The following is a 54,971-nucleotide window of genomic DNA, read 5'->3' on the forward strand; positions in this document are numbered from 1 at the left end:
GCCGGGCCGCCGCCAGCAGCTCGGCGATCTTCGGCCCGGTCAGCGCCCCGGTGGGCCTGGCGCCGTGCAGCCTGGCCCGCCAGAGCGCCTCGTCGGCGTAGATGTTGCCGACACCGCTGATCAGGGACTGGTCCAGCAGCGCCCGCTTGACCTCGGTCTGACGGAGCCGCAGCCGCCGGGCGAACCCCACCTCGTCGAAGTGCTCCTCGAACGGGTCGGCCGCGATGTGCGCGATCGGCTCGGGCACCGCCCGGCCGCTCGCGTACGCCATCGGGGTCACCAGTACGTGGCCGAAGGTCCGCTGGTCGACGAAGCGCAGCTCGGGGCCGCCGTCGGTGAAGGACATCCGGACGCGCAGGTGCCTCTCCGGCGGCGAGCCGGGCTCCACGACCAGCAACTGGCCGCTCATCCCCAGGTGCGCCAGGACCGCGTCGGAGCCGTCCAGCGGCAGCCAGAGGTACTTGCCCCGGCGCTCGGCGACCCCGACGGTACGGCCCTTGAGGCGGGAGGAGAACTCCTCCGCGCCGGGCAGGTGCCGCCTGATCGCCCTGGGGTGGAGCACCTCGGCGTGGGCGACCACCCGTCCGGAGACCCATCGCTCCAGGCCGCGGCGGACCACCTCGACCTCGGGCAGCTCGGGCATGGCCCCTCCTCCGTGGGATCGGCGGCGTCAGTGGTGCCGGGGCGGCCGCGCCTGATCAGCTCGCGTCGCGCCGTTCGCGGTCCTGGCGGATCCGGTTCCAGGCCGCCTCGGCGGCCTGCTGCTCCGCCTCCTTCTTCGAACGCCCCGAGCCCGCGCCGTATGCCTCCCCGCCGACCCTGACGACCGCGGTGAAGGACTTGGCGTGGTCGGGCCCGCTCTCCTCGACGTGGTACTCGGGAACGCCGAGCGACTCCGAGGCGGTGAGCTCCTGCAGGGAGGTCTTCCAGTCGAGCCCGGCGCCGAGCGAGGCCGAACGGGTGATGAGCGGGTCGAAGAGCAGGTGGACGACGCGGAACGCCTCGTCCAGGCCCCTGTTCACGTAGACCGCGCCGATCAGCGCCTCAAGGGTGTCGGCGAGGATCGAGGACTTGTCGCGCCCCCCGGTGCCCTCCTCGCCCCGGCCCAGCCGCAGGAAGCGGCCCAGGCCCAGCGAGCGGGCCACGTCGGCCAGGGCGCGCATGTTGACCACCGCGGCCCTGAGCTTGGCCAGCTGGCCCTCGGGCAGGTCGGGGTGGTTGCGGTAGAGGGTGTCGGTGACGACCAGGCCCAGCACCGAGTCGCCCAGGAACTCCAGACGCTCGTTGGTGGGCAGGCCACCGTTCTCGTACGCGTAGGAGCGGTGCGTCAGCGCCCGCTCCAGGATGGCGACGTCCAGATGGACCGCCAGCAGGCGCCCCAGCTCGTCCTTGACGAACTCGACGGCGACCGGCTTGACGCTCGTGGCCATGACTTCTCCTCGCACGTTCGGTGATCGAATGCGCGATGGCGAAGATGCGGACGGAAGAGATGCCCGAAGACCCCGAAGACGTGGTGGGCGCCGGGAAAGAGGGTACGCGTTCTACCGCGAACCCCGGCGTCCACCACAGCCGCGGGCGGACCGCCATCGCAGGGGTGAGAACGGTGACGCCGGCCGGGACCACGAGGGCCCGGCCGGCGACCGTCGGTCAGCGTGCGATCAGGCGGAGGGCTCGATCACCTGACGGCGGTTGTACGTGCCGCAGGTCGGACATGCCACGTGCGGACGCTTCGGCGAGCGGCACTGGGGGCAGCTCACGAGCGAAACCGCGGCGGCCTTCCACTGCGACCTGCGGGAGCGAGTGTTGCTCCGCGACATCTTGCGCTTTGGGACAGCCACGTCAGCTCTCCTGATCGTTGTTATGTTCCGGAACCAGGCCCTGCAGCTTGGCCCAGCGGGCGTCGATGACTTCGTGGCCGTGGTCGGGCTCGGCATCCGCCAGCCTGACCCCGCACTCCACACAGAGCCCGGCGCAGTCCTCACTGCAGACCGGGCTCAGCGGAAGCGTGAGCACGACCGCGTCGCGAAACGCGGGTTCGAGGTCGAGAAGTTCACCGTAGAGAAGCGAGTCACCCTCGGCAGCATCCTCTGCCGAGTAGAAGAACAGCTCCTGGAACTCCACCTCGGTGTCCGAGGTGACGGGTTCCAGGCAGCGTGCGCACTCCCCCCGCAGCGGGGATCGCGCAGTGCCCGTGACGAGCACACCCTCCATGACCGCCTCAAGCCGGATCTCCAGCTCGACGTCGGCGTCCTTGGGGACGCCGATCATGTCGACGCCGACGTCCGCCGGTGCCGGGAGGGTGAGACTCATCCGGCGCATCGATCCCGGCCGTCGCCCCAGGTCATGGGTAGAGATCACCCATGGGGCTCGGGGGTCAAGGGTACGCTGGTTCATTTCACTCTCTTTAGGCATGGCGCATCATCGCCGTCGTGCAAGGCCGAAACAAGAGAATACCAGTGCCTAGCCCCTGAGCCGTTCGACCAGGAGTTCCTGCACGAGGTCCGGGACCAGTCCGGCCACGTTGCCGCCGTACTTGGCGATCTCCTTGATGCGGCTGGACGACAGGAAGGAGACCTCGGGGCCGGTGGCCATGAACAGGGTCTCCACCCCCGACATCCGGTAGTTGAGCTGGGCCATCTGGAGCTCGTAGTCGAAGTCGCTGACCGCGCGCAGACCCTTGACGATGGCGGGGATCTCCTGCTGTCTGCAGTAGTCGACCAGCAGACCGTGGAACTTGTCCACGCGGACGTTCCCGTACTCCTTGGTGACGGTCTGGAGCGTCTGGATGCGCTCCTCCACCGTGAAGAGGCTCTTCTTCTCGATGTTGATCAGCACCGCCACGACGACCTCGTCGTACTGCCGGGAGGCCCGGCCGATGATGTCGAGATGACCGTTCGTGACGGGATCGAACGATCCCGGACAGACGACACGACGCAAGGTGGACCCCCTGCTGCTCTAAGGATTCCCGGCGGCGCGACCGTACCAAACGGACGCTTCGCCATAACGACGGACCCTCTCCTCTTCGTACCCTTCCGGCCACAAAAGGGCTCCACCCCGGGTCTCCCGCTCCACCGCGACCAGGGCGTCCGGCGCCAGCCACCCCCGGTCGCGCAACAGCTCCAGGACCGTCCGCACCTCCTGCTCCCCCAGCGCGTACGGCGGGTCGGCGAGCACGAGGTCGTACGCGCGCACAGCGTTCCCTGCGTTCCCTGCGTTCCCTGCGTTCCCGGCGTTCCCGGCATCCCGCTCCGGCACGGGGGCCGCGGGGCCTCTGGCCAGCAGGCGTTCCACGCGGTCGGCGACGACCCGCGCCCCGGCCAGGCCCAGTGACGCGACGTTCTGCCCGATCGTCCGTACGGCGCGGGCGTCCGACTCCACGAGCACCACGTGGGCGGCTCCCCGGGAGAGCGCCTCCAGCCCGAGCGCGCCCGAGCCCGCGTACAGGTCGAGCACCGCGCAGCCCTCCAGCGGCCCGATCAGCGACCCCACCGTGGAGAAGATCCCCTCCCTGGCCCGGTCACTCGTGGGGCGGGTCCCCCGCCCCGACGGGACGGCCAGCCGCCGTCCCCCTGCGCTTCCCGCGATGACTCGGCTCACCGGGCCATCCTCTCAGCGCGCCACACCCCACACCCCGGCCGTGTCCGTGTCCGTGTCCGTGTCCGTGTCCGTGGCGCCCCCCGCCGGCCCGGCGGAGCCCGCCGCGCACGCTCCGCCGATCCGGCCTCCGTACACCGTCGATCCGGCCCGCGACCGGTGCCCGCGAGTGGCGTACGCGCAGCACGGCGTGTCGCGACGCATCACATAACCGCAGGTCAAAAGGGTCCTGGCAGGTGATCTAGGTCAAGAGTGGGCAAGGAGTGGCGACGAAAGCGCAAGGGTCGTTCCGTCCGGTGCCCGTCCCTTGCATGATGTTTCCTGCGGCCTCCAAGTGACCCAGGGGGAGGCCGACCGGCGTGATCGTGAGCCCTTCCGCACGCCGGTGCTCTCGGCACCTGACCCGGGAGTGGGCCCAGGCGGGGACGGCATTCGGGGGGAGGCCGTCCCCGCAGTTGGGCCCTTCGGCCCGAGGCGGGAGCCCCTGTGAACGCCCGGGGTCCCGGGAACGGGGGCGTCACGGACGCCCGAGGCACCGGAAAGACCCGACACCTCGCGGACGCCCGAGGCACCGAGAAGGCCCGAGGCCCCGCGAACGCCCGATACGCCCCGAACTCGTAGGAAACCCGGGACACGCGAGATGTCCCGGACGCACGGCAGGCCCAGGACACGCGGCAGGCCCAGGACACGCGGCAAGCCCAGGACACGCGGCAAGCCCAGGACGCACGACCGGGCCGGAACACGCGACAGGCCCAGGGCACGCGAGGCGCTCCGGACGGGTGTCACGCCTTCTCCAGGTACTCGGCGCGCTCGTCCGCGAGGAGCCTGTCGATCTCGGCGCGGAGCACCGGGTGGCCCGCCAGCTCAGGATCGGCCTCCAGCATGGACTCGGCGTCCAGGCGCGCGGCGTGGATGACCTCCTCGTCGCGCAGCAGCGCCAGCATCTTCAGCGACGATCTGCGCCCCGACTGCGCCACCCCGAGCACATCACCCTCCCTGCGCTGTTCCAGGTCCACACGGGACAGCTCGAAGCCGTCCAGGGTGGCCGCCACCGCGTCGAGCCGTGCCCGGGCGGGCGTGCCGCCCGGCGCGTCGGTCACCAGCAGGCACAGCCCCGGCAGCCCGCCCCGGCCGACCCGGCCGCGGAGCTGGTGGAGCTGGGAGACGCCGAACCGGTCGGCGTCCATGATGACCATGACCGAGGAGTTGGGGACGTCGACGCCGACCTCGATGACCGTGGTCGCCACCAGGACGTCGATCTCCCCCCGGGTGAAGGACCTCATCACCGCGTCCTTGTCCTCGGGCGGGAGCTTGCCGTGCAGCACCTCGACGCGCAGCCCCTCCAGCGGGCCCGCCGACAGGATCCCGGCCACCTCCAGCACCGCCAGCGGCGGCCTGCGCTCGTCGTCGGCCTTGGACAGGTCGCCCTCGTCGCCCTCCAGGTCGCCGATGCGCGGGCAGACCACGTACGCCTGGCGGCCCAGCCCGATCTCCTCGCGCAGCCGCGTCCAGGCCCGGTCGAGGAAGTGCGGCTTCTCCGCCGCGGGGACCACGTGCGTGGTGATCGGGGCGCGCCCGGAGGGGAGCTGGGAGAGCGTGGAGACGGCCAGGTCGCCGAAGACCGTCATGGCGACCGTGCGCGGGATGGGCGTGGCGGTCATGACCAGCACGTGCGGGCGGCCACCACCGGCCTTCTCCCGCAGGGCGTCGCGCTGCTCCACGCCGAACCGGTGCTGCTCGTCCACCACCACCAGGCCGAGATCGGCGAACTGCACGCGCTCCTGCAGCACGGCGTGGGTGCCGACGACGATGCCGGCCGCGCCCGAGGCGGCGTCGAGCATGGCCGAGCGGCGGGCCGCGGCGCCCAGCGAGCCGGTGAGCAGGGCGACCGCGGTGCCGCCGAACATGCCGCCGGTGGCCAGGTCCCCGAGCATGGCCGAGATCGACCGGTGGTGCTGCTGGGCGAGCACCTCGGTGGGGGCCAGCAGCACGGCCTGCCCCCCGGCGTCGACCACCTGGAGCATCGCCCGCAGCGCCACGACGGTCTTGCCCGCGCCCACCTCGCCCTGGAGCAGCCGGTGCATGGGATGGGGCAGGGACAGGCCGGCGGCGATCTCCTCGCCCACCTCGCGCTGGCCCTCGGTGAGCTCGAACGGCAGCCGCCCGTCGAAGTCGGCGAGCAGCCCGCCCTCGATCGCGGGCCGGGGCGTGGCCGGCCAGGCGGCCGCCGCCATCTTGCGCTGCAGCAGCACCGCCTGGAGCAGGAACGCCTCGTCGAACCTGAGCCGCTTGCGGGCCCTGCTCACGTCGGCGTGGTCGCGGGGGCGGTGGACGGCCAGCAGCGCGTCCGACAGGCCGGGGAGCCGGTGCCGGGCGCGCAGGGCGGCCGGGAGCGGGTCGTCCAGCTCGCCCATGGTGTCGAGGACGACGCCCAGCGCCCTGCGGATCGCCCAGGGCGTCACGTCCTTGCCCGCCGGGTAGATCGGCACGAGCGCGGCGGCGAACTCCTCGGCGCCGGTCTCGTCCTCCTCGATCATCTCGAACTCGGGGTGGGAGAGCTGCCACTTGCGCTTCTCGCCCTGGCCGAAGGCGCCGACCTTGCCGGCGAACATGCCGCGCCTGCCGGGCTTCAGCCGCGTCTCGGCGATGTGCGAGGTCTTCCCGAAGAAGGACAGGTAGATCTTGCTGCCGCGGGCGTCGGCCACCTCGACCTCCAGCCAGGTGCCGCCCTTGTTGCGCATCGGCCTGCGCATGGCCCTGGTGACCTCGCCCACCACGGTGACGTGCTCGTCGACCTGCAGGTCGACGAGGTCGGTGAGCTCGCCGCGCTCGGCGTAGCGGCGCGGGTAGTGCCGCAGCAGGTCGCCGACGGTGCGCAGGTCGAGAACGCTCTCCAGCAGCCTGGCCGTCTTGGGGTCCAGCGCCTTCGCCAGCGGCTCGTCGAAGCTCGTCACCCGAGTTTTCTACCGTGCCCGGGCGACAGAATTCACCGCGACCGGCTCACTCGACGCCGATGAGCAGCGGATAGCCCCCCTGCCCGCCCTCGTAGCGCACCACCTCGACGTCCGGCCTGGCGGTGGCCAGGTACTCCTCCACGGCGCGGGCCGGCTCCCCGCATGCCCCCGCGCCCTCCAGCAGGGTGACCAGCTCGCTGCCCGAGGACACCAGCCGACGGACCACCTCCAGGGCGGTGCCTGCCAGGTCCGCGCCGATCACCGCGGCCTCCCCGTCGACCACCCCCAGGACGTCGCCGGGGACGACCAGGCCCGCGCTGGTCATCACCTCGCGGTCGGCCTCCCAGACGTGGCCGTGGCGGGTGTGCGCGGCGGCCTCGGTCATGGCCACCACGTCGTCGTCGAACCGGCGCAGCGGATCGTGCACGGCCAGCGCCGACAGTCCCTGCACCGAGGCCCTGGTCGGGATCACGCCGACCGTCAGGCCCTCCTCGCGGGCGATCTCCGCGGCGGCCATCGCGACCTCGCGGACACCGCTGTCGTTGGGCAGGACCACGACCTGCGACCCGGCCTTCCTGATCGCGGCCAGCACCGCGGCCAGCGACGGGGTCGAACCGGGCTCGCGGCGTACGACCACGGCGCCCGCGTCCTCGAACACCGCGGCCAGTCCCGGCCCCGCGGCCACCGCGACCACGCCCCGCCCCCGGGTGGCCGGGTGGGTCCTGCCGTGCCCGGACAGGTACGTCACCATGATCCGGTGGGGCCGTCCCCGCCGCACGGCCGCCTCGATGGCGGCGCCCGCGTCGTCCACGTGGACGTGGACGTTCCACAGGCCGTCGCCGCCCACGACCACGAGCGAGTCGCCGAGCGCGTCCAGCTCCTCGCGCAGCGCCGCGACCTCGGCCTCCCCGGCGTCGAGGAGGTACATGACCTCGTAGCCGGGGACCCCGGCGCCCTCCCCGGTGTCCCCGGGGTCGTGGCGCGCGGCCTCCCCTGCGGGGCGCCGGACCGGGGCGGGGACGTCCACCCGCCCGGTGTAGGAGTCGGTGACGACGGCGGCGAGGCTCTCCAGGATGAGGGCCAGACCGGCGGCCCCGGCGTCGACCACCCCGTTGCGGGCCAGGACGTCGAGCTGGTCGGGGGTACGGCGGAGCGCGGCGCGCGCCTCCCGCGCGGCGCTCCGCGCGACCGACGCGAGATCGTTCCGCGCGGCCGGGGCCGGGCCGCTCCCCGTGTCCGGGACGGGGTCGTCCCGCCTTGCCGGGGCCGGGCCGCTCCCCGTGTCCGGAGCCGGGTCGCTCGGCGCGGCCGAGCCCCGGTCGTCCGGCGTGGCCGGGGCGGGGTCGTTCCGCGCCGTCGAGGCCGGGTCCGGGTGCCCGGTGGTGTCCTGCTCGCCGCGTACCGCCGCGGCCACGGCCGTCAGGACGCTCAGGATCGTGCCCTCGACCGGCCTGGACACGGCGGCGCGGGCCAGCTCGGCGGCCCTCACCAGTCCGCGCCCGAGGTCGGGCCCGTCCCCCCGGGCCTTCCCGAGCACCTCGGCGAGGCCGCGCAGCGCCTGGCTGACGATCACCCCGGAGTTGCCCCTGGCCCCGAGCAGCGCCCCCTGCGCGAGTGTCTGCCAGGTGCGGGCCGCGTCGGCGTCGCCGGGCAGCCCGTCGAGCGCCTCGGCCGCCGAGAGCATGGTCAGGTGCAGGTTGGTGCCGGTGTCGCCGTCGGGCACCGGGAAGACGTTGAGGGCGTCGATCTCCTCACGTCCCCTGCCCAGCGTCTCCGCGGCCAGCCGCGACCACCTGCGGACCGCGGCCGGGTCGAGAACCTGCAACATCCCTGACCTCCTGCTCGCGGCCGCGTTCGCGCCGTCGTCCACACCGTTCTCGTACGCGACCAGCCGTGGCGCGTCCCGTGATGCGCTACGGTTGCCTCCGGAGATTATCCCCGTCCGGCCGCTCATGGCGGCTCGCGTTCGCGTGCACGACCGGACATCGGATATTCTCGTATGGCCAGCCGGTCGTCCCGGCATGCCCGATGACCGCCCGGCAGTGCGGCGGATCGAGCCTCTCGACTGATCTAAGGAGCGAACCGTGGCTTCCGTTTGCGACGTTTGCGCTAAGAAGCCGACTTTCGGCAACAACGTCTCCCACTCGCACCGCCGCACCCGCCGCCGCTGGAACCCGAACATCCAGCCCGTGCGCGCAGTGGTGAACGGCACGCCGAAGCGGCTGAACGTTTGCACCTCCTGCATCAAGGCGGGCAAGGTCACCCGCTAAGTACGGCCTTCGCGAAGCCCGCCGTCCCGGCACCGGGGCGGCGGGCTTCGTCGTTCCCGGAGAGGTCAGGACGAGCGCAGCCGCCAGGCGTGGTCCACCGGGCCGATGCCCGCCCCCAGGGGGAACCCGTGCGCGATCGCGCCGGTGACGTACGCCTTGGCCCTCTCCACCGCTGAGGGCACGTCCTCGCCGAGGGCCAGGTGGGAGGCGATCGCCGACGCCAGGGTGCAGCCGGTGCCGTGGGTGTGGCGGTTGTCGTGGCGTTCGGCGGTGAAGCGGAACTCCCGGCTCCCGTCGGTCAGCAGGTCCACCGGCGCGCCCGGCAGGTGACCGCCCTTGACGAGCGCCCAGGTGGGACCGAGCTCCAGTACGGCGTCGGCGGCGCGGCGCAGGTCGGACTCGTCCTCGACCTTCACCCCGGTGAGCTGGAGGACCTCCCACAGGTTGGGGGTGACCACGGTGGCGGTGGGCAGCAGGCGCGACCGCATCGTCTCCACGGCCTCGGGGGCCAGGAGGGGGTCGCCGTGCTTGGAGACGCCGACCGGGTCGACCACCACGGGCACGTCCAGCCCCGCCAGTACCTCGGCGACCGTCTCGACCAGCACGGGTGAGGCGAGCATGCCGGTCTTGACCGCCTGGGCGCCGATGTCGCCGAGCACCGAGTCGAGCTGGGCGCGCACCGCCTCCGCGGGAAGCTCCCAGTAGCCCTGGACTCCCGTCGAGTTCTGGGCGGTGACGGCGGCGATCACGCTCATGCCGTGCACCCCCAGTGCCAGCATGGTCTTCAGGTCGGCCTGGATGCCCGCGCCGCCTCCGGAGTCGGAACCGGCGACGGTCAGGACGCGTGGGGGGGTCGAAGCGGTCATGTCCCCATCCAACCAGCCCGGACCCCGGGCCTCGGCTCGGGCGACGGCCCCGGGAGCACCGGTTCAGGCGACGGCGCACTCGCCCTGGTCGCTCCGGCAGCTTCGCGGAACGCCGGCGTCCCCGCGCGCGGTGTAGGTGACCACGAGCCGGCCACCGGCCTCCAGACCGGCCGGCGACTCGATCACCAGGTCGTCGCCGACCTGGTCCCATTCGGCGCCCTCCAGCGAGGAGACCTCGCCGCTGACCGGCACGCTGACCGTGAGGCCGTCGACGCCCTCCTCGGCGGCGAGCACGAGCCGGACGGTGTAGGTGCGGGTCCCGCGGTCCACGACCTCGGCTCCGACCGTGATCGCGGCGCCCCCGGCGAGCGGCGCCGGGCGTTCCAGGGAGCCGTCGGTGCTGGGTACGGGCTCAGGAACGGTGGGTGCGGTCGTGCTCGGGACCGGCGTGGGCACCGCGGTGGAGACCGGGCCGGGATCGTCGTTGACCAGGGGCTCGGCGGTGGTGGCCCCGGGCTCGGGCTTGCGGGTGGGTGACGGCTCGCGGGCCTCCGGCGTGTCCTCACCGCCCCTGGGGGCGCGCGTGGCCCTGCGCGTCGTCGTGGGCCGGGGCTCGGAGGTGGCCCCGTCACCCCTGCGGGTGGTGGCGGGGGCCGGGGAGGGGGTGGCCTCCCCTGTCTCGTCCCCGGCCTCCGAGGGGTCCTCGGACGGCGCGGCGTCGCCGCTACCGTCGGGGTCGGTGTCGGTGTCGCCGGGGTCGGCGGACTCGTCCGCCGGGACGGGCCGGTTCGACGCCGCCGTGGCGCAACCGGCGGGCGGGCAGTCGGCGGGCCCCTCCGAGCCGGTCAGCACGCGGACACCGGCCACGATGCCGCCGAGCAGCACGGCCACCGCGACGACGGCCAGCAGTACCGTCCTGATCCGTCCGCGGGGCTTCTCGTCGTCCTCGGGCCACGGGTCGGCCGAGCCGGACGTCTCGGACTCCGACGTCCACCCCGACCCCAGGAAACCCGTCGAGGGCTCGGTGACCACCGACTCCTCGGGACGGAGCCTGCGCCCGACCGGCTCGTTCCATCGGTCCTGCTCCGGAGCGGCTTCCGGCTCGCGTTTGCCCCGGTCCGGAGGTGTCTCTCCCCCGTCTCCAGCGTGGCGGCCCATACAGACCCTTTCTCGGAGGGAATCACGACCGCCCATCTTCATACCAGTTCGGTAAACGTTTGTCGCAATTTTCACAAATGTAACGGGGGGTGAGGAACGTCACTCCCGGAAGTGGTCCCACCCTCCGCGCTCCGGTGAGAAGCCGCTGACCTGCACTCCCGTCCCCTCGACGGCCCGGCCGACCACCGTCCATCCGTCGGGCAGGTCCGTCCCGGCGGGGAAGGTGGCGGCGAGCGCGTGGTCCTCCCCGCCGGAGAGCACCCACTCCAGCGGGTCGACGCCGATCAGCCGGGCGGCCTCGCGCATCACCGGCGGGACGGTGAAGGCCTCTGCCTCCAGCAGCAGCGCGAGCCCGGAGGCGACGGCCACGTGGCCGAGGTCCTGGAGCAGCCCGTCGCTGACGTCGAGCATGGCGGTGGCCCCCAGGGCGGCGGCCTGGGGGCCGCGCGCGTAGGGGGGAGCCGGGCGGCGGTGGGCATCGATCAACTCTGCCGGCCCGGCCGGCCCGTTCAGTCCGATCAGCCCGTTCACTCCCGCGCCGAGCAGGGCGAGCCCCGCCGCGGCGTACCCGAGGCGGCCCGCGATCGCGACCACGTCCCCGGCCCGGGCCCCCGACCGGGTGACCGGCGGCCGCCCGCCCAGGTCGCCCAGGGCCGTGACGGAGATCACCACCAGGCCGGAGCGGGTGATGTCGCCCCCGGCCACGCTCGCGCCGACCAGGTCGCACTCGTCGCGGAAGCCGTCGGTGAGGTCGTCCAGCCAGCCGGTGGCCGCGTCGGCGGGCAGCCCCAGGCCCACCACGATGGCGGTGGGGTCGGCCCCCATGGCCACCACGTCCGAGAGGTTCTGCGCCGCGGCCTTGCGGCCGATGTCGTAGCCACTGGACCAATCGCGGCGGAAGTGCCTACCCTCGAGCAACAGGTCCGTCGTGACGACGACCCGCCCGTCAGGAGCGCTCACCACCGCGGCGTCGTCCCCGGGGCCGAGAAGTACCGTCCCACCTTGGGGCAGGCGTCCGGCAATACGTGCAACAACCCCGAATTCGCCGAGATCTCCTACTGTGATGACACACCTCCCGTTCATCACAGGGTACGGTGGCCCTTCGGCACTGATCCAATCGCCCGGGAGGTCGTTATGGTGCAGGCCTACATCCTGATTCAGACCGAGGTCGGCAAGGCCGCGAGCGTGGCTCAGGAGATCTCCGGTATCTCCGGCGTCACGCAGGCCGAGGACGTCACCGGTCCGTACGACGTGATCGTGCGAGCGGAGGCGCACAACGTCGACGAGCTGGGAAAGCTCGTCGTCGCCCAGATCCAGGGCGTGGAGGGGATCACACGTACCCTCACGTGCCCCATCGTCCACATCTGACCCGTGGAACCCTGACGTGACGCTCCGGTTCGCCCGCCGGACGGCGTACGCCTGCCTCCTGCTGATCCTGGCCGGATGCGGCGGCGCCGTGCGGGTCGAGCCGCCCGTCCCCGAGGGGGCCGCCGTCGCCGGGTGCCGGTCGCTCGCCGAGCGGCTCCCGCGCGACCTCGACGGGCAGGAACGGGTCGGGTCCGACCCGGTCTCCCCGTACGTGGCGGTGTGGGGGGCGGGGCGCATCGCCCTGCGCTGCGGGGTGCCGCGCCCGGCGACGATGTCGCCCACCGACCAGGTGCCCGAGATCGACGGGGTGGCGTGGTACGCCGACCCGGCCAGGCCGGCTCTCTTCACGGCGATCGGCCGGCAAGCCTACGTCGAGGTGACGATCGCGCGGGAGCACGTCCCGCAGAACGTGCTGATCGATCTGGCGGTGCCGATCAAGGCGGCCCTGCCGGAACCTGCCCTGCGATGAGCGGCCCCTGACCGGCCACGACCGCTAGCGCAGGCCGGCCGGGCGGGCCAGTGCGAGCCGGATCAGCCGGTCGACCAGCTCGCCGTAGGGCACCCCGGTGGCGGCCCAGAGCTGCGGCGCGACCGACATCGCGGTGAAGCCCGGCATGGTGTTGATCTCGTTGACGATCAGCCGTCCGTCGGGGGTGTGGAAGAAGTCGACCCGTGACAGGCCCTCGCAGCCCAGCGCCTCGAAGGCGCGCACGGCCATCGCGCGCAGCTCCTCGGCGGTCTCCTCGGGGATGTCCGCGGGCACCGAGAGCGACATGTCGCTGCCGATGTACTTGGCCTCGAAGTCGAAGAACTCGTGCTCGCCGTGGACCAGCACCTCACCGGGCAGGCTGGCCCGGGGCGCCTCGTCGCCGGGCGACTCCAGCACCGCGCACTCGATCTCCCGGCCGACGACGGCCGCCTCGACCAGCACCTTGGGGTCGTGCTCGCGAGCGAACTCGATGGCCCGCTCCAGCTCCTCCAGGTCGGACGCCTTGGAGATGCCCTGGCTGGACCCGGCGCGGGCGGGCTTGACGAAGACCGGCCAGCCGAGCTCCTGGACCTCCTTGAGGACCCGTTCGCGCTCGGTCCGCCAGTCGCGGTCGCGGATCGCCACGTACGGGCCGACGGGCAGCCCGGCGGCGGCGAGGATCGTCTTCATGTACGCCTTGTCCATGCCGACCGAGCTGGCCAGCACCCCGGAGCCGACGTAGCGGACCCCGGCCATCTCCAGCAGTCCCTGGATCGTGCCGTCCTCGGCGAAGGGCCCGTGCATCACGGGGAAGACGACGTCGACCTGGCCGAGCTCCACCGGGATGCTGCCGGGGTCGTACGCCACCAGCGAGCCGCCGCCCGAGGTTCCCGAGGTCAGGGCCAGCGTCGCGCTCTCCGCGTCCACCACGGGCAGCTCGCCGCCCTCGATCGCGTAGCGCTGCTCCCCCGAGGCGAGCACCCACCGGCCGTCCCGGGCGATCCCGATGGGGATGACCTCGTACCTGGAGCGGTCGATGGCCTCCAGCACGCTCCCCGCTCCCATGATGGAGACGGCGTGCTCGGAGTTGCGACCGCCGAAGAGGACGGCGACCCTCGGAAGGGGTTCGTGCTGCTGGCTCATGATGACCGAATCTACCCCCTGTTAGAGGGCAATCCGGCTGTTGGGCGTGCCTATCTACTCGATGCGGGTAGGGGGCCCGGCCTCTTGGTCATGTCCACGCCGCGCTCCTCTGCGGCCTTGGACCGGGAGGGGAAGCGAGCCGCCCGGCGCGGGCCCGGCGTGCCGCTCAGACGCCGTACCGCTCCGGCTTGGGCGTGCGGGACATCAGGAGCACCGCGGCCTCGCTCGGGGGCATGGCGTCGTGGACGACGGCCACCACCACCTCGGTGATCGGCATCTCCACGTCGTGCTTCCTGGCCAGCTCCAGCACGGACTCGCAGGACTTGACCCCCTCGGCGGTCTGCCTGGTCGCGGCGACGACCTCGGTCAGGGTCATGCCCCGCCCGAGGTTCTCGCCGAAGGTGCGGTTGCGCGACAGCGGGGACGTGCAGGTGGCCACCAGGTCGCCCATGCCCGCCAGGCCCGCGAACGTGTGCGGGTCGGCGCCGAGCGCCGCGCCCAGCCGGGAGATCTCGGCCAGCCCGCGGGTCATCAGCATCGCCCCGACGTTGTCGCCGAGCCCCATCCCCGCCGAGACACCGACCGCCAGGGCGATCACGTTCTTCACGGCGCCGCCGAGCTCGACCCCCACGACGTCAGGATTGGTGTAGGGGCGGAACCAGGGCGGCAGGTGGCACGCCTCCTGGAGCCGTTCCATGGCCCGCTCGTCGGTGCAGGCGACCACGGTCGCGGCGGGCTGGCCCCGGATGATCTCCCCGGCCAGGTTCGGCCCGGAGACCACCGCGACCCGTTCCCGCGGCACCTCGGCGACCTCGCAGATCACCTCGCTCATCCGCTTGGTGGTGCCCAGCTCGATGCCCTTCATCAGGCTGACCAGGACCGCCTCCGGCGGCAGGTGCGGCTTCCAGGCGAGCAGGTTCTGCCGCAGCGTCTGGGAGGGCACCGCGAGCACCACGAAGTCGGCGCCGTCGAGGGCCTCGGCGGGGTCGGTGGTGGCCCGCAGCGTCTCGGGCAGCACGGCGCCGGGCAGGTAGTCGGGGTTCTCGTGGCGCAGGTCGATCGCCTCGACGACCTCCGCCCTGCGGCCCCAGATCGTCGTCCGGGTGCCCGCGCCCGCGAGGATCATGCTGAACGTGGTTCCCCACGAGCCCGTGCCGAATACAGCCGCCTTGGTCATTTCATCACCGTACGCCGAAGTCAGTCGCGGGACGGACGCGCCGTCGGGGCGGGAGGGGGCTTCTCCCCGCGGAGTTCGGCCAGCTGGGCGGTGACGGCCTCCATGATGTCGGCGGTCGCCGCGCGCAGCACGTCCGCGTCGAGCGGCTCCCCCGCGTACCTCGACAGGTCCACCGGAGGTCCCGGCTGCACGCTGAAGGTCCTGCGGGGCAGCAGCCTGGGCCTTCTCGCGCCGTACGGCAGGATCTCCTGGACGCCCCAGTGGGCGACCGGGATCACCGTCGCCCCGGTGGCCAGCGCCAGCCGGGCGGCGCCGGTCTTGCCCTCCATGGGCCAGAAGTCCGGGTCGCGGGTGCAGGTGCCCTCCGGGTAGAACATCACGCACGCCCCGGCGGCGAGCCTCCGCCGGGACTCCTCCAGCGAGCGGGCGGCGTCCACGCTGCCCCGGTGGACGGGGATGGCCTGCATCGCCCGCACCAGGGGGCCGATCAGCGGCACCGAGAAGAGCCCCGACTTGGCGAGGATCACCGGCCAGCGGCCGTTGTTGTAGAGGAAGTGCGCGATCAGGATGGGGTCCAGCCACGACAGGTGGTTGGTGACCATGATGATGCCGCCCTCCCGGGGCAGCCGGTCGACGCGGCGCCAGTCCTTCCTGACCAGCAGCCACGAGATCGGCTTGACGATCACCACGGCGAAGGCGACCCAGAAGCGCGAGGGCCATCCCGGACGTCTCATCGGCTCCTCCACGGCGACGGGGCGGGGGCTTTCCGGTCGCACGGCCAGTCTCCCGGTTCACCACCGGTGGTGTCGAGGCGGGATGCTTGGTGTCATGTCCGCCCCGGAGAACCCCGCCTGGACGCTCGTCGTCCCGGTCAAGACGCTGATCGCCGCCAAGACCCGCCTGGCGGCCGCGGCGGGCCCGCACCGAACCGCGCTGGCGGTGGCGATCGCCTGCGACACCGTCGAGGCCGCGCTGCGCTGCGCGCTCGTCGCGCGGGTGGTCGTGGTGACGGGCGACCCGGTGGCGGCCGAGGCGCTCTCCCAGGTCGGCGCCCACGTGGTCGGCGACCCCGGGGCGGGCCTGAACGCCGCGCTGCGGCACGGTGCCGCCGAGGCGGCACGGCTGGCGCCCGGCGGGGCCGTGGGCGCCCTCCAGGCCGACCTGCCCGCCCTGCGCCCGGCCGAGCTGGCCCGCGTGCTGGCCGCCGCGTCCGGGTTCGACCAGGCGTTCCTGCCCGACGGCGCCGAGATCGGCACGACCTTCTACGGCGCGGCCCCCGGCGTGGCCTTCACACCCGGGTTCGGCGGCGCGTCGCGCGAGCGGCACCTGGGGCGCGGCGCCGTCGAGCTCACGGTGCGGGAGGTGGAGTCGGTCCGCACCGACGTGGACACCCCCGGCGATCTGCGCCGGGCGCTGGCCCTGGGCGTCGGCCCCCGCACGCTGGCCGTGGCGGGGAGGATCTCGGCCGGGGAGGGGACGGCGGGTTAGGCTGGGCGGGTGCAGGCGACGGTGCGGACCTTCGATCCGGCGACCCGGTCGGGGTCGGTCTTCCTCGACGACGGGACCGAGATCCCGTTCGGGACGGCGGCGTTCGACGCCGGGCCGCTGCGGCTGCTCAGGTCCGGCCAGCGGGTGAACATCGTCATGGACGGCGAGGACGTCTCCTACGTCACCCTGTCGACCTTCCCGGTGCCCGGGTAGCCGCCTTTCCCCGCTCCCGCGTCGCGTTCCCACGTTCCCGCTTCTCGTGTTCCCACGTTCCCGCTTCTCGCGTCGCCGCGTTCCCGGTTTCCCGGCTTGCCGGTTCTCGCGTTCCGGCCTCCGGTTCACGGGACGTCCCGCCCTTTTTCCGTACGGTCGCGGAAAAGCCGGACGCCCGGCCCTCACCGGGGCCGGGCGTCCGTGCCGGGGTCTACCTCTTCTTCGAGGCCTTCTTTCCGCCGCTGTTGACGAGCTCCTTGAAGTCCGAGCCCGGCCGGAATTTGGGCCCCCAGCTCTCGGCGACCCTGATCTCGGCACCCGTCGAGGGGTTGCGGGCGGTACGGGCCGGCTTGTGCACCATCTCGAAAGCGCCGAATCCCGTGATCGATACCTTGTCGCCACTCGCGACGGCGGTCTGGATGGCGTCGAGCACCGCGTTCACGGCCTCGGTGGCCGTTCTCTTGTCGCCCACCCGATCCGCTATGGCGTCGACGAGTTCCTTCTTGTTCATAAGGTTGCTCCCCCTGCTTACCGATGTCCGGGAGTGGGTCACGAGGCAGAAAACCCGTCTCACCCGATTTGTCGCGGCGAGGGGTCCCGTCACGGATCTCTCATGGACGATCACGGTGAGAAACCCCCTGCCCGCTTGAAATTAGGGGACGGAGCCGTATGACTCAATCACCTTCCGCAATGTTTCCAGTGCTTGGCGTATCTGAAACCAGGACATCAATACTGAGAAGGAACAAATCAAGACGCGCTGCGGCGTGTTCGACGTCCCTCTTGGACAGGTCGCAGATGCTCAGCAGGCGCCGGGTGAGGCGCTTTCGCTCCTCGGCGGGGACGGGCAGGGACCTGACGCGGCGGTGCGCCTCGCGCAACCGCCACGCCAGCTCGTGTTCTGAACCCGTCAGACGGTCGTCGGCAGCCATGGCTGCCGACCATTCTCGTATGTGCCTATGGCGTCGGCGTTGCGCAGGGTCAGCCCGATGTCGTCCAGGCCCTCCGTGAGCCGCCAGCGCGTGTAGTCGTCGATCTCGAACGCGACCGTCTCGGCGCCCCACCTGACCTGGCGTCCGTCCAGGTCGACGGTGATCTCCAGGGTGGGGTCGGCCTCCACCGCGGACTGCAGGTCCTCCACGACCGTCCCCGGCAGGACGACCGGGAGCAGGCCCATCTTGGTGGAGTTATTACGGAAGATGTCCCCGAACCTGGCCGCGATCACGACGCGGAAGCCGTACTGCTGCAGGGCCCAGACCGCGTGCTCGCGGGAGGAGCCGGTGCCGAAGTCGGGTCCGGCGACCAGGATCGTGGCGCCCTGGTGGGCGGGGTCGTTCAGGACGAAGCCGGGGTCCTCGCGCCAGGCGGAGAACAGGCCCTTCTCGAACCCGGTCCTGCTGACCTGCTTGAGCCAGACGGCGGGGATGATCTGGTCGGTGTCCACGTTGCTGCGGCGCAGCGGCACGGCCCGGCCGGTGTGGGTGACGAACGTTTCCATCGCGGGGACTCCTTACAGGTCGGCGGGGGCGGTGAGCCGGCCGGTGACGGCGGTCGCGGCGGCGACCTGCGGGGACACGAGGTGGGTACGGCCGCCCTTGCCCTGGCGCCCCTCGAAGTTGCGGTTGGAGGTCGAGGCGCTGCGCTCGCCGGGGGCGAGGGTGTCGGGGTTCATGCCCAGGCACATGGAGCAGCCCGCCTCGCGCCACTCGGCGCCGGCGGCCCTGAAGACCTCGTGCAGCCCCTCCTGCTCGGCCTGGAGCTTGACCAGCATCGAGCCGGGCACGATCAGCGTGCGGGTGACGACCTGCCGTCCGCGCAGCACGTCGGCCACGGCCCGCAGGTCCTCCAGACGGCCGTTGGTGCACGAGCCCACGAAGACCGTGTCCACGGCGACGTCGCGGAGCGGGGTGCCCGCGGTCAGGCCCATGTACTCCAGGGCCCGCGCGGCCGCGGCGGGGTCGTCGGTGTCCTCGGGGCGCGGCACGGCCGTCCCCAGGGGCGCCCCCTGGCCCGGGTTGGTGCCCCAGGTGACGAACGGGGTCAGCGTGGTGGCGTCGATCTCCACCACGGTGTCGAAGACGGCGTCCTCGTCGGTGACCAGCGACCGCCAGTACTCCACCGCGGCGTCCCAGTCGGCGCCGGACGGCGCGTGCGGGCGGCCCTCGAGGTAGGCGAAGGTGGTCTCGTCCGGGGCGATCAGGCCGGCGCGGGCCCCGGCCTCGATGGACATGTTGCAGACGGTCATGCGGCCCTCCATGGAGAGCCCGCGGATCGCCTCGCCGCGGTACTCCACGATGTAGCCCTGGCCGCCGCCGGTGCCGATCCTGGCGATGATCGCCAGGATGAGGTCCTTGGCGCTGACGCCCGGGGGCAGCTCGCCGGAGACCTCGATGGCCATCGTCTTCGGCCGGTAGGACGGCAGCGTCTGGGTGGCCAGCACGTGCTCCACCTCGGAGGTGCCGATGCCGAACGCGATGCCGCCGAAGGCGCCGTGGGTGGAGGTGTGAGAATCGCCACACACGATCGTCATGCCGGGCTGGGTCAGGCCGAACTGCGGGCCGATGATGTGCACCACGCCCTGACCGGCGTCGCCCATGGGGTGCAGCCGGACGCCGAACTCGGCGCAGTTCTTGCGCAACGTCTCCACCTGCACCCGGGAGACCGGGTCCTCGATGGGACCGCGTACGGTCGGGACGTTGTGATCCTCGGTGGCGATCGTGAGGTCGGGCCGCCTGACCGGACGGCCCGCCATCCGCAGGCCGTCGAACGCCTGCGGGCTGGTCACCTCGTGAACGAGGTGCAGGTCGATGTAGAGAAGGTCGGGTTCTCCCTCCGCACGTCGCACGACGTGCTGCTCCCAGACCTTCTCCGCGAGCGTGCGGCCCATGTCGCCTCCTTGCGATCGGCTGTCCCACACCTACTTGCCTTCTCATATGTCGAGACGTCAGTATCGGTGTATGGACAACTCTAGCGGAGTCGGCGTACTCGACAAGGCCGTCCTCGTGCTCAACGCCCTCGAAGCGGGCCCCGCCTCCCTCGCACAGCTCGTCCAGGCCACCGGCCTGGCCCGGCCCACCGCCCACCGGCTGGCCGTGGCGCTGGAACACCACCGCATCGTCTCCCGCGACACCCAGGGCCGGTTCGTGCTGGGACCTCGCCTGTCGGAGCTGTCCACCGCGGCCGGTGAGGACCGGCTGCTGGCCGTCGCCTCGCCCGTCCTGACCCAGTTGCGGGACCTGACCGGGGAGAGCGCCCAGCTGTACCGGCGCCAGGGGGACGAACGGGTCTGCGTGGCCGCCGCCGAGCGCGCCAGCGGGCTGCGCGACACCGTCCCGGTCGGCTCGGCCCTGCCGATGCTCGCCGGGTCCGCGGCCCAGATCCTGCTCGCCTGGGAGGAGCCCGACCGCCTGCACCGCGGCCTGCGCGGGGCCAAGTTCACCGCCGCCACCCTGGCGAGCGTGCGGCGCAGGGGCTGGGCGCACAGCGTCGGCGAACGCGAGCAGGGGGTGGCCAGCGTCTCGGCCCCGATCAGGGGGGCGGGGGGCAAGGTCGTGGCCGCGGTCTCGGTCTCCGGTCCGATCGAGCGCCTGACCCGCACTCCCGGCCGCCTGCACGCCGCCCCGGTGGTCAGCGCCGCAGAAAGGATCACCGAGTCGATGCGCAGGGCCAACTGAGTCCGAACCGACGCCGACGGGGGCCCCTCGGGGGGCGATATGAGGAGGCGAGCACCCCTGCCGCCCCCTAGGCTGGGGAGGTGACAGATCGCATCGAGGCAGCCGCGGCTGAACTGCGTCCCCTGCTCCAGAACTTCATCCTCTGGGCGCGTGAGAACGCGCCCGGCAGCGACTCCGGCCTGGTCGGCCCTGTCGCGCTGTGGCACCGGCTGATCGCCTCCGACGACGTGGGCCGGTGGAAGCGGTCCGATCTGCGCACGGTCCTCCTCGAACGGATGCCCCAGGTCGTCGAGGACCCGGACGCCGCCGCCGACGGCATGGTGCCGTCGGTCCGCGCCTACCTGACCTTCCTGTCCGACTCCGGACGCCTGTCCAAGGGCTCGGCCTCGCTGGAGGACCTGCTGGCCGAGCTCGACGGGCTGGAGGACGACTTCGTCGACGCCATGGAGGACCTCGTCGTCGCCGACGACGAGGAGGAAGAGGAGGAGTTCGACGAGGAGGACGAGGGGCTCGGCGACTTCGAGCCGTTCGCCGACGAGCTCTCCGAGCTGCCGACGATCAGGCTGCGACCGGACTCCGAGCTGGCCGCGGCCACCCGCACGACGGTCCTGATCGGCAAGGCCCGCGACCTCGCGGTCTGGGTCGGGACCGAGCGCCGGGTCGGCGAGACGAGCCTGCTGGACGACGCCGAGATCACCGAGGCCCTGGGGGTGCTGGGCTTCCCGGTCCCGGAGAAGGGCGGCGCGTCGCTGGCCGACTCCGTCCCGGCCCTGTGGAACGTCTGGAACCTCGCGATCGACCTGGACTTCCTCCAGCCCGAGGGGGAGGACACCGTCAGCGTCGACCCCGACACCGCCGAGTGGCCCTTCGAGGAGGACGACGACGCCCTCGACGCGTGGATGGCGGGCCTGCACTCCATCGACTACGGCGACCCCGAGCTGGACGACGAGGAGGCCACGATCGCCCTGTCGGGGCTGACGCGGGCCCTGCTCGTCCGGGTGCTGCTGGCGACCGGCTCCAAGCCGCTGGCCGAGCTCCGCGCCGAGCTGGCCGAGGCCGCCGCCGAGTACGACGACCTGGGCGCCGAGGCCTGGGCCGCCGCCGTCGAGCGCTACGGCGACCCGCTCAACCCGGTGCTCGACTGGCTGACCGGCTACGGCATGGTCGAGGTCGAGCACGACCAGGTCCGGCTGACGCCGCTCGGCATGGAGGGCGTGGTCCACCTGGCCGACGAGGCCGACATCGAGCTGGACGCCCGGCCCGCCATCGACGCGATGACCGCCCTGGACCTGCTCTCCTTCGGCGCCGAGCTGCCCGAGGAGGAGGCCGACGCCGAGTTCGCCGCCTGGATGGAGCTGCGCGCCCCCGAACAGGCCGCCAGGGATCTGCTGGAGGCCGCGGCCGAGGACGACGCGGACGCGCTGATCCGGGTGCAGGCGGCCAGCATGGTCGGCTCGCTCGGCGAGGTGGCCGCCCCCGCGTGGCGGGAGGCCCTGGACGAGCCCTCCCTGCGCCCGTACGCCGCCACCCACCTGGCCCAGCTCGGCGTCGAGGACGCTCCCCCGCCCACCCAGGCCGACACCCACTGGCTGATCCTCGACATGCTGACCATCTCCGCCGGCCTGGGCCGCCCGGAGTTCGTCAGCAGCCTGGACGACATCGGCAACGTGCCGAACCTGGTGAACCTGCTGGACGTGATCTGGAAGGTGCCGCACCCGCACCTGGAGGAGCTCCTGGAGGCCATCGGCAAGGCCCACCCCGACAAGCAGGTCGGCAAGGCCGCCAAGCGGGCCCTGTTCAAGGCCCGCTCCGGCCAGAACTAGCGCCGGACAGGGGAGGCCTTCCCAGGGAGGGCCTCCCCGCCGCGCCCTCGCCCGTACGGCCTTACGCTCGCCGGTACGGCCTCACGCTCGCCGGTACGGCCTCACGCTCGCCCGTACGGCCTCACGCTCGCCCGTACGGTGTCACGCTCGCCCGTGCGGCCTCAACGGAGCTCGACGGCCTCACGGAGCCCGGCGGCCGGAAAGGGTCGCGGGGGCCGGAGAAACGAAAAACCCCCGGAAGCCGTTGCTTCCGGGGGTTCGCGATGTAGCCCCGACCGGATTCGAACCGGCGCTACCGCCTTGAGAGGGCGGCGTCCTAGGCCACTAGACGACGGAGCCTTGCGAGAGACAGTGGTAGTCCCGACCGGATTCGAACCGGCGCTACCGCCTTGAGAGGGCGGCGTCCTGGGCCACTAGACGACGGGACCCTACACACTGTCATCAGATTCGGAGGGGACCGAATCTGCGGCATCTTCAAAAAGAAGAAGATGCAGCTGGGGTACCAGGACTCGAACCTAGAACAACTGAACCAGAATCAGCCGTGTTGCCAATTACACCATACCCCACCGCACCGGGCCCCTTGCGGGACTCCCTGGCGACTCCGAAAGAATAGCCCAGGTTGGGGGTCAAGACCAAAACGATTACCCGCGGCCGGATCGCGGCATCACCGGGCTGCCGCCGCGAGGGCCGCTGTGCGACGCTGCTGGAGAGATCCGCCCACCCGTGAGGAGTTTCCGCCTTGGTCGAGAACCCGTTCTTCGCTCCCAGCGAGCTGCCGTACAGGCTCCCGCCGTTCGCCCAGGTCAGGGAGGAGCACTACCTTCCGGCCTTCGAGCGCGGCATGGCCGAGCAGCTGCGCGAGGTGCGTGAGATCACGGACGACCCCGAGCCGCCGACGTTCGCCAACACGATCGAGGCGCTGGAGAGTTCCGGCCAGGTCCTGCGGCGCGTCTCGACCGTCTTCCTGACGATCGCCTCCTCCGACGCCACCGACGAGATCCGGCGGATCGAGACCGAGATCCTGCCCAGGCTGACCAAGCACGGCGACGCCATCCGGCTGGACCGCGACCTGTACGCCCGGATCAGGCGGGTCGTCACCGACGTCCCCGAGGAGGCGTGGCTGCTGGAGAAGTACCGCGTCGACTTCGTCAGGGCCGGAGCGGACCTGTCCGAGCCCGAGCAGGACCGCCTGCGGGAGCTGAACGAGGAGCTGACCAGGCTCTCCACCTCCTTCACCCAGAACCTGCTGGCCTCCTCCACAGACTCCGCGCTGGTCGTCGAAGACCCCGCGTCGCTGGACGGGCTCCCGGAGAGCACGATCAAGGCCCTGGAGAAGGACGGCCGCTACGTGCTGCCGCTGTTCAACCACACCAACCAGCCCGCGCTGGCCGAGCTGACCGACCGGGAGACCCGCAGAAGGCTGTACGAGCTGTCGGTCGGCCGGGCGCCGGAGAACCTGCCGCTGGCCGCCAGGATGGCGGAGCTGCGCGCCGAGCGGGCCGCCCTGCTGGGCTACCCCAGCCACGCCGCCTACACGGTCGCCGACCAGACGGCCAAGACCGTCGACGCCGTGGAGGAGATGCTCGGCAGGCTGGTGGGCCCGGCGGTGGCCAACGCCCGCCGGGAGGCCGAGGCGCTGGGCCGCGAGGCCGGCTTCCCGCTGGAGCCGTGGGACTGGTCCTTCTACGCCGAGCGGGTGCGCAAGACCGACTACGACTTCGACGGCGGCGACCTGCGTCCCTACTTCGAGCTCGACCGGGTGCTGCACGACGGGATCTTCCACGCGGCCGGGGAGCTGTACGGGATCACCTTCACCGTCCGCGAGGACCTCGTCGGCTACCACCCCGACGTGCGCGTCCACGAGGTGTTCGACGCCGACGGCTCGCCGATGGGCCTGTTCCTGTTCGACCCGTACGCCCGCCCCTCCAAGCGCGGCGGCGCCTGGATGAACAGCCTGGTGAGGCAGTCGCACCTGCTGGACGAGCGGCCCGTGGTGATCAACAACCTCAACATCACCAAACCGGCCGAGGGCCCCACCCTGCTGACCTTCGACGAGGTCAACACCGCCTTCCACGAGTTCGGCCACGCCCTGCACGGCCTGTTCTCGGACGTGCGCTTCCCCCTGGTCTCGGGCACCGGGGTGCCGCGCGACTTCGTGGAGTACCCCTCGCAGGTCAACGAGATGTGGGCCACCTGGCCGTCGATCCTGGCCAACTTCGCCCGGCACCACGAGACCGGCGAGCCGGTGCCCGCGGAGCTGCTGGAGAGGATGCGGGCGGCGGAGAGGTTCAACCAGGGCTTCGCCACGGTCGAGTACCTCGCGGCGACGCTGCTCGACTGGGCCTGGCACAAGCTGCCCGCGGGCGAGACCGTCGAGGACGCCGAGGCGTTCGAGGCAGCGGCCCTGGAGCGCGCCGGGATCGCCTACGACCTGGTCCGCACCCGCTACCGGACCTCCTACTTCGCGCACATCTTCACCGCCGGGGTGGGCGGCTACAGCGCCGGCTACTACTCCTACATCTGGAGCGAGGTGCTCGACGCCGAGAGCGTCGGCTGGTTCGAGGAGAACGGCGGCCTCAGGCGCGAGAACGGCGACCACTTCCGCTCCACGCTGCTGTCGGTGGGGGGCTCGCGGGACGTGATGGGCGCCTTCCGCGCCTTCCGGGGACACGACCCGCGCATCGAGCCGCTGCTGGAGCGCCGCGGCCTGCAGGCGTAGCCGTCGCCGCCCACGGGCGCCGCGGGTTCCTCGGGCACGACGGGTTCTCCGGGCACCGCGGGGGTGGGGGAAACTCCACCCCCGCCGGGCAAGCACACCTCCCGCGCTCCCGCGCGGAAGGAAGAACACTGGAGGTATGACACAAGGACGGAAGAGGACGGGCGCCGCACTCGTCGCGCTCCTGGCCGGTGCCCTGCTCGGCGCCGCGAGCCCGGCGACGGCGCGGGCGGAGGCGACCGCGGGACCGGTCGTGGCGGCCGGGACGACCATCGCGACGGGCGCGACCCCGGGGACAGACCAGGCCGAGGGGACCGGGGCGACCGGCACGGCCGGAGCGGGCGGCGGGAAGGCGACCGTGCGTACCGACGCCGGCCTGGTGCGGGGAACGGTGGCCGCCGGCCACCGGCTCTTCCAGGGCATCCCGTACGCCGCGCCGCCGGTCGGGGACCTGCGCTGGCGCTCCCCCCGGCCGGTCACCCCGTGGCGCGGGGTGCGCGACGCCACCGCCCCGGGCGGACGGTGCGCCCAGGTCGCCGACGTCTGGGGGCTGCCGGCGAGCGACACCGAGGACTGCCTCTACCTCAACGTGACCACCCCCGCGCGCGAGCACGGGAAGCGGCCCCGGCCGGTGATGGTGTGGCTGCACGGCGGGGGCATGACCAGGGGCGCGGGCAGCGAGTACGACGCCCGCAGGCTGGCCGTGCGGGGCGACGTCGTGGTGGTGACGGTCAACTACCGGCTCGGGATCTTCGGGTTCTTCGGCCATCCCGGCCTGGAGGACTCCGGGGCGTTCGGCATCGAGGACCAGCAGGCGGCGCTGCGGTGGGTGCGGCGCAACGTCTCGGCGTTCGGCGGCGACCCGGGCAACGTCACGCTGTTCGGGGAGTCCGCCGGCTCGCACTCGGTGTGCGCGCAGCTCGCCTCCCCCTCGGCTGCGGGGCTGTTCCACCGGGCGATCGGCCAGAGCAGCCCGTGCCGGACGGGCGAGCCCGCGGAGGGCAGGCCGCGGCCGATCCTGGACGTGCCGCTCTGGGTGCCCCGGGCCGCGCACGAGGGGTACGGGCAGAGCCTGGCCGCCACGGCGGGCTGCACCGACCCGGCCACGGCGCTCGCCTGCCTGCGCGGCAGGTCCGTGGCCGACCTGCTCGCCCTGCAGCCCCTCCCGCTGCCGGGCTACGGCAACGCGGTGCTGCCCGAGGATCCCGCGAAGGTCCTCGGTGAGGGCCGCTTCAACCGGGTGCCGATCCTGACGGGCGTCACCCGCGACGAGGGCACGCTGTTCGCCGCGCTGATGTTCCAGCCGATGACGGCCGAGCGGTACGAGGCGACCCTCACCGAGAGGTTCGGCGCGGACGGGCCCGCGGTGCTGGCCCGCTACCCGCTGGGCGAGCACGGCGGCTCACCCCTGCAGGCGCTGGGGGCCGTGATGAGCGACCTGGACTGGGCCTGGCCGGCGCGCGACACCGACCTGATGTTCGCCCGGTACGTGCCGACCTACTCCTACGAGTTCGCCGACCGCGCCGCGCCCGTGCTCTTCCCGCTGCCGAACGGCGTCGCGCCGCTCGCCTCGCACGGCTCGGAGCTGTCGTACCTGTTCGGGGTCGGCTGGGAGTCCGCCCCGCTCACCGGCGAGCAGCGACGGCTCGGCGACGTGATGATCGACTACTGGTCCCGGTTCGCCGCCACCGGCGACCCGAACCGGCCCGGCCTGCCCACCTGGCGGCGCGTGCGCCCCTCGGACGGCACGCCGTACACGCAGGGGCTGGCCCCCGGCCGGGGCGGTGTCGGGCCGTTCGACCGGAGCGGCGCGCACCGGCTCTCCTTCTGGGACGACCTGGCCGCATCGGGAACGCCCTCCGCGGGGCGTACCGGCTCCCCGTCCTGACCGACGGGGAACCGGTCGGGCCCCTCGGGCCCCTCGGGCCCCTCAGGCCCCGAGTCTTGCGAGGGCGGCGCGAAGGCGCTCGGCGGTGCGCTCGCGGCCGAGGGCCTCGATCGACTCGAACAGGGGCAGGCCCACGGTCCGGCCGGTGACGGCCACCCGGACCGGAGCCTGCGCCTTGCCGAGCTTGAGCCCGTGCTCGGCGCCGACCTCCTCCAGGGCGACCTTGAGCGAGTCGGGGTCCATCGCGACCGTCTCCAGCCGGGCCAGGTAGCCGGTGAGGATCTCCACCGCGGAGTTCTTCATGGCCTTGTCCCAGGACGCCTGGTCCAGGACGGGCTCGTCCAGGAAGAGGAAGTCGACGTTCGCCGTGATCTCGGACAGGACCGCGATGCGGGTCTGGGCGAGCTCGGCGACCTTCGCGAACACCTCACGGTCCCAATCGGGCTCCAGCCAGGGGTCGCAGCGGGAGACGAACTCCGCCAGGGGCAGCGCCCGGATGTACTCGCCGTTGAACGCGCGGAGCTTCTTCTCGTCGAAGAACGCCGAGGAGGGGTTGACGTCCTCCAGCGTGAACAGCGGCACCATCTCCGACCAGGGCATGATCTCCCGGTCGTCCCCGGGGCCCCAGCCGAGCAGCATCAGGTAGTTGACCATCGCCTCGGCCAGGTAGCCCTCGTCGCGGTAGGACTCCAGGGCGACCTTGTCGCGGCGCTTGGACAGCTTCTGGCGCTTCTCGTTGACGATGACCGGCACGTGCGCCCAGACCGGCGGGGCGACGCCGAGCGCGTCCCAGAGCAGCTGCTGCTTGGGCGTGTTGGACAGGTGCTCCTCGGCGCGGACCACGTGGCTGATCCGCATCTCCACGTCGTCGACGACGTTGGCCAGGACGAACAGCGGCGATCCGTCGCCGCGCGCGACGACGAAGTCCTCCATCGCGGCGTTGGGGAACTCCACCGTGCCCCGGACCAGGTCCTCGACCACGGTGACGCCCTCGTCGGGGGTGCGGAAGCGGACCGCGCCCTCGGTCAGGCCGCGGTCGCGGCAGAAGCCGTCGTAGCCCTGGTGCTGGGAGCCGGTGCGGGCCTTGACCTCGTCGCGGGTGCAGACGCAGTGGTAGGCGCGGCCGTCGACCAGCAGCTTGGCCACGGCCTCGCGGTGCTGCTCCTCGTAGGAGGACTGGAAGTAGGGGCCCTCGAAGGCCGGATGGGTGTCGTTGACACCGATCCAGGCGAGCGCCGAGATGATGCCCTCGGTCCACTCGGGCCGGTTGCGCGCGGCGTCGGTGTCCTCGATGCGCAGGACGAACCGTCCGCCGGACTGCTCGGCCAGCGCCCAGTTGAACAGCGCGGAGCGGGCGCCGCCGACGTGGAACATGCCGGTCGGCGAGGGGGCGAAACGAACCCTAATCACGGGGGACCACCCGGTTGCTGAGAGTGCCGATTCCTTCGACGAAGACGCTGACCTCGTCGCCGACGCTGAGCGGGCCGACCCCCTCGGGGGTGCCGGTCAGGATGACGTCGCCGGGGATCAGCGTCATGACCGCGCTCACGTGGGCGATCAGCGCGGGGATGTCGTACATGAGCTTGGAGGTGCGCGAGCTCTGGCGGACCTCGCCGTTCACCGAGGTGACGATGGCGACGTCGGAGGGGTCGAGCTCGGTCTGGATCCACGGGCCGAGCGGGCAGAACGTGTCGAAGCCCTTGGCCCGGGTGAACTGGACGTCCTTCTTCTGCAGGTCCCGCGCGGTGACGTCGTTGGCGCAGGTGTAGCCGAAGACGACCTCGTGGGCCCGCTCGCGGGGGACCTCCCGGCAGAGCCTGCCGATCACCACGGCCAGCTCCCCCTCGTAGTCGACCCGCTGGGAGAGCGACGTCGGGTAGGCGATGGCCTCACCCGTGCCGATCACCGAGGTGGACGGCTTGAGGAAGACCAGCGGCTCGTCGGGGACCTCCCCGCCCATCTCCTTCGCGTGGTCGGCGTAGTTCCTGCCGATCGCCACGACCTTGCTGGGCAGCATGGGGGCGATCAGCTTGACCTGGGAGAGCGAGAACCGCTCCCCGGTGAACTGGATCGGCCCGAAGGGATGACCGGAGATCCCGGCGACGAACTCCTCCCCGGGGCCGCCCTCGACCACCCCGAACCCGACACCGTCTCCTGTGGAGAACCTCGCTATACGCACACCGACAAGGCTAGTCGCGCTCCGGGTCCCGCCGGACCGCGACCGTACCCGGAGACGGTCCCGCCGGACGGGGGGCGTGGCCGGTTGCGGCCCTCGCCGGGCGGCGGGCGTGGCCTTGCCCGGAGACGCACGGCCATCACCGTGATGACCTATATATAACTAAAACTGAGTATAAATCCTATTTTCCAGATACGACCAGGATTGACCTAAGAAAAGGTATGTCCTGGTTGCGTGGCATATGGGGGGTATTACCGGCTGTAGCACCATCAAAGGACCGGAGAGACCCTCCCTCGGCGGAAGGAACGGACGTGACTGAAGCCAGCACGGTGAACAGGCCCCAGGGCGGCGAGACCACGGTGCCCCGGGCCCGTACCGACAGTTCGACGACGCAGGGTGGGCTGGTCACCTCCAAGGGGACCACCACCATCGAGAGCGGCGTGGTCGCGAAGATCGCGGGCCTGGCGGCCCGGGAGATCCAGGGCGTGCACAACATGGGCGCGGGCACGGCGCGCGCCTTCGGCGCGATGCGCGGCATGGTCGGCGCCGAGAAGAGCGTCACGCAGGGGGTCTCGGTCGAGGTGGGCGAGCGGCAGGCCGCCGCCGACCTGGAACTCGTCGTCGAGTACGGCATGTCCATCCCCGACCTGGCCGGCGCGGTGCGCCGCAACGTGATCACGGCGGTCGAGCGGATGTGCGGCCTGGAGGTCACCGAGGTCAACATCAAGGTCTCCGACGTCCACATGCCCGGCCAGGGGGACGGGGCGGAGGAGTCGTCGTCCGAGCCGGAGCCGCGCGTCCAGTGAGCGCCCCCGCCCCGGCGACGCCGGGCCCCGCACGCGACCCGCGGGAAGCGGGCCGCCGCACGACCGAGCCCGCACCCTCGGCCCGCCGTACGGCCGAGCCCGCACCCTCGGCCCGCCGTACGGCCGAGCCCGCACCCTCGGCCCGCCGTACGGCCGTGCCCGCACCCGATCCCGAGCCCTCGGCCCGCCGTACGGCGGTTCCCGATCCGGGGCTCCCGGCCCGCGAGCCGGACGTGAACGCGCACGGATCCACCGGATCCACGCCGGCGGCCGGCCCGGGGACGTCCGCGGGCCCGCGGGGAGCAGCGGCCGGACCGGAGGCGGGCGGGTTCGAGACGACCGGGCCTGGGACGAGCGGGTCCGAGACGGGCGGCGAGGGGCCGGATCCGGTCCACCGCGCGGCGGTCCTCGCCCGCGGGATGGCCGACGCGGTACGGCGCTGTCCCGACGTCGTCGATCTGTCGGGCGGTCCCTTCGGGACGGTGGCGACCTACCTGCCCGGCGAGCTGATGCCCGGTGTCGCGCTGCGCGAGGACCAGGTGGAGGTCTCCGTCGTCGTCAGGCTGGGACGCCCGCTGCCGGAGATCGCCGAAGAGATCCGCGCGGCGGTCGCCCCGATGGCGGGCGACCGGCCGGTGAACGTCCATATCGGAGGTTTGACGTGAACGGCTTCCCTGTCTGGTCCGTGCTCGGCACGGTCGTCGGTGTCCTGCTGGGTTTCGCCGGGGCCTTCGGCGGCCTGTCGGCGTTCCTGCTGGTGCTGGTGCTGGGCGCCATCGGGTTCATGGCCGGCCGCCTGGCGGAGAGCGGGCAGATCGACCTGTCCCGCCTGGCGTCGAGGCGGCGATGAGCGCCCCGGTCGAACACCGCCCCGTGCCCGGCCGGGCGGACCCGGGTTCCGCGGGCCCCACGGGTTCCGCGGGCTCCGGCGCCCCGCCGGGCGGTGTCCCCGAGCAGATGGGCCGGTCCACCCCGTCCACCGTGTCCGGCCGCCCGGCCGTACCGGCGGAACGGCGCGGCAGGACCGATATATCCGATCGGGTGGTGTCGCGCATCGCGACCCGCGCGGCCGGAGAGGTGGCACGGGTACGGAAGGTCGGCGAGCGGGGGCCGCTGTCCTTCCGGGGCGGTACCCGCGCCACCGTGGACGGCGAGCTCACCACGCTCCGCCTGGACGTGACGGTGGACTACCCGGCTCCGCTGCGCGAGGTGGCCCAGCAGGTCAGAAGCCACGTGGCGGAGCGGATCATGGCCCTGACCGGCCTGTACGTCGGCCACATCGACATCGACGTCGTCAACGTGACCCTGACCAGGACCGCGACCGCAAGGACCGCAGGCGCCACCGGAACCACAGGGACCACCAGGACCTCCGATGTCACCGGCGGCGCCGGGACCCCGGGGACCGCCCCTGTCCGGGAGGAGCGCGGATGACCACCCGGACCTCCGGCGAGGCCGGACCGCCTCCCGAGGCGACGGCCCCGGGGACGACGACCGCACCCGGCGCGGGAATCGCGGAACCGCCCGCGTCGTGGGCGTCCGGCGCGGTGCCGAGAAACGCCTCGGCGGACCGCGCGGCGATCAGGGCGTTCCGCCCGCGCCGGGTGATCCCCTCCGTGATCACCGCCACCGCGATGACGGCGCTCGGCCTCCTCGTGGCCCTGGAGGTCGTCTCCGCGCTGCTGCGCCGCCCGCTGCGGCTGGTGCCCTACGACCGGATCCTTCCCTGGGCCTCGTCCACGCCGTGGAGCGACCAGCGGGTGATGGCGGGCGCGGGCCTGATCGGCCTGCTGGGCCTGCTGCTGGTGCTGCTCGCGATCGTGCCGGGACGGCCCACGCTCGTCCCGGTCAGGACCGGGACCAGGAAGCTGCTGGTCGGCGTGCACCGCCGGGGGTTCGCCAGGTCACTGGCCCGCGCCGCCGAGGCGGTGCCGGGCATCGACCGCGCCAGGGTGAGGCTGGTGGGCAGGACCGTGCGGGTGAGGGCCGACGCCGGCACGCGGGACGTCGCCGGGCTGGCCGACGTCGTACGGGAGGCGGTGAACGCGCGGATCGACGCGTTCTCCCCCGTCCGCGGGCACTCCGTCCGCGTGCGGCTGCGGGGCGGGGCAGCGCCGTGAACGACACGACCGCCCGGGGCAACCGGCTGGGACTGCTCCTCGTGGGGCTGGCGCTGCTCGCGCTGGCGGCGCTGACGATCACGCGCGGGGCCGGGGTGTTCCCGCAGGACGCCGCGCCCGCCCGGGCACCGCTCGTCGACGCGCCGATGCGCTCGGCGTTCGCCCGCTACGACCCGTCGCTCCGCTGGGTGATCGCGGCCGGCGGGATCGTGCTCGCCCTGTTCGGCCTGCGCTGGCTGCTGGTCCAGGGACGCCGCCGCAGCCTGGACACCATGCGGCTGGAGGGCGGCCCGGCCGGGGTGACCGAGGTCGACACCGGCGGCGTGACCGACGCGGCGTCCGCGGAGGCGGGCGTCCACCCCGCGATCCTCGGCGCCACCGCCACGATGATCGGCACGGAACGCGATCCCTGCGTACGGATGCGGGTGAACCTCGCCGGGAACGCCCCGATGAGCGCGGTCCGCGAGCAACTGGGCGAGGTGGTGCTGCCGCACATGCGCCAGGCCCTGGAGAGCCCGGACATGCCCGCCGTCGCCCGGGTGAACGTGGAGGACGCGCCACGTCCCCGGCGGACCCTCGCCTGACGGGGCGCCGCTCGTAGAGTGGTCGGAGGAACCACCACCTCGAGGAGACGATGTGCCGGTCGTGAAGATCAACGCCCTGACGGTGTCCGCGGAGATGCGCGAGGAGCTGGAGCGCCGCTTCTCCGGACGGGCAGGGGTCGTCGAGTCCGCCGACGGATTCGAGTGGTTCGAGCTGCTCCGCCCGGTGGAGGGCACCGACCGCTACCTGGTCTACACCCGCTGGCGTTCGGAGGAGGACTTCAAGCGCTGGACCGAGAGCCAGGCCTTCCAGCGGGGTCATGCCCAGGCCGCGGCCGACGCGGGCCAGGGGAACGACCAGGGGCAGGGCCATGGGCATGACCAGGGCCAGGGACACGGGCAGGGACACGGGCAGGGCCCGGCCCAGGGCCACGGGCACGGGCAGGGTCCCGCCGCCACCGGAGCCGAGCTGTGGTCCTTCGAGGTGGTGCAGAGCACCGGCCCGGCGCCGGGAGCCTGACCATCGCCCGAAGGGCTCGAACACTTCGAACGACCAGGACGGCCCGAACGGGCCTGACGAATCAGACGGCCCGGACGCACCGGACGGCCCGGATCGGCCCGCGCCCCACGGCGGGATCACGCCGCACGCCCCCTGCCCCCCTGCCGCCCGGGCCCCCGCGAGGGCTCACCCCTCCAGGGGATTGTTCGCCATGAGTTCGGCGATCCCGGAGCGGGCCAGTCTCCCGGCCTGGCTGTCCGGCTTGCGGGCCCCCTGCTCCAGGATGCACATGGTGAAGTACGGGCCGAGCCCCAGCCGGGGGTAGCGCTCCAGCACCTCGGCGCGGAGCTCCGCCGGGAAGTCCTCGGGCCTGCGGCCGGAGATGTCGAGCGCGGTGGACAGCTCCAGCAGGTGCCCCTCCGGGTCCTGCTCGGGGTCCACCTTGTCCCACATGTGACGTACGACGATCTCCGAGGCGCGCACCCGGCGCTCGACCGGCCAGCCCGCGCCGGCGGCGAAGACCCACGCGACGTGGCCCCCCGCCTCCTCGAACGGCACGGTGTGGCTGTCGAACTCCGCGACCAGCCCGATGTCGTGCATCATCGACGCCACGTACAGCAGCTCGGCGTCGAAGGCGATGTCGTTCATGGCGCCGTAGGCCGCCGCCCACAGGTAGGCGCGGACGGAGTGGTTGAGCAGGGCGGGCGGGCAGTAGGCGGTCGCCACCTCCAGGGCGCCGCGGGCGGCCGGGGAGTCGGGGACGACGATGTCGGCGAGTCTCATGCGGCCCAGCCTGCCGAAGCGGGCGCGCGTGCGCGAGTGGCTCAAAGGACATCGGCCGATAGGATCGCGCCATGACCTTCCGGACGGTCGCGGTGATGCTGTTCGACGGCATCCCGCTGTTCGAGGCCTCGGTGCCGATCGCGGTCTTCGGGGAGAGGCGACCGGGGCTGCCGGAGTTCGACACCCGGGCCGTCTCGGCCGAGGGCGGCCCGGTCCGCACCGACATCGGGATCACCCTCGACGCCCCGTACGACCTCGGCGCCGTGGAGGACGCCGACCTGGTCGTCGTGCCCACCTGGCGGAACCCGTCGGGCCCGCCGCCCGCGGGGGAGGCGCTGGAGGCGCTGCGCCGCGCCCACCGGCGCGGGGCGACCGTGGTCGGGCTCTGCCTGGGCACGTTCGTGCTGGCCGCCGCGGGCCTGCTGGACGGGCGCCGGGCCACCACGCACTGGCGCTACGCCGGGCTGCTCGCCTCGGCCCATCCCCTCGTCGACGTCAGGCCCGACGTCCTGTACGTCGACGAGGGCGACGTCCTCACCTCCGCGGGCAGCGCGGCCGGCATCGACCTGTGCCTCCACCTCGTCCGCCGGACGTACGGCCCCGAGGAGGCCAACCACATCGCCAGGAGCCTGGTGGTCCCGCCGCACCGGGCGGGCGGCCAGGCGCAGTACATCGACCACCCCGTGCCGCCGCCCTCGACCGGCGACCCCATCGGCGAGACCCTCGAATGGGCCCTGCGGCACCTGGACCGCGAGCTCACCGTGGACGCCCTGTCCGCCCGCGCCACGATGAGCCGCCGGACCTTCGACCGGCGTTTCCGCCGGGTCACCGGCACCACCCCGGCGCAGTGGCTGCTCCACCAGCGCGTCCTGCAGGCCCAGCGGCTGCTGGAGACCACCCGCGAGCCGGTGGAGCGGGTGGCCCGCAGCGTGGGGTTCGCCTCGGCGGTGGCACTGCGCCCGCACTTCCGCCGCAGGGTCGGCGTCTCCCCCGCCGCCTACCGCGAGGCCTTCGGCACCGCCTCCGGGACGGAGAGGGCCACCCGCCCGGCCCCGTGACCGGCCTCCGGCGGCCCCTGACCGCACGGGCCGCACGGGCCCGCACGGACCCACGGACCGCGCGGACCGCACGAGTCCCAGCAACCTCACAGGCCCCGCGGGCCCTGTGCGGCCCTTGAGGCGAATAAGGTTCACACGCCCCACAATGTTCGTGGGACCCGCGAATCCCACCGGTGGGGACCCGCATCCAATTGCTAACGATGTCCCGGAAGCCCCCCTGCCACCTTGACCGGTTTGATGGGATTCGGACAGCATGATCCACTCCCTCGCCCCGTCCCGGAAGGAACTGGCGTGCGCCGCCGCACACAAGCACTCGCCCTTGCCCTGGTCTCGCTGCTGACCTGTCTCGTCCCGGCCGGGACCGCGGAGGCGGGCGCCGCGGAACGCACCACGGAGTGCCAGGGCGACTGGCTGCCCGCCACGCCCACCGGGGCGGACGTGATGAACGGCCGGCTCGGCTTCCTGGACTTGGCCCCGGTGAAGGTCGGCAGGAACGTCGACTGGCGCACCGACCCCTACCGCAACCGCTCGTGGAGCATGGTGTTCCACTCGCTGCGCTGGATGGGCCGCCTCGTCGCCGACTACGAGACCAACAACGACAAGGCCTACCTGGAACGGGCCGTCGAGATCGCCAGGGACTGGGTCGCCGACAACCCGCGCGGCGGCGCGAGGAGCAGCCCGTACGCCTGGCAGGAGCACCCGATCGCGCTGCGCGCGCCCGCGCTGGTCTGCCTGAGCAAGCACGTCGACGCCGCCTGGCTCACCCGCAGCCTGGCCGACCACGCCGCGATGCTGTCGAACCCGAAGCTGTACGAGAAGGGCCACAACCACGGCATCGACCAGGACATCGCGCTGCTGGGCATCGGCTGCCGCTACGGCCGCACGGCCTGGTCCGGCCTGGCGATCAGGCGGCTCACCGAGACCGTGAAGCTCGACGTGGACTCCCAGGGCGCGCTGCGCGAGCAGGCCCCGCGTTACGCGATCTACGTGTACGAGCGCCTCAAGGTGGCCATGGACAACATCCGGGCGTGCGGGCTCAAGGTGCCCGGGGACATCTCCTTGCGCTGGGAGTCGCTGGAGGACTTCATCGCCCACTCGACCCAGCCGAACGGGTACATGGTCCCGATCGGTGACGGCGGGGCGGACGTGCGGCCGGTCGGCTACGGCGCCCCGAAGAAGACCGTGCGGGTGTTCGGCAACGGCTACGTCTACGGGCGCACCGCCTGGAACGACCCCGGCTCGGCGTTCTACTCCATCCGCTTCGGGCCCGGGACGAAGTACCACGGCCACGAGGACCACCTGGGCGTGACCTACTACGCCCAGGGCCGTGACGTCCTGGTCGACGCGGGCTTCGACTCGTACGAGAACAGCGGCTACCGGCGCTGGACGATGTCGCCGCAGGCGCACAACACCTCGACGGTGGCCGGGGCCCGCTTCCGCGGTGCCACCGCCACCGCCCTGAGCGGGTCCTCGATCGGGCGGGATCGGCAGAGCTACCGGCTGACCGACAGGGCCTACGGCGTGCCCAGGACCCGTTCGGTGCTCGTCGGCCACGGCCAGGACGTGATGGCCGTGCTGGACACGGTCCCCAAGGGCTCGCGGGTCGCCAGCCTGTGGCACTTCTCCCGTGACCTGTCCGTCGTCTCGAACGGCGGCGGCCGGGTGGTGCTGAAGGACGAGAAGGGCTGGAAGGCGACGCTCGCGCAGGTGTCGATGCCGTCGTGCGAGCCGGTCGGCGGGCTGAAGGTCGTCCGCGGCAGGAAGAACCCGTACCAGGGCTGGGTGTCGTCGGCCTACCTGCAGCGACACCCCGCCCCCGCGGTCGTGGCCCCCGCCGCCGGCGCCTCCGTGCTGACGGTGGTCGTGCCCGGCACCGACGATCCGTCGCTGTCCTGCTCCGGCGGCACGGTCGTCGTGAAGACCTCCGAGGGCACGGTGAACCTCCGCGTCCGCGGCGCCGACCTGTCCTGACGCCCGGCCGGGGTCCCAGCCCTGGCCCAGGACGGTTCCCCGTCCCGGGTGGTGCCTCGTCCCCGGCTCTCCGGCCGGGGACCGGCGCGTCCTCAGGCGGTGTGGCCCGCCCGCAGCAGGCCGTAGGTGACGGCCTGCTCCAGCGCCTGCCAGGACGCCTCGATGATGTTCTCGTCGACGCCGACCGTGGACCACTCCCCGGCCGCGTCGCTTGAGGTGATCAGCACGCGGGTGACCGCGTCGGTGCCGTGCGTCCCCTCCAGGATGCGCACCTTGTAGTCGATCAGCTCGACCACGGCCAGCTCGGGGTAGAGCCGCTCAAGACCCAGCCGTACGGCCCGGTCGAGGGCGTTGACGGGGCCGTTGCCCTCGCCGGTGGCGACGATCCGCTCGCCCTTGGCGTGCAGCTTCACGGTGGCCTCGCTGACGACCTCTCCGCTCCGGGACCGTTCGACGATCACCCTCCAGGACTCGACCTGGAAGTGGCGCCTGCGCTCGCCCGCGACGGTGTCGCGGAGCAGCAGTTCGAAGGAGGCGTCGGCGGCCTCGAAGGTGTAGCCCTTGGACTCCATCTCCTTGACCCGGTTGACCAGCTCCCGCGAGGTGTCCGGGCCCAGCTCGTAGCCCAGCTCGCGGCCCTTGAGCTCGACCGAGGCGCGCCCGGCCATGTCCGAGACGAGCATGCGCATGTCGTTGCCGACCTCGGCGGGGTCGATGTGCTGGTAGAGGTTGGGGTCGACCTTGATCGCGCTGGCGTGCAGCCCGGCCTTGTGCGCGAAGGCGGAGACGCCCACGTAGGGGGCGTGCGAGTTGGGGGTGACGTTGGTGACCTCGGTGATCGCGTGGGCGATCCTGGTCATGTCCGCCAGCGCCTCCCGGGGCACCAGGTCGAACCCCCGCTTGAGCTGGAGGTTGGCCACGACGGTGAACAGGTTGGCGTTGCCCGAGCGTTCGCCGTAGCCGTTGGCGCAGCCCTGCACGTGGGTGGCGCCCGCCTTCACCGCGGCCAGCGAGTTGGCGACCGCGCAGCCGGTGTCGTCGTGGCAGTGGATGCCGATCCTCGCGGACGTCGCGGCGGCGGCGTGCACCACGTCGGCCAGCTCGTCGGGGAGCATGCCGCCGTTGGTGTCGCAGAGCGCGATCACCGAGGCCCCCGCCTCGGCCGCGACGCGCAGGACCTCCAGCGCGTACGCCGGGTTGGAGGCGTAGCCGTCGAAGAAGTGCTCGGCGTCGAGGAAGACTCTCTGGCCCTCCGCGCGAAGATGGGAGACCGTGTCGCGGATCATCGCGAGGTTCTCCTCCAGGGTCGTGCGGAGGGCCAGCTCCACGTGCCGGTCGTGACTCTTGGCGACAAGGGTCACGACCGGCGCGCCGGATTCGCGCAGCGCGGCGACCAACGGGTCGTCGGCGGCCTTCACACCTGCCCGGCGGGTCGCGCCGAACGCGGCGAGCTGCGCGTGCTTCAGGTCCAGCTCTGTTCGAGCCCGCCTGAAGAACTCGGTGTCCTTGGGGTTGGCGCCCGGCCAGCCGCCCTCGATGAAGCCGACGCCGAGGCCGTCCAGGTGACGCGCGACGACCAGTTTGTCGGCCACCGTGAGATTGAGCCCCTCCTGCTGGGCTCCGTCACGGAGAGTCGTGTCGTACACGTGGAAGCGATCGTCGGCCATGTCGTTCTCCTTCGCGGGTTCGATGATCCGCCGCGCGCAGTCCGGCTCCGGAAACAAAAATGACCCCTCACGGACGTGAGAGGTCTGCGCGCCGGCGGTGTCCCTTTTCAGCCGGCGCGCCTGCCGATAATGAGCAGACCGTAGAACATGATGCCTCGGAGTCTGCCACACGCCGACACCATCTGACACATCGATCTCACCATCCGAGATCGTCGGCGCGTCGGCGCGCTGCTCGTCACAATGCCAAACGGTTCGCCACGACCGGCCCGCACGGGCCAGAATGGCCGCCATGAAAGCCACCTACCTCGACCCCGCCGTGGGACAGTACCTGCTCGCCCACACCACCCTGCCCGACGACGTCCTCGACGCCCTCGCGGTCGAGACCCGCGAGCTGACCGGTGACCGCGCGGGGATGCAGATCTCCCCCGACCAGGGGAGCCTCCTCACGATGATCGCCCAGCTCTGCGGAGCGAGGAACGCGGTGGAGGTGGGCACCTTCACCGGCTACTCCTCCATCTGCCTGGCCCGCGGGCTCGCCCCCGGCGGCGGGCTCACCTGCTTCGACGTGAGCGAGGAATGGACCGCGATCGCCCGCAGGTACTGGGAGAAGGCGCAGGTGGCCGAGCTCATCGACCTGCGGATCGGCCCCGCGGCCGAGCGGCTGCGCGAGCTTCCCGAGCACCCCGCCGTGGACCTGGCGTTCATCGACGCCGACAAGGTCAACTACCCGGTCTACTACGAGCTCCTGATGGAGCGGCTGGCCCCGGGCGGGCTGATCCTGGTCGACAACACACTGCAGAGGGGCCAGGTCGCCGATCCCGCCAGCGACGACGAGACGGTCCGGCACGTCCGCGCGTTCAACGACCTGGTCAGCGCCGACGAGCGGGTCACCTCGGTCATGCTCCCCATCTCCGACGGCCTCACCATGATTCGAAAGCACTGACGAGAACTTTCCCGATCCTCGCGTGAGCTTTGCGTTTTTCGATTACTTTACGTCACATGAAGAGCACGTGGCGCTCACCGTCGCGGAGGGAAGGATGAGACCATGGGAATGCTCATGGAGAGATCGGCCGCGTACCAGCTCACGGAACGCAAGCATGTCGAGCGGCTCTACCTGGAGCTCGTCGAGCGGTTCGAGAATCACCGGATCGAGCTCGTCAACGGCCGGATCGTGGTGAGGGAGATGCCCACGATCGCCCACGCGAAGGTCGTCTGCCAGCTGATGGCACAGCTCATGCCGCTCTCGACAGAGAAGGGATGGTGGCTCTATCCGCAGGTCAAGCTCCTCCTGCACGTGCAAGGGGATCGCTTCGAGCCTGATCTGGTGGTCGTTCCCCCCGATGCCCCGCTCTGGGATCCCAGCCACATCTACGCGAACGCCACGTTGCTGGTCGTCGAGGTCGTCTCTCCGAGCAGCGTTCACGACGACCATGTGGTCAAGCCTCGTGCCTACGCGCTCGCGGGAGTGCCGCTCTACCTCGTGGTCGACACGTTCGCGAACCGGTTCAGGCTGCTCAGCCGGCCGGGACCGGAGGGGTACGCCGACGAGGTCACCGAATCGCTCGGCAAGCCACTCGAGCTTCCCGCGCCGTGGGACGTCACGATCGACACCGGCAGGCTGATCGAGGACTGAATCTGCCGCGCGTGACCGGGTCCGGCCCGGGAAGGCCGGGCCCTTTCACGCGCGGGTGGCGGCCACCCGCCCCGGCGGACCCGGGCCTTCCCGTGGCGACTAGCATATCTTGTGGACCCAGGCGTGCGGGTCGGGGCGGGAGCCGTACTGGATGCCCACGAGCTCCTCACGGATCTTCGCGGTGACCGGGCCCTGGGTGCCGTCGCCGATCGTCCACGCGCGGTCGGCGCCCTTGACCGTGCCGACGGAGGTGACGACCGCGGCGGTGCCGCAGGCGAAGACCTCGGTGAGCTCGCCCGACTCGCAGCCGCTCTGCCACTCCTCGATCGACAGGCGCCCCTCCTCGGCCCGCAGGCCCAGGTCTCCGGCGAGGGTGAGGATGGAGTCGCGGGTGATGCCGGGCAGGAGCGTGCCGGTCAGCGCCGGGGTGAGCAGCCGGTCGCCGTAGACGAAGAACAGGTTCATCCCGCCCATCTCCTCGACGTAGCGGTGCTCGCTCGCGTCCAGCCAGACCACCTGGTCACAGCCCTGCTCGACGGCCTGGCGCTGGGCCACGAACGCCGCGGCGTAGTTGCCGCCGCACTTGGCGAACCCGGTGCCACCGGGGGCGGCGCGGGTGTACTCGGTGGAGAGCCACACCGAGACGGCCTTGCCGCCGCCGAAGTAGGCCGCCGCCGGGCCGGCGATCACCATGTACCGGTAGGTCCTGGAGGGGTAGTTGACGCCGAGCGCGGGCTGCGTCGCGATCATGAAGGGGCGCAGGTAGAGGCTGTGCCCGGGCGTGGTGGGGACCCAGTCGCGGTCGGCCTGGACGAGCAGCTCCAGCGACTCGACGAACGTCTCCTCCGGCAGCTCGGGCATGGCCATCCGCAGCGCCGAGGCGTTGAACCGGGCGGCGTTGGCCTCCGGGCGGAAGGTCACGATCGCGCCGTTCTCCTGGCGGTAGGCCTTGAGCCCCTCGAAGAGCTCCTGCGCGTAGTGGAAGACCGAGGTCGCCGGATCGAGGACGAGCGGCCCGTACGGGGTGAGCCGGGCGTCGTGCCAGCCCTCGCCCTCGGTGTAGTCGATGGAGATCATGTGGTCGCTGAAGACCTGGCCGAACCCCGGGCTCGTCATTACCCGCTCACGCTCGGCCGTGGTGCGAGCGTGGTCGGAGAGCTGCACGTCGAAGCTGAGCTTCTGAGCGGTGGTCATGACACGGATCCTTCTCTTGGTGTCTGGCTTACCCTTGCGTCCATTCTGCGTTGGACCGGGTAACGGGAAACTACTGCATCGCCGACGAAATCCGTCAGCGGGGCGGAAAAACGAAAACGCGCCCGGCGGCTCGGGTGAGCCGCCAGGCGCGTCTGGGTCGAGGTGGGCGGCTTCCTCAGCCGGCTACTCGGGCGGTGATGTCGTCGCCGATCTCGCGGGTGGTCCGTCCGGCCCCGCCGGCGGCCCGCTCGGCCAGGTCGTCGGCCACGGCCCGCTCGACCCGGGCGGCCTCGGAGGCCAGGCCCAGGTGGTCCAGGAGCATGGCGACCGACAGGATCGTGGCGGTCGGGTCGGCCTTGCCCTGGCCCGCGATGTCGGGGGCGCTGCCGTGGACCGGCTCGAACATGCTCGGCGCGGTGCGGTCGGGGTTGACGTTGCCGCTGGCCGCCAGGCCGATGCCGCCGGCGATCGCCGCGCCGATGTCGGTGAGGATGTCCCCGAAGAGGTTGTCGGTGACGATCACGTCGAAGCGCTCGGGCTGGCCGACGAAGAACATCGAGGCCGCGTCGACGTGGCAGTAGTCGGTCCGGACGTCGGGATACTCCTGGCCGACCCTCGCGAAGGTGCGGGCCCACAGGTCGCCGGCGTAGGTGAGCACGTTGGTCTTGTGGACCAGCGTCAGCTTCCTGCGGGGGCGCGACAGGGCCTTGTCGAAGGCGTAGCGCACCACGCGCTCGACGCCGTACGCGGTGTTGAGCGACTCCTGGGTGGCGATCTCGTGCGGGGTGCCGTGGCGCATCACGCCACCGGCGCCGGCGTAGGGCCCCTCGGTCCCCTCGCGGACGACGACCATGTCGATGTCCTCCGGCCGGGCCCTGCCCAGGGGGGTCTCCACGCCGGGGAAGAGCTTGACCGGCCGCAGGTTCACGTAGTGGTCGAGCCGGAAGCGGAGCTTGAGCAGCAGGTCGCGCTCCAGCACGCCCGGGGGCACGCTGGGGTCGCCGACCGCGCCGAGCAGGATCGCGTCGTACCCGCGCAGCTCCTCCAGGACGCCGGCGGGCAGCGTCTCGCCGGTCTCGTGGTAGCGCTTGGCGCCGAGATCGTAGGTGGTGGTCTCCACCTTCGTGCCGACGGCTTCGAGGACCTTCAGCCCTTCGGTGACGACCTCGACCCCGATCCCGTCCCCGGGGATGACCGCCAGGCGGATGTTACGCGAATCCATGCCGTCACCCTACCGGGCCGTCTCGATGCTTGAACACCGGTCTCATTCCTCGGACAGATTTTCCATCCGAGCGACTTTTGATCGTTTTGCCCATTTTTAGTCTATATTGACCGTTTCATGGTGTTTGGTTATGGTCCTCATCGTTCAGATTCATGCCTAATTCGTCCGGATCATCCTTATCGATGCGGACGAAGCCGGGGAACCACTCTTGCCGGGATCCGTCCGGGCCCGGGAATCCCGCTCCTGACCGGAGCGCGTTCCCGTACGCCCGGCAGGTCCCTCGGGGCGAGTCGGCGCGCTCCCGCGCCGTAGGGCGGCCTCCACGCCCGAGCCCGACAGCTCACCCGGCCGGCCCCATGGAAGGAACGAACGATTCTGTACGGCACAGTCTGCTCTCGCGTCGCGTCCGTGCTCGTCGCCGGGACCGCGGTGCTCGCGACCCCGGCCGCGGCCCACGCCGTGACACCGGCCGCCTCGCCCCTGCCCGCCCCCGGGCCCGCCGCGCTCGGCATGCCCGCCCTGAGGGGAGCGCTGAGGGCCGCGTCCCTGCGTCCCGCCTGGCAGAAGGCCCTGAGCTGGGCGATGTCCAAGCGCGGCACGCCCTACTCCTGGGGCGGCACCGGCCGCGGCGGCTTCGACTGCTCGGGGCTGATGCTCCGCGCCTACGAGGCGGCCGGCATCACGCTGCCCCGCGTGTCCTCCGACCAGTACGAGGCGTTCTCCGCGAAGATCGCCTGGAAGGATCTGAGACCGGGGGACCTGGTCTTCTTCAGCGGCCTCGGGCACGTCGGAATGATCACGAAGCCCGGGTACATGGTGCACGCCCCGCGCAGCGGGGACGTGGTCAAGGAGGAGCGGCTGAGCTCCTGGCGGCGCGCCGCCTTCGCCGGCGGGGTGCGCCCCGACCCCGAGGGGGTCGAACTGGCCGAGCGCATCGAGCGCGCGGCCGGACCCCTCGCCGGCGGATGACCCCCGGCCCGTCACGGGACCCGGTGGCGGACGACCCGCCGTCCGTCATCGGCGGACGACGCCGTCTCCCACCTCGTGCGGCGCCGTTCGCCGCCGGCGGGTGACCCCGCCCGTCCGCCCGTCAGCCGCGGGTGGGCGAGCCGCCGTTGTCGCGGCGGTCCAGAGCGGTCTGGAGGGCGTCGACCGCCTCGTTCTCGTTCTCGTCCGGGCGGTTCCAGGCATACATCTCGTACATGGCGGATCTCGTCTCGGTCGCGTGTGAGCGGTGAAGGTGGCCGAGACTCCGGTCAGGACTCGGACCGGGCCCGATGCCGCGGTCCGGGTCACGGACCGGCGGACGGAGGGTTCACAACCGGCGAGGGCCACGGACACCGTGGCGGGCCGCCGGCCTGCCCCTGTCAGGCCCCGCCGCGGCGGGTGAACGGTACGAACACCCGTCGCATCTCCGTTCAGGGTACCCGGCACCGCGGGGAGCGTCTCGCCCCGCGTACACACTTCTCACATGCCGAGACGGCGGACGGGTGCCCGCCGGGCCCGGTCCCAGTGGGGCGGGCGTCGGCCGAACCCCGGCCCGGCCGGGTGTGGCGGGCACCGCTGCGGCCCCGTCCCACGTGGGTCGGGGCCGCAGCGCGACTCGTCCGTCAGTCGGTCAGGTCGACCGAGCGGCCGCTGTCGGCGCCGATCTCCGCGCCGATCTGGTCGATCACGTCGGCCGGGATGGCGGTGTCGACGGTGAGCGCGATCAGGGCCTTGCCGCCCTTGGCGTCCCGGGCCACCTGCATCGAGGCGATGTTGATCGAGTGGTCGCCGAGGATGCGGCCGACCACGCCGACGATGCCGGGACGGTCGGTGTAGGTGAAGAACGACAGGTGGTCGGTCGGCTCGATCTCCATCTGGTAGCCGTTGACCTCGACGATCTTCGTGATCTGCCTCGGCCCGGCCAGGGTGCCCGAGACCGAGACGGCGCGGCCGTCGGCGAGCACGCCGCGGACCGTCACCACGTTGCGCCAGTCGGGGCTGTCGGAACTGGTGATCAGCTCGACCGTGACACCGCGGTCCTTGGCCAGCAGCGGGGCGTTGACGTAGGTGACCGAGTCCTCGACCACGTCGGTGAAGACGCCCTTGAGGGCGGCCAGCTCCAGCACCCGGACGTCGTGGGAGGCGATCTCTCCGCGCACCTCGACGTCGAGCTTGGTGGCGACCTCGCCCGCGAGCGCGGTGAACACCCGGCCGAGCTTCTCGGCCAGCGGCAGGCCCGGCTTGACGTCCTCGGCGACGGCGCCGCCCTGGACGTTGACCGCGTCCGGCACGAACTCCCCGGCCAGGGCGAGCTTCACGCTCCGCGCGACCTGGGTGCCGGCCTTCTCCTGGGCCTCGTGGGTCGAGGCGCCCAGGTGCGGGGTGACCACGACCTGGTCCAGCTCGAACAGCGGGCTGTCGGTGACCGGCTCCTTGGGGAACACGTCGATGCCGGCGCCGGCGACGCGGCCCTCCTTGATCGCGGAGTAGAGGGCGTTCTCGTCGATGATGCCGCCGCGGGCGACGTTGATCAGGCGCACGTTCGGCTTGACCTGGTGCAGCTCCCTGTCGCCGATGAGACCGATGGTCTCCTTGGACTTGGGCAGGTGCACGGTGATGAAGTCGGCCTCGCGCAGCGCCTCCTCCAGCGTGACCAGGCGGACGCCCATCTGCGCGGCGCGGGCCGGCTGCAGGTAGGGGTCGTAGGCGATCAGCTCGACACCGAACGGCTGGAGGCGCTGGGCCACCAGCTGGCCGATCTTGCCGAGGCCGAGGATCGCGACGACCTTCTCGTCCAGCTCCACGCCGGTGTACTTCGAGCGCTTCCACTCGCCGGCCTTGAGCGCGGAGTGCGCCTGGGCGACGTTGCGGGCGGAGGCGAGGATCAGGGCCACGGTGTGCTCGGCGGCGCTGGTGATGTTGGAGGTGGGCGCGTTGACGACCATGACGCCGGCCTTGGTGGCCGACTCCACGTCGACGTTGTCCAGGCCGACGCCGGCGCGGGCGACCACGCGGAGCCGGGGGGCGGCGGCGATCGCCTCGGCGTCCACCTGGGTGGCGCTGCGCACGATCAGGGCGTCCACGCCCGCGAGGGCGGGCAGGAACTGGGCGCGGTCGGCGCCGTCGGTGTGGCGGACTTCGAAGTCCGCGCCCAGAACCGCGAGACCGGCCTCGGAGAGTTCCTCGGCGACCAGTACGACGGGCTTGTTCACAGGCAGATCCTTACTAGGCGGTGAGGTGCACGGACCTCACGTAGTCTATCGGCGCTTGTGAACGCGTTCACGAGTGTCCCGCGATCCGAGACGGGGTAGGGCCTGACCCGGGATGGCGCAGGACGCGTTACCCGCCGTCACGACATCCCATGCTTCGGACGTCAAGTTGGTATTGATCCAAAGAAAACTTCGCGATTACCCTGATAAGCCGTGGTCCACTACCTATCGTTCCTCATATGAGCATCGGGAACCCCGCTCTCGGCACCGTGCTCGCGCAGCACGGCGAGCCGCACCGGCTGCTTGCGGCACTCGCGGAATGGGGACTCCTGGTCGCCGTGCGACCCGACCGGTCGGTCGTGCTCGGCACGACCCAGGCCGGTGAACGTGTCCTGCTCGGATACACCTCCGCGGACACCTACGCGCGGCACCGCGGCAGCCACTCGCTCTCCGCGTGCGACGCCGACACCGTCCTCGACATCCAGCGCGTCACCGGGGTGCGGGAGATCGTGATCGACGCGGCGGGCCCGGCGGCCGCGGCCGTGCCGATCGAGGATCTCCAGCGCTACCTGCTCTCGACGCGCACCGGGCCCACCCCGGTGCTGTCGAGCGTGACGCCCACCGCGTACGCGACCGGGGCGATGGCCACGGTCTCGCGTCCCGCGCCGGCACACCCGCAGGCCGCGCCGCCGAGAAGCGCGCACCCCCAGGCCCCGTCCCCGCAGAGGCCCGCACCGAGGCCCTCGCAGGGCTCGTACCCGCAGGGCCCGGCTCAGCAGCCTCCTTCTCACCCGCAGCCTCCCCACCCGCAGACCTCCTACCCGCAGCCTCCCGCGCCGCAGGCCCCCTCCCCGCAGAGCCGGCCGCGGACCCCGGTGCCCGCCGCGCCCGCCTCGTCGTGGATCCCGGCCCCCCGGCCGCACCTGTCGGGCCCGATGCAGATGGTCGACCCGGGCTACCGCCGGTGCGACCACCCGATTCTGCCCGCGCTGCGCGCCGCGATCTCGCACCTGCTCGTCGACTACCCGCTCGTCCACCACGTGTGGATCTCCGAGGCCGGCACCTCCTCGGGCGCCCCCGGGATCATGCTGCACGTCAAGGTGCACATGTCCGCGGCAGAGGACGTGGTCAGGGACATCCACCGGGGGGTACGGGCCCGGCTGCCGCAGCTCGCCGCCAGCGAGGCGCCGATCCTGATGGCCCGGGTCGCCGACGCGCGCAGCGAGCAGCGGATGATCGAGCTGGGCGCCCACGTGGTCTGCGCCGACGTCACCGACTGACGGTTCCGGCCCGCCCGGCGACGCCGGGCGGGCCGGACGTTCGGATCGGCGGGCGGAACCGGTCGGATCGGGCGGAAGCGCCTTCCGGCTCGGGCCCGGTCGGGCGGCGGGGCCGTCCGGGCCGGGCTCCGGGGCCGGTCAGGCCAGGCGGCGGGCGAACACCACACCCGTCCGGGCGTACGCCCCCGCCACCAGCGCAGCCAGCAGCGGCAGGCCGACCAGCACTCCCCCCAGCACGAGCCAGGGCACGTCGAGCAGGTACATGACGATGGACTGCCCCTCCAGCGTCACGCCGGACATCGCGCTCAGCTCGGCCTGATCGCGTGCGTTCATGCCGAGGACGGCCATCACGCCCGCGGCCAGCCCGGCCGGTATCCCCGTCGCGACGCCCAGACCGGCGATGAACCCGGCCTGCCCGGCGACGAGAAGGCGCTGGGTGCGGGCCGGTGCCCCTACGGCGGCCAGTGTGGCCCGGTCGGGGCGGCTCTCGGCCGCGGCCAGCCCGGTCGCGGCGAACGTGGCCCCGAGGATCAGGATCGCGGCGCCGAGGGCGGCGATGGCGAGCGCCTTCCTGGCGTCGTCGTCCCGGAAGCCCCGCTCGACCGTGGCGAAGGCCGACGGGGTGACGACCCGCACCGCCTCGTGCAGCCGCCGCTCCTGCTCGGTGGTGGTATGCAGCACGGCCGGATCGACCAGGAGGGTGTCGTACGCCACGACGAGGCCGAGCCTGGACGCCTCGGAGGAGGGGAGCAGCGCCGACACCACCGGTCCGCCTGGAGGGCGCCGGAACACGGCGGGCACCGAATGCTCGACGCCCGTGCTCCGCCCGACGACGGTGAGGGTCAGCGTTCCGTCGCGCAGCGCCCGCGGGTCGAAGACCACCGCCTTGCCCGCGGCGAGGGTGGCCTCCGCGGCGGGGTCGGGACCGCGTAGCAGGTAACGGAGCAGATCGGCTCCCCCGACGAGGACCCTGGCCCTTCGGCGAAGGTCGCGTGGCGAACATTCCTCCTCGCAGAGGGACCCCACCACCGCATCGACCGGCCGGGAGGCGGAGTCGGCGAGCCCTCCCATCTCGATCACCGGCACTCCCGGCAGGAGGGAGGTGACGGTCCGTCTGAGTTCGGACCGGACCGTCTGCCGAGATCCGGGCCGGGGGTCGGACCAGGAATAGCCGGCCGACACCACCGTGGTCCCCGTCACGTAGGCGGGGGTGTAGGTCTCCCGTGCCCTGGCACTCTGGCTGGAGACCATCACCGCCGTGGCGGCGAAGATGGTGGTCGCCACCAGCACCGCGGTCACGGCCGGAGCCGTGCGGCCCCGGTTGCGCGCCGCGTCCCTGGCGGCCATCCGGAACGGCAGCGGCAGCCGTCCGGCCGTTCGCGCCACCACGCCGACCAGCCACGGCGTCAGCAGCACCATCCCGAGCTGGCCGAGGAGCACGCTCACCAGCAGGTCGACCGTGGACAGCTGGTCGTCCGGGATCGGCCACAGCGCCCACTCGCGAAGGACGCCACCGGTGACGATGACCGCCGCCGCGCCGACCAGCAGCACCAGGCCCAGCACGGGCATCCCCCGGCGGTCCCTGACCCGGCTCCGGCGGCCGGCCAGCGCCTCCGCCGGCTCGGCCCTCGACGCCTGGACCGCTGGGACGAGGGCCGCGAGCAGCGCGCTCGCCACCCCGAGGAGCACGACGAGCGCGATCGGGCCGGCGGGCACCTCGAAGGGGCCGTGACGGAAGAACGGCGTGAGAGCCGCGGCCAGCCCGATCCCGCCCGCGGCACCGAGCACGCAGGCCGCGAGGCCGAGGGTGAGGCCGTCGGCGAGGACGACGCCGCGCAGGTGGCGGGGGGAACCGCCCTGGGAGGCGATCAGCGCGAGCTCGCGCCGGCGGCGGCGGATGCCGACGGCGAACGCCGGCCCGGTCAGGAAGACGACCTGCAGCACGACGATCGTCGCGGCGAGGGCGATCACGACGAGGTCGACGTCTCCCCCTCGCGGCGGCGGGAGGGGATCGGCGGGGCCTTTCCCCGGCGGCGGAGGATCCTCGATCACCGCCCGTGAGACGACCGCGACACCGTGCCGGTTGATCTCGGCGACCCGCTTCCAGGTGACCGGAGAGGGCGTGTCGACGAGCCAGGCCGTCGGGGCGGCGCCCAAGGCCGCTCCACGGACGGTCCCGGGCAGGACGACGATCCCCGGTGTTTCGGCGCTCCGGCGTTCGACGACGCCGGCCACGGTGACGGCGCCCGCGCCGTCCAGCGTGATGCCGGTCCCCGGTACCAGTCCGAGTTCCGGGCTCACCGCCACCTCCCGGGGCGTTCTCGGCAGGCGCCCGGCCGACAGCTCGTACATGCCCGTGGTGATCGGATCACGCAGGTCGAGCTCCCGCAGGTCGACCTGCCGATAGGCGCCGGTCGCCCGATAGCCGGTCCAGGACTGGCGCCAGGGCAGCGCGCGGCTGCCCGTCCCGAAGAGGGAGAGGACCTCACGTTCGGTCAGCGCCCTGTCCGGCGTCATGCCGGCGTACGTCTGTTCGTGGGCACGCCCGCCGTCGGCGCTCTGCCGGACCGGCGCGCCGATCGCCCTTCCCTCCACCTGGGCGTCGGCCGTGCCGAGGGTTCGGCTCAACCCCTCCCTGGCGTTCACGTCCACGGTGGCCTGCCAGGTCAGGCCCGCGGTTAGCAGCATGACCGGGAGGCCGATCATGAACATGATCAGCGCGCTCCGTGCCCTGGCGCGTCCGATCCCGCGGCGGGAGAGGCGCAGCGCGGCGAGCAGGGCGCTCATCGGGCGCTCTCCAGCGGGGCGGCGGTGGAGTCGGCGATCTCGCCGTCGCGCAGGAAGACCACGCGGTCGGCCCAGGCGGCGTAGCGGGGCTCGTGGGTGACGAGGAGCACGGCGGCCCCGGCGTCGCAGCGGACGCGCAGGAGCTGGAGGATCTCGTCGCCGGTGGGGGTGTCGAGCGCTCCGGTGGGCTCGTCGGCCAGGATCAGCCGCCGCTCCCCCACCAGCGCGCGGGCGATGGCGACCCGCTGGCGCTGGCCTCCGGAGATCTCGTCGGGGAATCGGTCGGCGATCGCGCGGAGCCCGACCTCGGCGAGCACCCGCATCGCCTCGCCGCGCGCGGTCCTGAGGGCGACCCCGTCCAGCTCGCGGGGGAGCGTGACGTTCTCCAGCGCCGTCAGCGAGGGGATCAGGTTGAGATCCTGGAAGACGTAGCCCACGCGCCTGCGCCGCAGACCGGCCCGTTCGGCGGTCGTCAGGCTCGACAGCGGCGTGTCCTCCACGGTCACGGAGCCCGAGGTGGGCGTGTCGAGGCCGCCGGCCAGGTTGAGCAGGGTCGACTTGCCGGACCCCGAGGGCCCCATGACCGCGACCAGTTCCCCGGAGCCGACGTCGAGGCTGACCTCGCGCAGCGCCGTCACGGCCTGCGGCCCCTCACCGTGCGTGCGGGTCACCCGGTCGAGGCGTACGACCTGGTCGGCGGTCATCGGGGGCCTCCCTGCGTGCGGATCCGTGTCGGTGACGGTGGCGGTGGTTGCGGTGGGAATGTCAACTGTCCTTCTCCTGCGTGCGGGGGGAGGCCGTGAGCACGGCCTCGCAGTGGTCGAGCCAGCGCTGCTCGGCCTCGGCCTGGAAGATCATCGATTCGAGCACCAGCCGTTGCGCGGGGCTCTCGGCGCTCGCGTGCCTGGCGCGGACGAACTCCTGCAGCGTGCGCATGGTCGCGGTGCGCTGGCCCTGGATGATCGGCCGCACGTCCGCGCCCGCGGCGACCGCCATCGCGAGCTTGATGACCAGTTCGTCCCGGGGCCGGTCCGACTGGGCGACGGGGGTGCCGAACCATCGCTCCATCTCGGCCAGACCGGCCCCGGTGATCGAGTAGACGACCCGGCCCTGCGCGTCCTGCTCGCCGGGACTCACCACGCCGTCGCGTTCCATGCGGGAGAGCGTCGTGTAGACCTGGCCGATGTTGAGCGGCCAGGTCGCCCCCGTCGACGTCTCGAACTCGGCGCGCAACTGGTAGCCGTAGCGAGGTCCCCTGCTCAGCAGGGCGAGGAGCCCCTGTCGGATCGCCATGAATACTGAGTATGCATACGGAGTATGCCTACCGCAAGAGATCCGCGTATTCTGGACAGGTTCCGCCCCCGGGGCCGATACTCGGAGGATGAGCTCGCCGCATCCCCCGTCCCGCGCCTCCGACGGGGATCGCGATCGTGCGATCAGCGAGCTCCGTGACCGCGCCGTCGAGGGCCGCCTCTCGCACGACACGTTCCTCGGCCGGGTCGACATGGCCCTGCGCGCGCGCAACCAGGGCGAGCTCGACCACCTGGTCGCCGACCTGCCGCAGCGCGGCCGGCTGCGCCGCATCGTCACCGAGGCCGTCTCCTCGGCCTCCGACTTCACCAAGCGGGTGGAGTCGGCCTGGCGCAGGCCCAGGATGCCCCGGCTGGCACTGCCCGGCGACGGCAGGACCCGCTACGTGGTCGGCCGCGGCTCCTCCTGCGACCTGATCCTCGCCGACCTGACCGTCTCACGGGTGCACGCCGAGCTCCGCCGCGACGAGGACGGCTGGATCCTGGTCGACCTGGGCTCGCTCAACGGCACCCGGCTGAACGACTGGCGCCTGGTCGGCCCGGCGAAGGTCCGGCCCGGCGACGTCGTCTCCTTCGGCGACTGCGGCTTCATGATGGTCACGCCACAGCCCCTCTGACGTCGAGAGGCACCCGGCCCCGGCGGACGTACCGCCCTGTGGCCGGAGAAGTGCCCGGCGCCGGGTCGCCCCGGCCGCTCGGGCCTCGGTGGTTCCTTCAGATGTCTCGGAGTCCGGTCGCCCGGGGTCCGGTCGCCTGGGCTTCGGCGATCTTCTCGGCGGTCAGGGTGTAGCGGGAGACCAGCAGGATGCTGACCCCCATCAGGAACGCCGGCAGCAGCGTCGTGCCGTACAGCACCGCGGTGGTCGCCGCCTCGGGCTGCGTCACCGGCGTGGAGGGGTCGGACTCGATGAACCCGGTGGCCCCGAGCAGCCAGCCGAGCACCAGCGCGCCGGACGCGAAGACCACGGTCTCGGCGGCCGTCCACAGGCCGGTGAACACCCCCGCCCGGCGCTTCCCCGTGACCAGGGCGTCGTGGACGATCACGTCGGAGAGCATCGAGAACTGCAGCAGCTGGAATCCGGCGTAGCCGATGCCGACCACGAGCACGCACGCGTGCGCGTACAGCGAGCCGAGGGAGTCGGAGAGGACCATCGCGACGGTGCCCGTCAGGAACAGCGCCGAGGCCAGGAGCATCGCGCCGCGCTTGTCGTAGCGCTTGGACAGCCGGACCCAGAGCGGCATGGTGATCAGCAGCGGGCCGACGAGACAGACGAAGAGCGTGGTGGTCCCCGCGGGATTCCCCAGCGTGTAGGTGGCGAAGTACGGCGCCCCGGCCAGCATGATGCCGGCCGCGAACATCTGGGAGCAGCTGAAGCCGAGCAGCACCATGAACGTCCGGTTGGAGCGGGCCGCGGCGAACTGGGCGACGATCGAGGACTCGGCCTCGGCGCGGCCGACCACCGGGGCACGGGCGGTGCCGAGGAACGAGCCGAGCATGGCCAGCAGCAGCACCCCGCCGATGACCAGGCCCATGGTCCGGTAGCCGGCGGCGTCGTCGCCGGCGATCGCCGGGGCGCCGGCCCCCGCCAGCAGGATGCCCAGGCCGATGAAGACCATCCTCCACTGCAGCAGGGAGGACCGCTCGTGGTAGTCGTCGGTCATCTCCGCGGCCATCGCCTTGTAGGGCACCTCGTAGAAGGCGTAGGCCGTCGCGGTGAGGAAGTAGCAGACCCCGACGTACAGCGCCGCCGTCATGCCGGTGAGCGGCGGGCCCGCGAAGGTGAGGGCGAACGCGGGCGGGAGGGTGGCCGCGCCCAGGAGCATCCACGGGCGCCGGGCCCCGAACCGGGAGACCGTGCGGTCGGAGCGCTGGCCCACCCACGGGTTGATGACGACGTCCCAGAGCTTGGGGAGGAAGGCCACGGCGCCGGCGATCCAGGCGGGCACCGCCAGCACGTTCGTCATGTAGAACAGCAGCAGCAGCCCGGGGACCGTGGAGAACGTCGCGGTGCAGATCGAGCCGATGCCGTAACCGACGCGCACTCCGCGCGGCACGGTGACGGCGGGGGGTGTCGCCGGGGAGACCATGCCACATTCAATCGCAGCGCGTGGGCACTGGGTAGGTCCCGGCCGGACGAATGTCCGGAATCATCCCTCGTCGCCGCCGGATGGCGATCATCGCGGACTGGTGCGGGGCCCGGCGTGAGGTCATGATTTCTCCGGCACGGGTCCATGATTTTTTTCGCGGTGCCGGGCCGTCGGACCCGCGAGATCCCGGGGCGGCGGCGGCGATCGGCCGGAACGGTGGATGTCCAGCTCAGCCAGGTCACGAAACGGGTGTTCAGGCCGTAACGAACGTCCGGACGGGCCCGCGGAACGGCCGCCCCTGACGCCTCTGGGATCACTCTGGTTTACCTGTACCTCAGATGAATGTCCGGAATTTGCTGACAAGGGTGTTCCGTCACCGACAGAATGCGGATCCGTCCAGCGTCTACCAACTGGAGGAACACGACATGCGCAGACCGCTAGGGCTACTTCTCTGCCTCGGGAGCCTGGCGGCCCTCAGCACGCCGATCGCCACGGCTCACGCCGCGGCCTCTCCCCCGGCCGAGTGTCGCGTGTACGCCGCCAAACCCCGTGTCACCCCCGCGGGACGGATCCAGGCCTCCGCCGCGCGCCTGGGCTGTGACGACACCGCCCTGGTCCGCATCCGCATCAAGCGGGCCGTGCCGGGTGCCGACCCCGTCGTCAAGAGCACGTCCCAGCGCGGGACCAACGGCCGGGTGACGGTGCGCCTGCGGTGCGCCCCCGGCGTCTACTACACCGTCGTCACCGACTACCGGGGCAACGTCGGCCGCTCCAGGCCGGTCAGGATCGGCTGCTCCCCCAGCACCTCCCCGACCCCCACCCCCACGACCAGCCCCACCACCCGTCCCACGGCGACCCCGACGGCCAAGCCGACGACCAGCCCGACGGCCAAGCCGACGACCAGCCCGACGGCCAAGCCGACCACCAGCCCCACCACCAGGCCGACGAGCACCCCCAAGCCGACCACCACCGCGACCTCCCCCGGCAACCAGCCGGGCTCCTCCCTCTCCGAGGAGGTGGTGCGCCTGACCAACGCCGAGCGGCAGAAGGGCGGGTGCGCCCCCCTGGTCTCCGACCCGCAGCTGCGCTCGGCCGCCCAGGGCCACTCCGACGACATGGCCGCCAAGAACTACTTCAGCCACACCTCCCAGGACGGCCGGGACATGACCGACCGCATCAACGCCAGCGGGTTCAGCCCGAAGCGCGCCTGGGCGGAGAACATCGCGATGGGACAGCGGACCCCCGCCGATGTCGTCACCGCCTGGATGAACAGCTCCGGCCACCGCGCCAACATCATGAACTGCGGCTACACCCACCTCGGGGTGGGCGTGGCCAACAGCCCCCGGGGCATCTACTGGACCCAGAACTTCGCCAAGCACTGAGTCACCCGGGCACCGGGCCCTGAGCCCGGTGCCCTCCAAGCCCACCGGGCCCTCCAAGCCCACCGGGCCCTCCAAGCCCACCGGGCACTCCAGGCACTCCGGCACGAAGGCCCGCGCCCCCGCGACGTGAACGCGTCGCGGGGGCGCGGGCCTTCGCCGATCAGGCCGAAACCTGTCAGGTCGAAACCGTGCGGGCCGACACTCGCCGACACGCATCGGCTCACACGGGCTCGCTCACACGGGCTCGCTCACATGGGCGAACCGGCACGAGCCGGCGCGGGACGGGACGGGACGGGACGGGACGGGACGGGACGTCCTACTTGAGCCAGCTCATCATCGGGCGGAGCTTGGCGCCGGTCTTCTCGATCGGGTGCTCGGCCAGCTCGTCGCGGTAGGCGGTGAACTTCTTCTGGCCGCCGTCGAACTCCTCGACCAGTTCCTTGGCGAACTCGCCGGACTGG

General features: G+C 72.3%; 54 protein-coding genes, 3 tRNA genes and 1 riboswitch (2 of these 58 cut by a window edge). Of the genes, 24 read left to right on the forward strand and 33 right to left on the reverse strand.

The genetic code is table 11. The annotated features are described in order from the left end of the window. From mutM to ACLQ2R_RS09355, 8 genes are all read right to left on the reverse strand, one after another. Positions 1-643: the 5' portion of a bifunctional DNA-formamidopyrimidine glycosylase/DNA-(apurinic or apyrimidinic site) lyase gene (gene mutM, locus ACLQ2R_RS09320; RefSeq protein WP_425958959.1), read on the reverse strand. 224 nt of this gene lie to the left of the window's left edge; only the first 643 of its 867 coding nucleotides appear in the window; the start codon lies at positions 641-643; its stop codon lies off the left edge, out of view. 55 nt (positions 644-698) lie between these two features. Further along, positions 699-1,430 (reverse strand): ribonuclease III, encoded by a 732-nt coding sequence (gene rnc, locus ACLQ2R_RS09325; RefSeq protein WP_425958960.1) that lies wholly within the window; start codon positions 1,428-1,430, stop codon positions 699-701. A 228-nt stretch (positions 1,431-1,658) separates the two neighbouring features. Next, positions 1,659-1,838, reverse strand: coding sequence for a 50S ribosomal protein L32 (rpmF, locus tag ACLQ2R_RS09330; protein ID WP_012894381.1), 180 nt, complete (start codon positions 1,836-1,838; stop codon positions 1,659-1,661). A gap of 1 nt (position 1,839) precedes the next feature. After that, positions 1,840-2,394 (reverse strand): YceD family protein, encoded by a 555-nt coding sequence (locus tag ACLQ2R_RS09335; RefSeq protein ID WP_425958961.1) that lies wholly within the window; start codon positions 2,392-2,394, stop codon positions 1,840-1,842. Positions 2,395-2,460: 66 nt separating this feature from the next. After that, positions 2,461-2,937 (reverse strand): pantetheine-phosphate adenylyltransferase, encoded by a 477-nt coding sequence (gene coaD, locus ACLQ2R_RS09340; protein WP_386242504.1) that lies wholly within the window; start codon positions 2,935-2,937, stop codon positions 2,461-2,463. 18 nt (positions 2,938-2,955) lie between these two features. Then, complete coding sequence (locus tag ACLQ2R_RS09345; protein WP_425958962.1) at positions 2,956-3,597, reverse strand: RsmD family RNA methyltransferase; 642 nt, start codon at positions 3,595-3,597, stop codon at positions 2,956-2,958. A 779-nt stretch (positions 3,598-4,376) separates the two neighbouring features. After that, entirely contained in the window at positions 4,377-6,548 is a 2,172-nt protein-coding gene (gene recG, locus ACLQ2R_RS09350) for an ATP-dependent DNA helicase RecG (RefSeq protein WP_425958964.1), read from the reverse strand. Positions 6,549-6,594: 46 nt separating this feature from the next. Then, the gene (locus ACLQ2R_RS09355) at positions 6,595-8,376 is read right to left on the reverse strand and encodes a DAK2 domain-containing protein (RefSeq protein ID WP_425958965.1); all 1,782 of its coding nucleotides are present in this window, start codon (positions 8,374-8,376) and stop codon (positions 6,595-6,597) included. Positions 8,377-8,632: 256 nt separating this feature from the next. Between ACLQ2R_RS09355 and rpmB the strand changes: the two genes are divergently transcribed. Continuing rightward, positions 8,633-8,818 (forward strand): 50S ribosomal protein L28, encoded by a 186-nt coding sequence (rpmB, locus tag ACLQ2R_RS09360; RefSeq protein ID WP_012894387.1) that lies wholly within the window; start codon positions 8,633-8,635, stop codon positions 8,816-8,818. A 65-nt stretch (positions 8,819-8,883) separates the two neighbouring features. Here the strand turns inward: rpmB and thiD are convergent, their stop codons facing one another. The 3 genes from thiD to ACLQ2R_RS09375 form a co-directional block, all read right to left on the reverse strand. Next, on the reverse strand, positions 8,884-9,684 hold the full coding sequence (gene thiD / locus ACLQ2R_RS09365) for a bifunctional hydroxymethylpyrimidine kinase/phosphomethylpyrimidine kinase (RefSeq protein ID WP_425958966.1): 801 nt from the start codon (positions 9,682-9,684) through the stop codon (positions 8,884-8,886). Positions 9,685-9,747: 63 nt separating this feature from the next. Next, on the reverse strand, positions 9,748-10,716 hold the full coding sequence (locus ACLQ2R_RS09370) for a hypothetical protein (RefSeq protein ID WP_425958967.1): 969 nt from the start codon (positions 10,714-10,716) through the stop codon (positions 9,748-9,750). Between the two features lie 225 nt (positions 10,717-10,941). Continuing rightward, positions 10,942-11,925, reverse strand: coding sequence for a thiamine-phosphate kinase (locus tag ACLQ2R_RS09375; RefSeq protein WP_425958968.1), 984 nt, complete (start codon positions 11,923-11,925; stop codon positions 10,942-10,944). Positions 11,926-11,976: 51 nt separating this feature from the next. On the opposite strand from ACLQ2R_RS09375, the gene ACLQ2R_RS09380 reads away from it, so the two are divergent. Together ACLQ2R_RS09380 and ACLQ2R_RS09385 are read left to right on the forward strand one after the other, a co-directional pair. Continuing rightward, entirely contained in the window at positions 11,977-12,210 is a 234-nt protein-coding gene (locus ACLQ2R_RS09380) for an Lrp/AsnC family transcriptional regulator (protein ID WP_386242522.1), read from the forward strand. A 16-nt stretch (positions 12,211-12,226) separates the two neighbouring features. Next, on the forward strand, positions 12,227-12,679 hold the full coding sequence (locus ACLQ2R_RS09385) for a DUF3515 family protein (protein WP_425958969.1): 453 nt from the start codon (positions 12,227-12,229) through the stop codon (positions 12,677-12,679). Positions 12,680-12,703: 24 nt separating this feature from the next. On the opposite strand, the gene ACLQ2R_RS09390 is transcribed toward ACLQ2R_RS09385, so the two are convergent. The 3 genes from ACLQ2R_RS09390 to ACLQ2R_RS09400 all read right to left on the reverse strand — a co-directional run bounded on the left by ACLQ2R_RS09390 (position 12,704) and on the right by ACLQ2R_RS09400 (position 15,733). Beyond that, positions 12,704-13,822: a D-alanine--D-alanine ligase family protein gene (locus tag ACLQ2R_RS09390; RefSeq protein WP_425958970.1), complete on the reverse strand. Its 1,119-nt coding sequence runs from the start codon at positions 13,820-13,822 to the stop codon at positions 12,704-12,706. A gap of 166 nt (positions 13,823-13,988) precedes the next feature. Beyond that, positions 13,989-14,999 carry an NAD(P)H-dependent glycerol-3-phosphate dehydrogenase gene (locus ACLQ2R_RS09395; RefSeq protein ID WP_425958971.1) on the reverse strand — a complete coding sequence of 337 codons (1,011 nt, stop codon included), beginning with the start codon at positions 14,997-14,999 and terminating at the stop codon, positions 13,989-13,991. Positions 15,000-15,019: 20 nt separating this feature from the next. Then, complete coding sequence (locus tag ACLQ2R_RS09400; protein WP_425958972.1) at positions 15,020-15,733, reverse strand: lysophospholipid acyltransferase family protein; 714 nt, start codon at positions 15,731-15,733, stop codon at positions 15,020-15,022. 94 nt (positions 15,734-15,827) lie between these two features. On the opposite strand from ACLQ2R_RS09400, the gene cofC reads away from it, so the two are divergent. Then, the gene (gene cofC / locus ACLQ2R_RS09405; RefSeq protein ID WP_425958973.1) at positions 15,828-16,487 is read left to right on the forward strand and encodes a 2-phospho-L-lactate guanylyltransferase; all 660 of its coding nucleotides are present in this window, start codon (positions 15,828-15,830) and stop codon (positions 16,485-16,487) included. 9 nt (positions 16,488-16,496) lie between these two features. Next, a complete protein-coding gene (locus tag ACLQ2R_RS09410) occupies positions 16,497-16,700 on the forward strand; it encodes a hypothetical protein (protein ID WP_386242536.1) in 204 nt (67 codons plus the stop codon). A gap of 211 nt (positions 16,701-16,911) precedes the next feature. On the opposite strand, the gene ACLQ2R_RS09415 is transcribed toward ACLQ2R_RS09410, so the two are convergent. The 4 genes from ACLQ2R_RS09415 to leuC all read right to left on the reverse strand — a co-directional run bounded on the left by ACLQ2R_RS09415 (position 16,912) and on the right by leuC (position 19,584). Further along, entirely contained in the window at positions 16,912-17,211 is a 300-nt protein-coding gene (locus ACLQ2R_RS09415; protein ID WP_362800210.1) for an HU family DNA-binding protein, read from the reverse strand. Between the two features lie 163 nt (positions 17,212-17,374). Continuing rightward, positions 17,375-17,629, reverse strand: a complete 255-nt coding sequence (locus ACLQ2R_RS09420) for a hypothetical protein (RefSeq protein WP_425958974.1) — start codon at positions 17,627-17,629, stop codon at positions 17,375-17,377. Beyond that, a complete protein-coding gene (gene leuD, locus ACLQ2R_RS09425) occupies positions 17,608-18,195 on the reverse strand; it encodes a 3-isopropylmalate dehydratase small subunit (RefSeq protein ID WP_425958975.1) in 588 nt (195 codons plus the stop codon). Before leuD ends, ACLQ2R_RS09420 begins: the two co-directional genes overlap by 22 nt. Positions 18,196-18,207: 12 nt before the next feature. Then, on the reverse strand, positions 18,208-19,584 hold the full coding sequence (gene leuC, locus ACLQ2R_RS09430; protein ID WP_425958976.1) for a 3-isopropylmalate dehydratase large subunit: 1,377 nt from the start codon (positions 19,582-19,584) through the stop codon (positions 18,208-18,210). Positions 19,585-19,654: 70 nt separating this feature from the next. Here leuC and ACLQ2R_RS09435 point away from each other — a divergent pair, with 70 nt between their 5' ends. Beyond that, on the forward strand, positions 19,655-20,371 hold the full coding sequence (locus ACLQ2R_RS09435; RefSeq protein WP_362800003.1) for an IclR family transcriptional regulator: 717 nt from the start codon (positions 19,655-19,657) through the stop codon (positions 20,369-20,371). An 80-nt stretch (positions 20,372-20,451) separates the two neighbouring features. After that, positions 20,452-22,194 (forward strand): hypothetical protein, encoded by a 1,743-nt coding sequence (locus tag ACLQ2R_RS09440; RefSeq protein WP_425958977.1) that lies wholly within the window; start codon positions 20,452-20,454, stop codon positions 22,192-22,194. Positions 22,195-22,460: 266 nt separating this feature from the next. Here ACLQ2R_RS09440 and ACLQ2R_RS09445 read toward each other — a convergent pair. The 3 genes from ACLQ2R_RS09445 to ACLQ2R_RS09455 all read right to left on the reverse strand — a co-directional run bounded on the left by ACLQ2R_RS09445 (position 22,461) and on the right by ACLQ2R_RS09455 (position 22,760). Then, positions 22,461-22,533, reverse strand: a tRNA-Glu gene (locus ACLQ2R_RS09445). 13 nt (positions 22,534-22,546) lie between these two features. After that, positions 22,547-22,622: transfer RNA gene (locus ACLQ2R_RS09450), tRNA-Glu, on the reverse strand. Between the two features lie 66 nt (positions 22,623-22,688). Further along, positions 22,689-22,760: transfer RNA gene (locus ACLQ2R_RS09455), tRNA-Gln, on the reverse strand. 173 nt (positions 22,761-22,933) lie between these two features. Between ACLQ2R_RS09455 and ACLQ2R_RS09460 the strand changes: the two genes are divergently transcribed. Both ACLQ2R_RS09460 and ACLQ2R_RS09465 read left to right on the forward strand, forming a co-directional pair. Further along, positions 22,934-24,913, forward strand: a complete 1,980-nt coding sequence (locus ACLQ2R_RS09460) for a M3 family metallopeptidase (RefSeq protein ID WP_425958978.1) — start codon at positions 22,934-22,936, stop codon at positions 24,911-24,913. Positions 24,914-25,049: 136 nt separating this feature from the next. Further along, positions 25,050-26,798 (forward strand): carboxylesterase/lipase family protein, encoded by a 1,749-nt coding sequence (locus tag ACLQ2R_RS09465; RefSeq protein ID WP_425958979.1) that lies wholly within the window; start codon positions 25,050-25,052, stop codon positions 26,796-26,798. Positions 26,799-26,840: 42 nt separating this feature from the next. On the opposite strand, the gene gltX is transcribed toward ACLQ2R_RS09465, so the two are convergent. Both gltX and ACLQ2R_RS09475 read right to left on the reverse strand, forming a co-directional pair. Further along, positions 26,841-28,172, reverse strand: a complete 1,332-nt coding sequence (gene gltX, locus ACLQ2R_RS09470) for a glutamate--tRNA ligase (RefSeq protein WP_425959174.1) — start codon at positions 28,170-28,172, stop codon at positions 26,841-26,843. A gap of 28 nt (positions 28,173-28,200) precedes the next feature. After that, positions 28,201-28,977, reverse strand: a complete 777-nt coding sequence (locus tag ACLQ2R_RS09475) for a fumarylacetoacetate hydrolase family protein (RefSeq protein ID WP_425958980.1) — start codon at positions 28,975-28,977, stop codon at positions 28,201-28,203. A gap of 308 nt (positions 28,978-29,285) precedes the next feature. Between ACLQ2R_RS09475 and ACLQ2R_RS09480 the strand changes: the two genes are divergently transcribed. From ACLQ2R_RS09480 to ACLQ2R_RS09510, 7 genes are read left to right on the forward strand one after another with little or no spacing between them, the layout of a single operon-like run. Continuing rightward, entirely contained in the window at positions 29,286-29,780 is a 495-nt protein-coding gene (locus ACLQ2R_RS09480; RefSeq protein WP_425958981.1) for an Asp23/Gls24 family envelope stress response protein, read from the forward strand. After that, on the forward strand, positions 29,777-30,445 hold the full coding sequence (locus ACLQ2R_RS09485) for a hypothetical protein (protein ID WP_425958982.1): 669 nt from the start codon (positions 29,777-29,779) through the stop codon (positions 30,443-30,445). Before ACLQ2R_RS09480 ends, ACLQ2R_RS09485 begins: the two co-directional genes overlap by 4 nt. Next, a complete protein-coding gene (locus ACLQ2R_RS09490) occupies positions 30,442-30,630 on the forward strand; it encodes a hypothetical protein (protein WP_425958983.1) in 189 nt (62 codons plus the stop codon). The genes ACLQ2R_RS09485 and ACLQ2R_RS09490 overlap by 4 nt, the downstream gene beginning before the upstream one ends. Next, entirely contained in the window at positions 30,627-31,211 is a 585-nt protein-coding gene (locus tag ACLQ2R_RS09495) for an Asp23/Gls24 family envelope stress response protein (protein WP_425958984.1), read from the forward strand. The genes ACLQ2R_RS09490 and ACLQ2R_RS09495 overlap by 4 nt, the downstream gene beginning before the upstream one ends. Beyond that, entirely contained in the window at positions 31,208-31,897 is a 690-nt protein-coding gene (locus tag ACLQ2R_RS09500; RefSeq protein ID WP_425958985.1) for a DUF6286 domain-containing protein, read from the forward strand. Before ACLQ2R_RS09495 ends, ACLQ2R_RS09500 begins: the two co-directional genes overlap by 4 nt. Then, on the forward strand, positions 31,894-32,481 hold the full coding sequence (locus tag ACLQ2R_RS09505; RefSeq protein ID WP_425958986.1) for a hypothetical protein: 588 nt from the start codon (positions 31,894-31,896) through the stop codon (positions 32,479-32,481). The genes ACLQ2R_RS09500 and ACLQ2R_RS09505 overlap by 4 nt, the downstream gene beginning before the upstream one ends. A 52-nt stretch (positions 32,482-32,533) precedes the next feature. Next, positions 32,534-32,959: an antibiotic biosynthesis monooxygenase family protein gene (locus ACLQ2R_RS09510; RefSeq protein ID WP_425958987.1), complete on the forward strand. Its 426-nt coding sequence runs from the start codon at positions 32,534-32,536 to the stop codon at positions 32,957-32,959. 165 nt (positions 32,960-33,124) lie between these two features. On the opposite strand, the gene ACLQ2R_RS09515 is transcribed toward ACLQ2R_RS09510, so the two are convergent. Further along, positions 33,125-33,721 (reverse strand): HD domain-containing protein, encoded by a 597-nt coding sequence (locus tag ACLQ2R_RS09515; RefSeq protein ID WP_425958988.1) that lies wholly within the window; start codon positions 33,719-33,721, stop codon positions 33,125-33,127. 71 nt (positions 33,722-33,792) lie between these two features. Between ACLQ2R_RS09515 and ACLQ2R_RS09520 the strand changes: the two genes are divergently transcribed. Beyond that, a complete protein-coding gene (locus ACLQ2R_RS09520; protein WP_425958989.1) occupies positions 33,793-34,779 on the forward strand; it encodes a helix-turn-helix domain-containing protein in 987 nt (328 codons plus the stop codon). A 291-nt stretch (positions 34,780-35,070) separates the two neighbouring features. Next, the gene (locus tag ACLQ2R_RS09525) at positions 35,071-36,750 is read left to right on the forward strand and encodes a heparinase II/III domain-containing protein (RefSeq protein WP_425958990.1); all 1,680 of its coding nucleotides are present in this window, start codon (positions 35,071-35,073) and stop codon (positions 36,748-36,750) included. Between the two features lie 92 nt (positions 36,751-36,842). Here ACLQ2R_RS09525 and cimA read toward each other — a convergent pair whose 3' ends face one another. Next, on the reverse strand, positions 36,843-38,417 hold the full coding sequence (cimA, locus tag ACLQ2R_RS09530) for a citramalate synthase (RefSeq protein WP_425958991.1): 1,575 nt from the start codon (positions 38,415-38,417) through the stop codon (positions 36,843-36,845). A 289-nt stretch (positions 38,418-38,706) separates the two neighbouring features. Between cimA and ACLQ2R_RS09535 the strand changes: the two genes are divergently transcribed. Beyond that, positions 38,707-39,360 (forward strand): O-methyltransferase, encoded by a 654-nt coding sequence (locus ACLQ2R_RS09535; RefSeq protein ID WP_425958992.1) that lies wholly within the window; start codon positions 38,707-38,709, stop codon positions 39,358-39,360. A 102-nt stretch (positions 39,361-39,462) separates the two neighbouring features. Further along, positions 39,463-40,050, forward strand: coding sequence for a Uma2 family endonuclease (locus ACLQ2R_RS09540; protein WP_425958993.1), 588 nt, complete (start codon positions 39,463-39,465; stop codon positions 40,048-40,050). Between the two features lie 99 nt (positions 40,051-40,149). On the opposite strand, the gene ACLQ2R_RS09545 is transcribed toward ACLQ2R_RS09540, so the two are convergent. Both ACLQ2R_RS09545 and ACLQ2R_RS09550 read right to left on the reverse strand, forming a co-directional pair. Beyond that, a complete protein-coding gene (locus ACLQ2R_RS09545) occupies positions 40,150-41,244 on the reverse strand; it encodes a branched-chain amino acid aminotransferase (protein ID WP_425958994.1) in 1,095 nt (364 codons plus the stop codon). A 175-nt stretch (positions 41,245-41,419) separates the two neighbouring features. Then, positions 41,420-42,466, reverse strand: a complete 1,047-nt coding sequence (locus tag ACLQ2R_RS09550) for a 3-isopropylmalate dehydrogenase (RefSeq protein ID WP_425958995.1) — start codon at positions 42,464-42,466, stop codon at positions 41,420-41,422. Positions 42,467-42,609: 143 nt separating this feature from the next. Beyond that, a riboswitch (cyclic di-AMP (ydaO/yuaA leader) is annotated at positions 42,610-42,835 on the forward strand. A 39-nt stretch (positions 42,836-42,874) separates the two neighbouring features. On the opposite strand from ACLQ2R_RS09550, the gene ACLQ2R_RS09555 reads away from it, so the two are divergent. Continuing rightward, positions 42,875-43,435, forward strand: coding sequence for a C40 family peptidase (locus ACLQ2R_RS09555; protein WP_425958996.1), 561 nt, complete (start codon positions 42,875-42,877; stop codon positions 43,433-43,435). Positions 43,436-44,076: 641 nt separating this feature from the next. On the opposite strand, the gene serA is transcribed toward ACLQ2R_RS09555, so the two are convergent. Then, positions 44,077-45,666: a phosphoglycerate dehydrogenase gene (serA, locus tag ACLQ2R_RS09560; RefSeq protein WP_425958997.1), complete on the reverse strand. Its 1,590-nt coding sequence runs from the start codon at positions 45,664-45,666 to the stop codon at positions 44,077-44,079. Positions 45,667-45,902: 236 nt separating this feature from the next. Here serA and ACLQ2R_RS09565 point away from each other — a divergent pair, with 236 nt between their 5' ends. Further along, a complete protein-coding gene (locus tag ACLQ2R_RS09565) occupies positions 45,903-46,943 on the forward strand; it encodes a hypothetical protein (RefSeq protein WP_425958998.1) in 1,041 nt (346 codons plus the stop codon). Positions 46,944-47,081: 138 nt separating this feature from the next. Here ACLQ2R_RS09565 and ACLQ2R_RS09570 read toward each other — a convergent pair whose 3' ends face one another. The 3 genes from ACLQ2R_RS09570 to ACLQ2R_RS09580 form a co-directional block, all read right to left on the reverse strand. Beyond that, positions 47,082-49,730: an FtsX-like permease family protein gene (locus ACLQ2R_RS09570; RefSeq protein WP_425958999.1), complete on the reverse strand. Its 2,649-nt coding sequence runs from the start codon at positions 49,728-49,730 to the stop codon at positions 47,082-47,084. Beyond that, a complete protein-coding gene (locus ACLQ2R_RS09575) occupies positions 49,727-50,434 on the reverse strand; it encodes an ABC transporter ATP-binding protein (protein ID WP_425959000.1) in 708 nt (235 codons plus the stop codon). Before ACLQ2R_RS09575 ends, ACLQ2R_RS09570 begins: the two co-directional genes overlap by 4 nt. A gap of 61 nt (positions 50,435-50,495) precedes the next feature. Further along, positions 50,496-51,023 carry a PadR family transcriptional regulator gene (locus ACLQ2R_RS09580; protein ID WP_425959001.1) on the reverse strand — a complete coding sequence of 176 codons (528 nt, stop codon included), beginning with the start codon at positions 51,021-51,023 and terminating at the stop codon, positions 50,496-50,498. 88 nt (positions 51,024-51,111) lie between these two features. Between ACLQ2R_RS09580 and ACLQ2R_RS09585 the strand changes: the two genes are divergently transcribed. After that, positions 51,112-51,657, forward strand: a complete 546-nt coding sequence (locus ACLQ2R_RS09585; protein WP_425959002.1) for a DUF1707 and FHA domain-containing protein — start codon at positions 51,112-51,114, stop codon at positions 51,655-51,657. 97 nt (positions 51,658-51,754) lie between these two features. Here ACLQ2R_RS09585 and ACLQ2R_RS09590 read toward each other — a convergent pair whose 3' ends face one another. After that, positions 51,755-53,128 carry an MFS transporter gene (locus ACLQ2R_RS09590; protein WP_425959004.1) on the reverse strand — a complete coding sequence of 458 codons (1,374 nt, stop codon included), beginning with the start codon at positions 53,126-53,128 and terminating at the stop codon, positions 51,755-51,757. Between the two features lie 425 nt (positions 53,129-53,553). Here ACLQ2R_RS09590 and ACLQ2R_RS09595 point away from each other — a divergent pair, with 425 nt between their 5' ends. Next, the gene (locus ACLQ2R_RS09595; protein ID WP_425959005.1) at positions 53,554-54,510 is read left to right on the forward strand and encodes a CAP domain-containing protein; all 957 of its coding nucleotides are present in this window, start codon (positions 53,554-53,556) and stop codon (positions 54,508-54,510) included. Between the two features lie 316 nt (positions 54,511-54,826). Here ACLQ2R_RS09595 and ilvC read toward each other — a convergent pair whose 3' ends face one another. Next, positions 54,827-54,971 carry the 3' end of a ketol-acid reductoisomerase gene (gene ilvC / locus ACLQ2R_RS09600; RefSeq protein WP_344895955.1) on the reverse strand. Its footprint extends 836 nt past the window's final position, so only the last 145 of its 981 coding nucleotides appear in the window; its start codon lies off the right edge, out of view; its stop codon occupies positions 54,827-54,829.

Source organism: Streptosporangium sp. DT93 (genome assembly GCF_049844535.1).
Lineage (GTDB): Bacteria > Actinomycetota > Actinomycetes > Streptosporangiales > Streptosporangiaceae > Streptosporangium.

What these genes read in the sequence shown, in the direction of transcription:
- rnc (WP_425958960.1), bottom strand. Translation starts at nt 1,430, where the DNA reads ATGGCCACGAGCGTCAAGCCGGTCGCCGTCGAGTTCGTCAAGGACGAG.
- ACLQ2R_RS09335 (WP_425958961.1), bottom strand. Translation starts at nt 2,394, where the DNA reads ATGAACCAGCGTACCCTTGACCCCCGAGCCCCATGGGTGATCTCTACC.
- ACLQ2R_RS09355 (WP_425958965.1), bottom strand. Translation starts at nt 8,376, where the DNA reads ATGTTGCAGGTTCTCGACCCGGCCGCGGTCCGCAGGTGGTCGCGGCTG.
- thiD (WP_425958966.1), bottom strand. Translation starts at nt 9,684, where the DNA reads ATGACCGCTTCGACCCCCCCACGCGTCCTGACCGTCGCCGGTTCCGAC.
- ACLQ2R_RS09375 (WP_425958968.1), bottom strand. Translation starts at nt 11,925, where the DNA reads ATGAACGGGAGGTGTGTCATCACAGTAGGAGATCTCGGCGAATTCGGG.
- ACLQ2R_RS09380 (WP_386242522.1), top strand. Translation starts at nt 11,977, where the DNA reads ATGGTGCAGGCCTACATCCTGATTCAGACCGAGGTCGGCAAGGCCGCG.
- ACLQ2R_RS09390 (WP_425958970.1), bottom strand. Translation starts at nt 13,822, where the DNA reads ATGAGCCAGCAGCACGAACCCCTTCCGAGGGTCGCCGTCCTCTTCGGC.
- ACLQ2R_RS09395 (WP_425958971.1), bottom strand. Translation starts at nt 14,999, where the DNA reads ATGACCAAGGCGGCTGTATTCGGCACGGGCTCGTGGGGAACCACGTTC.
- ACLQ2R_RS09400 (WP_425958972.1), bottom strand. Translation starts at nt 15,733, where the DNA reads ATGAGACGTCCGGGATGGCCCTCGCGCTTCTGGGTCGCCTTCGCCGTG.
- cofC (WP_425958973.1), top strand. Translation starts at nt 15,828, where the DNA reads ATGTCCGCCCCGGAGAACCCCGCCTGGACGCTCGTCGTCCCGGTCAAG.
- ACLQ2R_RS09415 (WP_362800210.1), bottom strand. Translation starts at nt 17,211, where the DNA reads ATGAACAAGAAGGAACTCGTCGACGCCATAGCGGATCGGGTGGGCGAC.
- ACLQ2R_RS09420 (WP_425958974.1), bottom strand. Translation starts at nt 17,629, where the DNA reads ATGGCTGCCGACGACCGTCTGACGGGTTCAGAACACGAGCTGGCGTGG.
- leuD (WP_425958975.1), bottom strand. Translation starts at nt 18,195, where the DNA reads ATGGAAACGTTCGTCACCCACACCGGCCGGGCCGTGCCGCTGCGCCGC.
- leuC (WP_425958976.1), bottom strand. Translation starts at nt 19,584, where the DNA reads ATGGGCCGCACGCTCGCGGAGAAGGTCTGGGAGCAGCACGTCGTGCGA.
- ACLQ2R_RS09435 (WP_362800003.1), top strand. Translation starts at nt 19,655, where the DNA reads ATGGACAACTCTAGCGGAGTCGGCGTACTCGACAAGGCCGTCCTCGTG.
- ACLQ2R_RS09465 (WP_425958979.1), top strand. Translation starts at nt 25,050, where the DNA reads ATGACACAAGGACGGAAGAGGACGGGCGCCGCACTCGTCGCGCTCCTG.
- gltX (WP_425959174.1), bottom strand. Translation starts at nt 28,172, where the DNA reads ATGTTCCACGTCGGCGGCGCCCGCTCCGCGCTGTTCAACTGGGCGCTG.
- ACLQ2R_RS09495 (WP_425958984.1), top strand. Translation starts at nt 30,627, where the DNA reads ATGAGCGCCCCGGTCGAACACCGCCCCGTGCCCGGCCGGGCGGACCCG.
- ACLQ2R_RS09500 (WP_425958985.1), top strand. Translation starts at nt 31,208, where the DNA reads ATGACCACCCGGACCTCCGGCGAGGCCGGACCGCCTCCCGAGGCGACG.
- ACLQ2R_RS09515 (WP_425958988.1), bottom strand. Translation starts at nt 33,721, where the DNA reads ATGAGACTCGCCGACATCGTCGTCCCCGACTCCCCGGCCGCCCGCGGC.
- ACLQ2R_RS09520 (WP_425958989.1), top strand. Translation starts at nt 33,793, where the DNA reads ATGACCTTCCGGACGGTCGCGGTGATGCTGTTCGACGGCATCCCGCTG.
- cimA (WP_425958991.1), bottom strand. Translation starts at nt 38,417, where the DNA reads ATGGCCGACGATCGCTTCCACGTGTACGACACGACTCTCCGTGACGGA.
- ACLQ2R_RS09535 (WP_425958992.1), top strand. Translation starts at nt 38,707, where the DNA reads ATGAAAGCCACCTACCTCGACCCCGCCGTGGGACAGTACCTGCTCGCC.
- ACLQ2R_RS09540 (WP_425958993.1), top strand. Translation starts at nt 39,463, where the DNA reads ATGGGAATGCTCATGGAGAGATCGGCCGCGTACCAGCTCACGGAACGC.
- ACLQ2R_RS09545 (WP_425958994.1), bottom strand. Translation starts at nt 41,244, where the DNA reads ATGACCACCGCTCAGAAGCTCAGCTTCGACGTGCAGCTCTCCGACCAC.
- ACLQ2R_RS09550 (WP_425958995.1), bottom strand. Translation starts at nt 42,466, where the DNA reads ATGGATTCGCGTAACATCCGCCTGGCGGTCATCCCCGGGGACGGGATC.
- ACLQ2R_RS09565 (WP_425958998.1), top strand. Translation starts at nt 45,903, where the DNA reads ATGAGCATCGGGAACCCCGCTCTCGGCACCGTGCTCGCGCAGCACGGC.
- ACLQ2R_RS09570 (WP_425958999.1), bottom strand. Translation starts at nt 49,730, where the DNA reads ATGAGCGCCCTGCTCGCCGCGCTGCGCCTCTCCCGCCGCGGGATCGGA.
- ACLQ2R_RS09575 (WP_425959000.1), bottom strand. Translation starts at nt 50,434, where the DNA reads ATGACCGCCGACCAGGTCGTACGCCTCGACCGGGTGACCCGCACGCAC.
- ACLQ2R_RS09580 (WP_425959001.1), bottom strand. Translation starts at nt 51,023, where the DNA reads ATGGCGATCCGACAGGGGCTCCTCGCCCTGCTGAGCAGGGGACCTCGC.
- ACLQ2R_RS09585 (WP_425959002.1), top strand. Translation starts at nt 51,112, where the DNA reads ATGAGCTCGCCGCATCCCCCGTCCCGCGCCTCCGACGGGGATCGCGAT.
- ACLQ2R_RS09590 (WP_425959004.1), bottom strand. Translation starts at nt 53,128, where the DNA reads ATGGTCTCCCCGGCGACACCCCCCGCCGTCACCGTGCCGCGCGGAGTG.
- ACLQ2R_RS09595 (WP_425959005.1), top strand. Translation starts at nt 53,554, where the DNA reads ATGCGCAGACCGCTAGGGCTACTTCTCTGCCTCGGGAGCCTGGCGGCC.